The following is a 56961-nucleotide window of genomic DNA, read 5'->3' as shown; positions in this document are numbered from 1 at the left end:
TTCGTAGGCGAGGAGCTGGGCGGCGGTGCGCAGGCCGCCGAGGAGGGAGAACTTGTTGGCGGAGGCCCAGCCGGCCATCAGCGCGCCGAGGACGCCCACGCCCATCACGGCCAGGACGAAGAAGACGCCCGCGTCGATGACCTCGCCGACGGCACCCTCGCCGGGGCCGATCGGGATGGCGAGGAGGACGAGGAGGTACGGCAGCAGGGCTACGGCGGGGGCGAGCTGGAAGATACGGCGGTCCGCGCCCGCCGGTACCACGTCCTCCTTCTGCGCGAACTTCACGCCGTCGGCGACGAGTTGGGCCCAGCCGTGGAAGCCGCCGGCGTACATGGGGCCGAGGCGGCCCTGCATGTGGGCCATCACCTTGTGCTCGGTCTGGCCGATCAGCAAGGGGAAGGTGAGGAAGACGACGAACACGACGAGGAGTCGCAGGGTGACGTCGAGCGCGTCGTTCACTGCGGGCCTCCAGCGGGGTTCTTCGGGTCTTCGGGGGGTTCGGCGGGGTCTTCGGTGGCTTCGGTGGGTACGGCGGTGTCCTCGGGGGGGTCCTCAGGGGGCGCCGGGGTCTCCTCGGGGGCGGGCTGCGGGGGCTCCTCGGAGGAGGGCGGGGCATTGGTGGGTGTCGGCCTGTCGGTCGGGGTCGGCTCGCCCGTCGCCACCGGCTCGCCCGTCGGCTCCGGCTCGTCCGTCGGCGCCAGCTCTTCCATGGAGGAGGGCGGGGCATTGGTGGGCGTCGGCCTGTCGGTCGGGGTCGGCTCGTCCGTCGGGGTCGGCTCGTCCGTCGGGGTCGGCTCGCCCGTCGCCACCGGCTCACCCGTCGGCGTCGGCTCGTCCGTCGGCGCCAGCTCTTCCATCGGCGCCGGCTCGTCGGTCGCCGTCGGCTCACCCGTCGGCGCTGCCTCCTCCGTGGGCGCCGGCTCGTCCATCGCCGCCTGCTCACCCGTCGGCGTCGGCTCCGTCGGGGCCGGTTCCTCGAAGGCCGGGCGGGCGTGGTGCCAGGGGGCGTCCGTGCTGCGCGGGGTCCTCGGCGGCTCGGGCGGTGTGTCCTCGGCCGCCGGGGGCTGGGTGCGCTGGGACGCGGAGCCCTCGCTCACGGTGCGGGAGCGGCGTGCGGCGCTGGCACCCGGGGCGGGCGTTCCGGCCGGACCGGGCGTCCCGGCCGCCGTCGTATCCGCCTGCTGGCTCGCCGAGCCCTCGCTCGCGCTGCGCGTTCGGCGCGGCGGGGTCGCCGCCGGGGCACCCTCCGCCGCAGGCGCCGTCACACCGGTCGCCGCCGCCTGGCTCGCCGAGCCCTCGCTCGCGCTGCGCGTTCGGCGCGGCGGGGTCGCCGCCGGGGCGCCCTCCGCCGCAGGCGCCGTCACACCGGTCGCCGCCGCCTGGCTCGCCGAGCCTTCCGGGGCCGACCGGGCACGCCGTACGGGCCGGTCCCCCGCGGCTGCGGCGCGCGCCGGACGCTCGCCCGCCGCGCGGCCCGCGCCCCGTGCCGGGCGGGCCGGGGCAGGCGGAAGCTGGCCCTTCAGCGGGCCCCACTCGTTCGGGTCGGGGACGCCGGGCGGGAGCATCTGGCGGCGCTTGGGGCCGCCGTGTTCGGACTCGCCCGGTTCCTTCGCGCCGGGCCAGGCCTTGGCGACGCGGGCGGCCAGGACGAAGTCCTTGCGCAGGGGGTGGCCCTCGAAGGTCTCCGGGAGGAGGAGGTGGTCCAGTGCCGGGTGGCCTTCGAAGGTGACGCCGAACATCTCGTGCGTCTCGCGTTCGTGCCAGGCCGCGCCCGCGTAGACCGTGATCGCGGACTCCAGTACCGGAGCCTCGTGCGGCACCGTCGTGCGCAGCAGCAGCCGGCGTACCGGGCCCAGGGCGGCCAGGTGGGCGGCGACCCGGAAGCCCGTGCCGGGTTCGTCGACCGCGCTCAGCCAGTCGAAGTACGTGCAGCCCAGCTCGTCACGTGCCGTACGCAGCGCCGCGGTCCAGGACGCCGGCGGGACGTCGACGGTCAGGACCTCGTAGGACTCCTCGGCAGTGGACTCCGCGCCGAAGAGCTCCTCGACGGGGGCGGGCAGCCAGCCGACCGTGCTCATCTCTCCTCCCCCGTGTCGGATGCCGCGCCCGATCCAGATTCCGCCGCCGACCGGGAACCAGGGCCCGCAGTCGATCCGTTGACCGAATCAGAGCCAGCCGCAGACCCGGAGCCCGAACCCGACCCGGACTCCGAACCCGATTCAGAACCAGCCGCCGCCAACCCATCCGCCGAAGCCGAAGCCGAAGCCACAGTCGACCCCGCGCCCGACCCGGCCCCCGACTCCGGCCCCTTCACCAACCCACTCCGCAAAGCCGCCGCCGAAGGACGCGCCACGCCGTACCGCTCCCCCAGCGACTCCCGGGCGATCTTCTCCTGGAGTTTCAGGATCCCCTGGAGCAACGCCTCGGGGCGGGGCGGGCAGCCCGGTACGTAGACGTCCACCGGGATGATCTGGTCGACGCCCTTGGTGACCGCGTACGAGTCCCAGTAGGGGCCGCCGCAGTTGCTGCACGCGCCGAAGGAGATGACGTACTTCGGCTCGGGCATCTGCTCGTACAGGCGCTTGACCGCGGGAGCCATCTTGTCGGTGACCGTGCCGGAGACGACCATCAGGTCGGCCTGGCGCGGGCCCGGCGCGAAGGGGATCACGCCGAGCCGGATGAAGTCGTGGCGGGCCATCGACGCCGCGATGAACTCGATCGCGCAGCAGGCGAGGCCGAAGTTGAAGACCCAGAGCGAGTAGCGGCGGCCCCAGTTCAGGACCACCTTCATCGGCTCGGGCGCGAGGCGGGCCAGCGCGCCCAGCCGCTTCGGCTCCGGCAGCAGCACGGGCTCGGAAGAGGAGGGGGTCACGTCCATGCCAGGACGCCCTTCTTGTATGCGTACAGCAGACCCACGGCCAGGAAGCCGAGGAAGATGAACATCTCGACGAGGGTGGTGGCGCCGTAGCCGGGCGCGGCGAAGACCGTCGCCCAGGGGAACAGGAAGATCGAGTCGACAGCGAAGATCACGTACAGAAAGGCATAGACGTAGTAGCGGACCTGGGTGTGGGCCCAGCCCTCGCCGACGGGGTCGACGCCGCACTCGTACGTCAGCAGTTTCTCGGGCGTCGGCACCACGGGCCGCAGCAGGCGCCCGGCGCCGAAGGCGACCGCGACGAACAGCACGCCGACCGCGGCGAGCAGTCCGACGACCGAGTAGGACTGGAAGTATTCCGCCGAGACGACGACACCCTTGTCCGCCGCGACGACGACGGTCGTTTCCGGCACGTCCGTCCCTCGCTCCCTGACCTCAGTGAACACAGCCGTTCGACGATCCAAGTTCGACGATCTAGTTCGACGATCTAGTTCGACGATCTAGTTCGACGATCTAGTTCGACGATCTAGTTCGACGATCTATACGCACGGGAGTCTAGGCCCTGCTAAAGCGAGCGTAAGCGGCCTGTCATGGCTTGTGGAGCGCAGGTGGGGTTTTCCCCCGGGGAGCGCGGCGGTCCGCCTCATGGCGCGAGCGCCGCTCGACCGGCACGCTAGCCCATATGACCGAACGCCACCCCTCCCCGAACCGCGCCCGCCGTGCCGAAGCAGCCGACGACGACCGGCCGCCGCCGGCCCGTTTCGCCTACGACCGGCACACCTGGAAGGAGATCGCGCATCTTCTGGCGAACCTCCCGATGTCGCTGTTCGGATTCGTCTATGTCGTGACGATGCTGTTCTCCGGAGTCGGGCTGACGGTGACAGTGGTCGGCTTCCCGCTGCTGGCGGCGGGGCTGATGGGCGCCCGGCAGCTGGGCAAGCTGGAGCGGAAGCGGGCCCGGGCGCTGCTCGGGGTGCGGGTGGACGAGCCGAGCCCGCTCAGGCTGCGCGGCAATCGGAACGGTTTCTTCGCACAGCTGTGGCTGATGCTGAAGGACCCGGTGGGCTGGCGCACGGTGCTGTACGACTTCATCCGGCTGCCCTGGGGCATTCTCACCTTCACCATCACGCTGACTTCGCTGTTCGTGCTGTGGCCGGTGCTGCCGTTCATCGCGCGGGGCCTGGCGAACGCGGACCGGGCGATGGTGCGGGGGCTGTTGTCGCCCTCCGACGAGCTGGAGCGTCGTATCGCCGAACTGGAGTCCGACCGAGGGGTGGTGGTCGACACGGCGGCCGCCGATCTGCGGCGCATCGAGCGCGATCTGCACGACGGCGCGCAGGCCCGGCTGGTCAATCTGGCGATGGGGCTCGGTCTGGCCAAGGAGAAGCTCCTGGAGGACCCGGACTTCGCCTCCGCGATGATCGCTGAGGCGCACGGCGAGGTGAAGCTCGCACTGCAGGAGCTGCGGGATCTCGCGCGCGGGATCCATCCGGCGGTGCTGACCGACCGGGGCCTCGATGCGGCGCTGTCGTCGGTGGCCTCGCGGTGCACGGTTCCGGTGAAGGTGACCGTCGATCTCGACGCGCGACCGGCCGCGGCCATCGAGGGCATCGCCTACTTCACCGTCTCGGAGCTGCTGCAGAACATCAGCAAGCACAGCGCGGCCCGGAGCGCCTCGGTCGAGGTGTGGCGGGCGAACGACCGGCTGCTGCTCCAGGTGTGGGACGACGGGCGCGGGGGCGCGCGGCTGGACGGCGGTACGGGGATGCGCGGCCTCGCGGACCGGCTCGGCGCCGTGGACGGGCTGTTCGTCATCGACTCCCCGCAGGGCGGCCCGACCACGGTGACGGCGGAGCTGCCGTGGCGCGACCGGGTGGTGGAGCAGGGGTAGGGAAAACCCCCCGTCCAAGACGCCGACGAACTCCATGGCCCGCCGACCTGCGCCCCAGGAGGGTGGAGGTAGCGCAGACACGCAGCGGCACGAGCAGAAACGGACGACGCCGATGGCCACGGAGTACGGACAGGGTTACGGGCTCGGTTTCCCCGAGAGTGAGCGCGAACACCGGCTGCCCGCCGGGCTGCGGGCACCGTTCGAGGCACGCCACTGGCGCGAGCTCGGCTATGTCCTGCTGAGCCTGCCGATCAGCATCCTGCTCTTCACCTATGCCGTCACCATGGTGTCGCTGGGGGCGGGACTGCTGGTGACGTTCCTCGGGATCCCGGTGCTGGCGGCGGGCCTGGCCGGCTGCCGCGGGTTCGGGGCGCTGGAGCGGGCACGCGCGCGTGGGCTGCTGGATCTGGAGGTCGCCGACCCGGAGCCGCTGCGGATGCGCAAGCAGGGCTTCATGGCCTGGATGGGCGCCGTCCTCAAGAGCGGCACCTCCTGGCGCTCCCTGCTGTACGCGGTGCTGCACCTGCCGTGGGCGGTCTTCTCCTTCGTGGTCGCGGTGAACTCCTGGGCCATCGGCTGGACCCTGCTGACGTACCCCCTGTGGTTCTGGCTCTTCCCGCTGTACGGCGGCCAGGGCGGCGTCCAGCTCTACGGCGACGAGACGCACCGTATCTACCTCGACAACGCGTTCGAGATCACCGTGACGGCGCTGGTGGGGCTGCTCTTCACGCTGGCGACGCCGTGGATCGTGCGGGCGCTGACGATGGTGGACCGGCTGCTGGTGCACGGGCTGCTCGGGCCGTCGCGGCTGGCCACGCGCGTGGTGGAGCTGGAGTCGGACCGCGGGGTCGTGGTCGACACGGCCGCCGCCGACCTGCGGCGCATCGAGCGCGATCTGCACGACGGCGCGCAGGCCCGGCTGGTGGCGCTGGCCATGGATCTGGGGCTCGCGAAGGAGAAGCTGGCGGAGGATCCGCAGGCCGCGGCCCGCATGGTGGACGAGGCCCACGGCGAGGTGAAGACGGCGCTGCAGGAGCTGCGCGATCTGGCCCGCGGCATCCACCCGGCCGTACTGACCGACCGGGGCCTGGACGCCGCGCTCTCCTCGGTGGCCTTCCGCTGCACCGTCCCGGTCGAGGTCCAGGTCGATCTGACCCGGCGGCCGGTGCCGGCGATCGAGGGGATCGCCTACTTCACCGTCTCCGAGCTGCTGCAGAACATCAGCAAGCACGCGCGGGCCACCTGGGCGGGCGTGGACGTGTGGCGGGTGGAGAACCGGCTGATGCTCCAGGTCGTGGACAACGGCGTCGGCGGCGCGGACACCTCCGCCGGGTCGGGTCTGGCGGGTCTCGCCGAACGCCTGGACGCGGTGGACGGGATCCTGGTGGTGGACTCCCCGGTGGGCGGACCCACCCGGATCACGGCGGAGCTGCCCTGGCGGGCCGTGTAAAACGCGCATCCCCTACGTCCGCCTCCGGACCCCCGGAGGCGGACGCGTCTGCATGTGCACGCGGCCGGAAACCAGCCCCTCCCGGCCGCGGGATCGGAGAACAGCAGGCCGGGTTGTCCACAGGCCCGGTGAGGACCGGCCGATCGCGCGATACTGAGGAGCCGTGGGACCAGGCCGGAGACAACCGGCCGGACGCAACAGGCTCGGGGGGCCGAACGTCGTGGAGGACAGGGTGCGGGTCGTCATCGCCGAGGATTCAGTGCTGCTCAGGGAGGGCCTGACCCGGTTGCTGACCGACCGTGGGCACGAGGTCGTCGCCGGCGTCGGTGACGGAGAAGCACTGATCAAGACCATCACGGAGCTCGACGGGCAGGGTGCGCTGCCGGACGTCGTCGTCGCGGACGTACGGATGCCGCCGACGCACACCGACGAGGGCGTGCGGGCCGCCGTACAGCTGCGCAAGGCGCATCCGGGACTCGGGGTGCTCGTGTTGTCACAGTATGTGGAGGAGCGCTACGCCACCGAACTGCTGGCCGGTTCCAGTCGGGGGGTCGGATACCTGCTCAAGGACCGGGTGGCCGAGGTGCGGGAGTTCGTGGACGCGGTGGTGCGGGTGGCCGAGGGGGGCACGGCCCTCGATCCGGAGGTGGTGGCGCAGCTGCTCGGGCGCAGCCGTAAGCAGGATGTGCTCGCGGGGCTCACCCCGCGGGAGCGGGAGGTCCTGGGGCTGATGGCCGAGGGGCGGACCAACTCCGCCATCGCGCGGCAGCTGGTGGTGAGCGACGGGGCCGTGGAGAAGCACGTCAGCAATATCTTCCTGAAGCTCGGGCTGTCCCAGAGTGACGGGGATCACCGGCGTGTTCTCGCGGTGCTCACCTATCTGAACTCGTGACGACCTGACACCGTGTCAGCCAGAGCCGGCGGCCGCCGCCGGGCGGGAGAACCACACAACGAGCGGGGAGCGTCTTCACAGGAAGCGCCGGGGGGCGTGTAAATCATGACAAGTCAGGGTGGCGAAGCGTCTCAAAACCGTGTCCATCATGCGAATGGCCCCGGGAAGGCGACCTTTACGGACGTAGGGTTGATCCTGTGGGAGGGCCTGCGGGAAGGCCTGTCCCCGACAGCCGCCTCGAAGGAGGTCCAGTTCAGTGACCAGCCAGGTCAGTAGCCCAGCGGAGCAGGCCGACGAAGCAGTACTGGGAGAGCAGCGCAAACCGGCGGCGGCGAAGGACGTACGCCGGCTGGACCGGGTGATCATTCGGTTCGCGGGGGACTCGGGTGACGGTATGCAGCTCACCGGTGACCGCTTCACCTCGGAAACGGCGTCCTTCGGCAACGACCTGTCGACGCTGCCGAACTTCCCTGCCGAAATTCGCGCCCCCGCCGGCACCCTGCCCGGCGTCTCCTCCTTCCAGCTGCACTTCGCCGACCATGACATCCTCACGCCGGGCGACGCGCCGAACGTGCTGGTCGCGATGAACCCGGCGGCGCTGAAGGCGAACGTGCAGGATCTGCCGCGCGGCGCGGAGATCATCGTGAACACGGACGAGTTCACAAAACGGGCCATGCAGAAGGTGGGCTACGACAGCTCTCCCCTGGAGGACGGCTCGCTGGACGGCTACCACCTGCATCCGGTGCCGCTGACGACGCTGACGGTGGAAGCCCTCAAGGAATTCGACCTCAGCCGCAAAGAGGCCGAGCGCAGCAAGAACATGTTCGCGCTCGGCCTCTTGTCGTGGATGTACCACCGGCCCACCGAGGGCACGGAGAAGTTCCTGAAGTCGAAGTTCGCGAAGAAGCCCGAGATCGCGGCGGCGAACATCGCGGCGTTCCGGGCGGGTTGGAACTTCGGCGAGACGACCGAGGACTTCGCGGTCTCCTACGAGGTCGCCCCGGCCGCCAAGGCCTTCCCCGTCGGCACCTACCGGAACATCTCCGGGAACCTCGCCCTGTCGTACGGCCTGGTCGCGGCCTCCCGGCAGGCGGATCTGCCGCTGTTCCTGGGGTCGTACCCCATCACCCCGGCCTCCGACATCCTGCATGAGCTCAGCAAGCACAAGAACTTCGGTGTGCGGACCTTCCAGGCGGAGGACGAGATCGCGGGGATCGGGGCGGCGCTGGGGGCGGCGTTCGGCGGTTCGCTCGCGGTGACCACGACCTCCGGGCCCGGGGTGGCGCTGAAGAGCGAGACGATCGGGCTCGCCGTCTCGCTGGAGCTGCCGCTGCTGGTGGTGGACATCCAGCGCGGCGGCCCTTCGACCGGTCTGCCGACCAAGACCGAGCAGGCGGACCTGTTGCAGGCGATGTTCGGCCGCAACGGCGAGGCACCGGTGCCGGTGATCGCGCCGTGCACGCCGGCCGACTGCTTCGACGCGGCGCTGGAGGCGGCCCGGATCGCGCTGACGTACCGCACCCCGGTGTTCCTGCTCTCCGACGGCTACCTGGCGAACGGCAGCGAGCCGTGGCGGATCCCGGAACTGGACGAACTCCCGGATCTGCGTGTGCAGTTCGCGCAGGGTCCGAACCACACCCTGGAGGACGGCTCGGAGGTCTTCTGGCCGTACAAGAGGGACCCGCAGACCCTCGCCCGTCCCTGGGCCGTGCCCGGCACCCCGGGTCTGGAGCACCGCATCGGCGGGATCGAGAAGGAAGACGGCACCGGCAACATCTCCTACGCCCCCGCCAACCATGACTTCATGGTCCGCACCCGGCAGGCGAAGATCGACGGTATCGACGTACCGGAGCTGGAGGTCGACGATCCGCACGACGCCAGAACCCTGGTCCTGGGCTGGGGTTCGACCTACGGCCCGATCACCGCGGCCGTGCGCCGGCTGCGCACCGCGGGACATGAGATCGCGCAGTCGCATCTGCGGCACCTCAACCCCTTCCCGAAGAACCTCGGTGACGTCCTGGGGCGGTACGACCGCGTCGTCGTCCCCGAGATGAACCTCGGTCAGCTCGCCACGCTGATCCGGGCGAAGTACCTGGTGGACGCCCACTCGTACAACCAGGTCAACGGAATGCCGTTCAAGGCCGAACAGCTCGCAACGGCTCTGAAGGAGGCCATCGATGGCTGAGACGTCCAGGGAAGGCACGGGCACGATCGAGGCGCTTTCACTCGTTCCCAAGGCCGAGGCCAGGCAGTCCATGAAGGACTTCAAGTCCGATCAGGAAGTGCGCTGGTGCCCCGGTTGCGGTGACTACGCGATCCTGGCCGCGGTGCAGGGCTTCATGCCCGAACTCGGCCTGGCGCGGGAGAACATCGTGTTCGTCTCGGGGATCGGCTGCTCCTCGCGTTTCCCGTACTACATGAACACGTACGGAATGCACTCGATCCACGGCCGCGCGCCCGCGATCGCGACGGGTCTGGCGGCCAGCAGGCGGGATCTGAGCGTGTGGGTGGTGACCGGTGACGGCGACGCCCTGTCGATCGGCGGCAACCACCTGATCCACGCCCTGCGCCGGAACGTCAACCTCAAGATCCTGCTGTTCAACAACCGGATCTACGGCCTGACGAAGGGCCAGTACAGCCCGACCAGCGAGGTCGGGAAGATCACGAAGTCGACGCCGATGGGCTCCCTGGACGCGCCCTTCAACCCGGTGTCGCTGGCGATCGGCGCGGAGGCCTCCTTCGTCGCGCGGACCGTCGACTCCGACCGCAAGCACCTCACCGAGGTGCTCCGCCAGGCGGCCGCCCACCCCGGCACCGCGCTGGTGGAGATCTACCAGAACTGCAACATCTTCAACGACGGCGCCTTCGACGTCCTGAAGGACAAGCAGCAGGCGGAGGAGGCGGTGATCCGGCTGGAGCACGGGCAGCCGATCCGCTTCGGCACCGACGGTGCCCGGGGCGTGGTCCGGGACCGGGCGACGGGTGACCTGAAGGTCGTGACGGTGACGCCGGAGAACCAATCCGAGGTCCTGGTGCACGACGCCCACAGCGCGTCGCCGACCACGGCCTTCGCCCTCTCCCGCCTCGCCGACCCCGACACGCTCCACCACACCCCGATCGGCGTCTTCCGCAGCGTCGAACGCCCGGTCTACGACACCCAGATGGCCGACCAGCTGGACACGGCCATCGAACAGAACGGCAAGGGCGACCTGGCCGCGCTGCTGGCGGGCGGGGACACCTGGACGGTCGTCGGCTGACCGCCGGCCGGACACCAGGGCCCGGGTACCGGAGGGTGCCCGGGCCTTTGGTTCAGCCCCGCCCCTTCTCCGCGTCGTACGCCTCCCGCGCCTCCTGCACCGCGCCCATCCGCTTCGCCGTCCACTCGGCGAGCCCCCGCACCTGTTCCGCCGCCTCGCGGCCCAGGTCGGTCAGGGAGTAGTCGACGCGCGGGGGGATCACCGGCTTGGCGTCGCGGTGGAGCATGCCGTCGCGTTCCAGGGTCTGGAGGGTCTGGGTCAGCATCTTCTCGCTGACCGGACGGACGCCGCTGATCGCGCGGCGCAGTTCGCTGAAGCGGTGGGGGCGCTCCAGAAGATGGATCAGGACCAGCACGCCCCAGCGGCTCGTCACATGCTCCAGCACCAGGCGGTACGGGCACATCGTCTCGCCGTCGGGCTGCCATTCCTTCTCGGTCGCCGGACTCTCCACACTTACTGCCATGCAAGTACCTTACTTCAAAGTGGGTACTTACGAATAGTTAGTACATCTCCTAGGGTTAGTGCCTGACCACCCCACAAGGAGTTGCAGAATCATGAGCATCGTCGTCACCGGAGCCACCGGAAGTCTCGGCCGCCACGTCGTGGAGCAGCTGCTGGAGAAGGTTCCCGCCGACCGGATCACCGCCGTCGTCCGCACCCCGGAGAAGGTGGCGGACTTCGCGGCCAAGGGCGTCAGGATCGCGGTCGCCGACTACAACGCGCCCGAGACCTTCGACGGCCTGTTCGCGGCCGGCGACAAGGTGCTGCTGGTCTCCGGCAACGAGTTCGACAAGGGCCGCGTCGGCCAGCACAAGGTCGTCATCGAGGCCGCGAAAACCGCCGGTGTCGCCCTGCTCGCCTACACCAGCGCCCCCGGGGGCCTGACCGCCGCGCTCGCCGACGACCACCGCGGCACCGAGGAGGCGCTCACCGGCTCCGGTGTGCCCTACGTTCTGCTGCGCAACGGCTGGTACCACGAGAACTACACCGAGAACCTCGCCCCCACCCTGGAGCACAGCGCCGTCGTGGCCGCCGCAGGTGAGGGCCGGGTCTCCTCCGCCTCGCGCGCCGACTACGCCGCGGCCGCCGTCGCCGTACTGACCGGTGAGGGGCACGAGAACAAGACGTACGAGCTGGGCGGCGACGAGGCGTGGAGCTTCGCCGAGTACGCGGCCGAGCTCAGCCGGCAGACCGGCAGGGAGATCGCCTACAACGCCGTCTCCGCGGAGGCCATGAAGGGCATCCTCGGCGGCACCGGGATGCCGGCGCCGTTCGCCGACATCCTCGTCGGCGTCGACGCCTCCATAGCCAAGGGCGAGCTGGTGGTCTCCTCCGGCGACCTGTCCCGTCTCGCGGGCCGTCCGACCACGCCGTTCTCCGAGGCCATCGCCGCCGCGATCAAGGGCTGACGGCCGTCCCGGGCCTGTCATGACCGTATGGCGATACGGGCATGACAGGCCGGGGTGATCGGCGCTACCTTCTTCCAGGCGAGTACGACCAGAAGGAGGGCCCGTGAGCGGGAAGCCGAAGGGCGAGCGGCACATAGGTTTGCTGAACGGCTTCGCGGCTTACGGGATGTGGGGGCTGTTCCCCCTGTTCTTCCCGCTGCTGAAGCCCGCCGAGCCCTTTGAGGTGCTGGCCCACCGCATGGTGTGGTCCCTCGTCGCGGTCGCCGTGGCCCTGCTGGTCGTACGGCGCTGGAAGTGGGCCGGTGAGCTGCTGCGCCAACCGCGCCGACTCGCGCTCATCGCGGTCGCCTCGGCCGTCATCGCCGTCAACTGGGGCGCCTACATCTGGGCCGTGAACAACGACCGGGTGGTCGAGGCCTCGCTGGGCTACTTCATCAACCCGCTGGTCACCATCGCGATGGGCGTGCTGCTCCTGAAGGAGCGGCTGCGGCCCGTGCAGTGGGCGGCGGTGGGTGTCGGCTTCGCCGCCGTCCTGGTCCTCACGATCGGCTACGGACGGCCGCCGTGGCTCTCGCTCGTCCTCGCCTTCTCCTTCGCCACCTACGGTCTGGTGAAGAAGAAGGTGGGCCTCGGCGGCCTCGAATCGCTGGCCGCCGAGACCGCCATCCAGTTCCTGCCCGCGCTGGCCTATCTGCTGTGGCTGACGGCCGACGGCGGCTCCACCTTCGCCACCGAGGGCCCCGGGCACGCGGTCCTCCTCGCCACCACCGGCCTCGTCACCGCCCTGCCGCTGGTCTGCTTCGGGGCGGCGGCCATCCGCGTGCCGCTGTCCACGCTGGGGCTGCTGCAGTACCTGGCGCCCGTCTTCCAGTTCCTGCTCGGCATCCTCTACTTCCGCGAGGCGATGCCCGCCGAGCGCTGGGCAGGGTTCGCGCTGGTCTGGCTGGCCCTGACGCTGCTGACCGCCGACGCCTGGCGCTCCGCGCGCCGCTCCGCCCGTGCGCTGAGGGCCGAGACCAGCAGGCCCAGCGCCACCATCACGACCGGCACCACCAGCGCCGTACGGAACGCGGACAGTGTGTCCTCGGGTCCCGATCCGGTGGACGCCAGGCCGTAGACGGCCGTCACCGCCGAGATGCCGATCGCGGAGCCGAACTGGGTCGCCGTGTGCAGCAGCCCGCTCGCCAGCCCCTGCTCCTCCTCGGCGACCCCGTCCGTCGCCGCGCCCCGTCCGCGCTCGCAGGGACCGTCCTGCCGGGGCACCGGGCGCACGGCCGCGAGCAGCAGCGCGGCGGTCAGCAGGACCGGCGCGAAGAAGACCCAGCGCCAGCCGAGCCGGGTGAGCAGTCCACCGGCCACCAGGCCGAAGGAGAAGCCGCCGGCGGCCGTACCGGCGAAGATCAGCAGGGCCTTGTCGCGGCGCGGGCCCTCCTCGTACTCCGTGGTGATCAGGGAGAGCGCGGCCGGGGTCATGAAGGCGGCCGAGACGCCGGTGACGAAGCGGGCGAGGACCAGCATCCAGCCCTCGGTGGCGAAACCGCCGAGGCCGGAGAAGCCCAGGAAGACGGTGAGCCAGAGCAGGAACATCCGGCGCCGGCCCAGCAGGTCGGCGGCCCGGCCGCCGAGCAGGGTGAACCCGGCGTATCCGAGGACGTAGGCGCTCATGACCCAGGCCGCGGTGCCGGTGGTCAGCCCCAGATCGGCTCTGATCGACGGGATCGCGACGGCCATCATGGCCACGTCGATGCCCTCCAGGAAGATCGTTCCACAGAGGACGAAGAGCAGCGCCCAGGCGCGGGTGCCCATGACCACACTCCATGATTCGTGGACCGAGCAGCACCAGCAGGAGATCGCCCAGGCGCGGAAGGCGTACGACAAGCGGGAGTCGGAGCCGGCTTAGGCGCGTTGGTCGAGGTCAGCGGCTTTTGTCAGTGGCAGCCGCTATAAGTGACCTCATGACGCAGCCATCTGAATCCGCATCAGCACCCGCGCCGCTGCACTGGAAGCTCGTCATCGACTGCGCCAACCCGCAGTCGCAGGCGGACTTCTGGGCCGCCGCGCTGCACTACGAGGTCGAGGACAACAACGCCCTCATCGAGCGGCTGCTGGAGCTCGGCGCGCTGCCGCGCGAGGCCGCCGTCGAGTTCCACGCCCGCCTCGCCTTCCGGGACCTGGTGGCCGTACGGCACCCCGAGGACCCGTACGACCAGGAAAGCGGGACCGGGCTCGGGCGGCGGCTGCTGTTCCAGCGGGTGCCGGAGGACAAGACCGTCAAGAACCGGCTCCATCTCGATCTGCACGCGACCGAGGGGCAGCGGGAGGCCGAGGTCGAGCGGCTGAGAGGGCTCGGCGCGAGTGTGCAGCGGGAGGTGAAGGAGCCGTCCGGGCAGTGGGTCGTGATGACGGATCCGGAGGGGAACGAGTTCTGCGTGCAGTGAGTGTGGGGTGGCCGCCCGGTAAACGAACATCGCTGTCCTGATACCGCTCTTGACGGAGAGTTAGTCCCAGCTTCACCATCTGGGCACCTCATTCGCTGTGGAATCCCTGTGATTCCCAAGGAATTCGGAGCCCCCCACATGAAGCTCTCGGTTCCAGGGCGCCTCACGGCCACCGCCGTCGTCGCGTCCGTCACTCTCCTGCTCGGCGGATCCATAGCCGGGGCGGCCCCCGCCTCGCAGTCCGCGGTGGCCGCCGCGCCCGACATCCCCGTGGCCAACGTCAAGGCCCATCTGACCCAGCTGCAGTCCATCGCCACCGCCAACGGCGGCAACCGCGCGCACGGCCGCGCCGGTCACAAGGCCTCCCTCGACTTCGTGAAGGCCAAGCTCGACGCCGCCGGATTCACCACCACCGTCCAGCAGTTCACCGCCTCCGGCCGCACCGGCTACAACCTGATCGCGGACTGGCCCGGCGGCGACCCCAACCAGGTCCTGATGGCCGGCTCGCACCTCGACGGCGTGAGCTCCGGTGCCGGCATCAACGACAACGGCTCCGGCTCGGCCGCCGTCCTGGAGACCGCGCTCGCCGTGTCCCGCGCGAACCTCCAGCCCACCAAGCATCTGCGGTTCGCCTGGTGGGGCGCGGAGGAGCTGGGGCTCGTCGGCTCCCGCTACTACGTCAACAACCTGTCGTCGGTGAACCGCGCGAAGATCAGCGGCTATCTGAACTTCGACATGATCGGCTCGCCGAACCCCGGCTACTTCGTCTACGACGACGATCCGGCGATCGAGAAGACCTTCAAGGACTACTTCACGGGCATCGGTGTCCCGACGGAGATCGAGACCGAGGGCGACGGGCGTTCCGACCACGCGCCCTTCAAGAGCGCGGGCGTACCGGTCGGCGGGCTCTTCACCGGCGCCAGCCGTGCCAAGACCTCGGCACAGGCGGCCAAGTGGGGCGGCACGGCGGGGCAGGCCTTCGACCGCTGCTACCACTCGTCCTGCGACACCACGTCCAGCATCAACGACACGGCGCTGAACCGGAACAGTGACGCGCTCGCATACGCGGTGTGGGACCTGTCCTCCTAGACTAGGTCCTGTCTGGAGTTCGGATCATGTGGTGCGATGCTGCGGAGCCAGAGCATCGCACCACACAGGTGCAGTCCGGCCTCGTAGCTCTCCGGGGTCTTGTCGTACCGGGTAGCGATACCGCGCCAGTTCCGCAGCCGGTTGATGCACCGTTCCACGGTGTTGCGCTCTTTGTAGAGTGTCGCGTCGTGTGAGACTGGCCGACCGCCGGAGCTGCCACGCTTCTTGCGGTTCGCGGCCTGGTCGATCTTCTCCGGGATCACGGCTCGGATACCGCGTCATCGCAGGTAGCGGCGGTTGCGTCGGGACGAGTACGCCTTGTCCGCGGCCACCGCATCCGGCCGGGTCCGCGGGCGCCCGATCGGGCCGCGCACCTTCACCCGTTCCAGAACCGGGGCGAACTGCGGACTGTCGCCGGCCTGCCCGGGCGTGAGGACGAACGCAAGCGGGCGACAGCATCGGTCAGCCGCCACATGGATCTTGCTCGTCAATCCGCCCCGGGAACGCCCCAGCCCGGCGGCTTTCAAGCGGGCCCGGTGTCGTCGGCGGACCCGTCGCCGCTCGACGCGCGCCTCATCCTCGGCCTGTCCGTCCTGCGTTCTTTGCTCCTTGCCCTCGCCCCCTTTTCGGCCTCGACGGCCATCTCCAATGCTGCCAACTGCTCGGGGTCCAGGGCCATCCCGGCGGCGTGATGGTGGGCCCGGGCGGTCGCAGAGTCCACGCTGACCAGGCCCAAGTCGGCCTGGCCACGGGCGGCGGCCTCGGCGATCACTGTGTGCATCAGGTCCTGGAAAACACCCCGCGTCGCCCAGATCCGGAAGCGGTCGTACGCGCTCTGCCAGGGCCCGGACTCGGTCGGCAGGTCACGCCAGGGGCTACCGGTCCGGAACCTCCACATCACCGCGTTGAAGTGTTTCCACAGGTCAGGTATGGGCCCAACTGCGGCAATCGGGAGATGGGGCTCGATCAGGGCCCACTGCTCATCGGTGAGATCGCCTCGCGCCATGCCTGACGGCCTATCAAGACCGAGTCCTCGCGCGCAGGCGATCTACCGAACTCCAGACAGGACCTAGGCGGTGATCCAGCACGGCCTGCCGGACCGCCTGCTGCTCGACCGCATCGAGAACCTGATGCGGTCGCGTCCCGCGAGGTGGTGTAAGCGATCATGCGCTTCGCCTTCCGGTACCTGGCTCGCGATGATCTCTCCGTTGGCGCGGCACGCGAAGTGGCCCGGTCAGGCGCGGGGAGTGCCTCAGCCGGTCGAAGTACCCGGCGTGACCTGCGAGTTCCGGTCCGTTGATCGGCTACACCACCCGGCGGGACGCCATCCCTGATGCTCGCCCGGACGCCGTCCACGCGGCTGAGCCACGAGCGACTCACGCCCTCCTGCCAGCCACTTCGCCCACCAGTTGTCCACCGCCTTGAGCGAGACCTGGAACACGTCCGCGACTTCCTCGCAAGCCCGTCCCGCCACCAACGCCGCTACCGCCCGCAGCCGAATGGCCTCCTGTGCCGACGGGCGACAACTGCCCTGCATCCCCCACCAGTTCACTCACGCAGGGACCAACGACCCAGAACACATACTGTTTCGGATCAGTAATGGAAGGCATGACGGAGGCATGAACGCGACGAAACCCTCGGGGACGGATTGTGTGCGTCCCCGAGGGCTGGTCACGGCGTTGGCGCTGCTGTTCAGTCGCCGCCGAGATGCTTGATCTTCTCGAACGGGTAGGCCCCCACGATCACCACAGCCATACCGTAGAGCGCGAAGACAACCAGCCCCCAGGTGGAGACCGACTTACCGCCGCCGCTCAGGATGACGCTGCCGATCGGCACGAGCGGTGCCACGCTGAGCACCGCGGCGCCGGTGCACCAGAAAGCCACCAACTGATTGGCCCGCTTCCGGAGCGCGGGATCGGACTTCACCTCCGCCGGGACGTCGTATCCGATGGACTTGTTGCAGACCTCGCCCCGGTATCCGACACGTGCCGCCAGCATGCTGACGACACCCAGCACGCAGAAGCAGCCGAAAATGAACATATAGGCCATGGGTACCTCGAGGTCTCGTCGTGCCGGGCGACCCTAGCGGACGTACTTGATGATGAAGGCGATGACCAGGTTGACGGCCTTGTTCTTCACCCAGCCCGGCAGAACCTTCCAGGCCCAACCACCGATCTCGCCCCCGAGGCAGCCGATGATGGCGTTCCGCACGTACGTCTTCTTGCTGGAGGCCTTGCCGGCCGCGATGTCGCTGAGCACCGACGTGGGAATGCTGGCCAGAGCCCCCCTGGCGCACCACGCCGCGGCCCCGATGGCGACTGCCGCGATGGGGAAGGCCCGGGTCTGACGCCCGGTCCCGCCGGCGGCTTCCTGACTCATGGCCTTCGAGATCTCAGCGAGGGCCTCTGAGCCCATCTCGTCCTCGATGAACTTCCGCTGCTCCGCGGTGAGAGCCGGCGCCGTCGATTCGCTCGCGGCGGCGAGGCGGACGGTCTCGGTGCGGGAGCTGTCGGCGGCCATGGCGGCGGGAGCCGCGGTGGCGAGCAGGGCCGTGCTGGTGACAGCAGCGATGCCAGCCAAAGATATACGGCGCATGACAGTAGTGCGCATTAATTCCCCTGTAGTTGGTGCTGCACCTCCAGGTCACGGAGGTGACGGTGATCGGTTACGAACCCTGACACTCTCCGGCGCGCGTTTACAAACCCTTTGCCTATGCGGATGATCACCGCCCTGACCAGGAGCCCATCTCCCTGTTCGTGCATCTTCATCAGAAACTGCCGCGGCCCGGACACGGACGGAGAGTGCCCTACCTGTCACACCGCCCGTCAGGCCGCCGAACGCGTCATCGATGACCACGATCTCAGGGCGGAACCGCCCTACGTGAGCGACCAGCCGCCCCACCGCTGCGTCGAGCAGCGCCTCGTACAACCGCGGACTACTGGGAGCAGAGTGCGGCACCTTCGCATCAGCGCAACCCAGCATCCGCAGCTCAGGGCACCCTGGATCCGCAGTTACTTCGGCGCCCCCGCCGCTACACCTTCGAAGAGAACCATCTGAGTTTCTGACCAATAACCGCCACGGTGGCCAAGCGGCCAGTCACTTGGTCGCGTTGTTCTTGTTCGCTTTGGTACGGGGCCAGTAGATCGTGATCTTCAGAAAGGGTTCAAGTCTGAGGCACCGACTGCAGTGGCGGAAGCGGGTCGGTGGTGAGGAAGGCGCGGATGGTCTCGGCGATGGCGGGCCAGTCGTGTCCGAACCAGATGAAGTGGCTGTCGGCCTGGCTCTCGACGAGTTCGGCGTGGGCGATGGCTGCGGCAAGGGACTGGGCGTGGGAGAACGGCACGGCGCCGTCCTTGCGGGTGGCGATCACCAGGGTGGGCTGGCCAACTTCGGTGGTGACGTCAGGGGTGGGCTGGAGGTCGTTGAGGAACCCTCTTCCGGACCGCATCTGGGAGAGCAGCGCAACCAACGTCGCGCGGTCCTGGGCCTGCAGGGCAGCAATGACGTCCCGGACCGGCAGCGTGGACAGATCGCGCAGTAACAGCCGCAGGCCCGTCTGTGGTGCGAGGCGCATGAGCCCGCGCATCGCACCCCAGGTGGCTTGCTCCTTGCCCTCGCCCCCTTTTCGGCCTCGACGGCCATCTCCAAGGCTGCCAACTGCTCGGGGTCCAGGGCCATCCCGGCGGCGTGATGGTGGGCCCGGGCGGTCGCAGAGTCCACGCTGACCAGGCCCAAGTCGGCCTGGCCACGGGCGGCGGCCTCGGCGATCACTGTGTGCATCAGGTCCTGGAAAACACCCCGCGTCGCCCAGATCCGGAAGCGGTCGTACGCGCTCTGCCAGGGCCCGGACTCGGTCGGCAGGTCACGCCAGGGGCTACCGGTCCGGAACCTCCACATCACCGCGTTGAAGTGTTTCCACAGGTCAGGTATGGGCCCAACTGCGGCAATCGGGAGATGGGGCTCGATCAGGGCCCACTGCTCATCGGTGAGATCGCCTCGCGCCATGCCTGACGGCCTATCAAGACCGAGTCCTCGCGCGCAGGCGATCTACCGAACTCCAGACAGGACCTAGGACTGCTGTCCTCCTGAGACCGCTGTCCCCCTAAGACCGCTGACGGACGCGCTCGGTGAGCCGGCCCATGCGGGCCCGGGCCGACTCCAGCTTCTCGGCGTCCTCGGCGGCCGGGCCGTCCTCCGCGGTGAGGACGGCCCACAGGGCGATCAGGTCGTGGCCGAGGCGCAGGCCCTGCTCGGGGTCGCGTACGGCACGCCAGGCGGTCGCCGCGCTCAGGACGTTGCCGTAGGCGGCCTCGGCGTCCTGGGCGCGGTGGTGTATCCGGGCGAGGTCGAGGGAGAGGGCGAAGGCGTGGGCCGGGTCGCCCGCCAAGTAGGCGATGTACGCGGTGAGTTCGCCGAGCTGGAGCACCTCGGGGTGCTCGCGGCCCAGTGACTGCGAGGCCTGCGCGACGGTCCGCTGCGCGAGCTCGGCCGCCTCCTGCGTCCGGCCGGCCCTTACGGCCTCGTTGATCCTGGTCACCGGTTCCGCGAGGAGACCGGCGGTGGGGGGCTCGTCGCCGAGCACGGCTTCGGCGACGGCGTCGAAGCCTCGGGGCGGGGTCGGGGGTTTGGGGGTGAGGTCGAGGGCGGGGTCCAGGGCCGGGTCGAAGGCTCGGTCCGGGGTGGGCTTTGGGGAGGGGTGCGCGGGTGCGCCCGTCGCTGGTGCGTCCTGCACCGGCGCGTCCATCACAGGCGGCGGGCCGAACTCCCCCTCCGGCGGAGCGACCGTGCCGGGGACGGCGTCCTGTACGGCGCGCAGCGGGAACGTCGGGGCGGCGTCAGCGACCGGACGGAGCAGATGGGTCGGCCTGTCCCGCGCGGGCCGCGGCGGCTCCTCCGGAAGCGGTACGGCGGTCTCCGCTCGCGGCGCCGTCTCGACCGGGTCCCCCGTCAGCGCGCTCGACCCGTCCAGGTTCACCTGGAGCGGCACCGCGTACCCGATCCGGTCGTCCTGGATCGTCGCCCGGACGGCGTGTCCGGTGGCAAGGGCGATGCGGTGGAGGTGGTTCAGGACGGTCTGCTGGATCTCCTCGCCCGGCGCGGCCGTGACCGGGACCCCGCCGACCGACGCGCCGACCGCGCCTTCCGCGCCCGTCCCCGGAACACGGACCTCGATCGGCGCCGCCGTAGAAGCCGCCGGATCCACAGTCCGCTCCTCCCCCTGTTCCCGCTTCTTCGCGCGGCTGAGTCGAGACATCGGTTCCTCACTCCCTGGCAGCACCTACCGTCGAGTCTCTCCGCAGGTCCCCGGTGCACACGTCACCGGGGCGTCACAGCCTCGTTCCAGGAACTCACACCCCGTCCTACGGATCCCCCCCGGCCGCCCTGAAGATCATTGGCGTGACAAGGGAGGAACGCGGGCATGCGGACTGACGTGCAGCAGGGACCGGAGATCTGGATCCGCGGGCCGGTGGCCGTACCGGAAGAAACACGGCCGCCCGTACCGCCTGCCGGTGTCACCCGCCGGCGCTACTCCTGGGTCGCCACCCATGGCGGCGCCGGCGTCACCACCCTGGCCTCCGTCTACGGCGGCCACGACTGCGGGCGCGACTGGCCGGGGCCCGGTGATCCGCAGTCCGTCCTGCTCGTCGGCCGTACGCACGCCGCCGGCTTGGACGCCGTACTGCGGGCGCTGGAGGCCTTCCGATACGGACGGGTGCCGCCCGGCCTCGACCTGGACGCGGTCGTGCTCGTCGCCGACGCGCCGGGCCGGCTGCCGCGTCCGCTCGCCCAGCGCGTGAAGGCGATCGAGGAGGTCATCGACGTGTACCGGGTGCCCTGGGTCCAGGCCTGGCGGCTCGGCGAGACCGACGGGCGCCCTCCACGGGAGACCGAGGCACTGGCCCACCTCACAGGGATCGGGCAACGGTAACGGGCGGACTCCGGATAATCCCCCTCGACAGTTTCTTGCGTACGCATATAATGCAGATGCAGTTTGTTCGCATACGCCGACCATTCGCATCCTGGGGGACCCATGACCCGCCGTTTCCTGTTCGTCCTGGGCAGCAGCCGCGACGACGGCAACACCGAGACGCTCGCCCGCCGCGCCGCAGAACAGCTTCCCGAGGACGTCGAGCAGCAGTGGATCGATCTCGCCGCCCATCCGCTGCCGGACTTCGTGGACCTGCGCCACGACAGCGACCGCGTCCGCCCGACGCAGGGCCCCGAAGCGCTGCTGCTCGACGCCACCCTCGCGGCGACGGACATCGTGATCGCCTCGCCGCTGTACTGGTACTCGGTGTCCGCCCACGCCAAGCGCTACCTCGACTACTGGGCGGGCTGGCTGCGCACCCCCGGCCTCGACTTCAAGCCGACGATGGCCGGACGCACCCTCTGGGGCGTCACCGTGCTCGCGGAGCACGAGCCGGTGGCCGCCGACCCGCTGATCGGCACGCTCAACAACTCGGCCGCGTACATGGGGATGCACTTCGGAGGGGTGCTGCTCGGCAACGGCAGCAAGCCCGGTGACGTACTCAATGACGCCGAGGCGCTGACCCGCGCGAAGACGTTCTTCCAGGGGGAGACTCCGCTCGCGCGGTTCCCCCACGAAAGCTAGTGCCGCGGCAGGCACGTTTGCCCGTCAAGGAGCGGCGTCCGGTGCGTGCTCTCGACGTGCCGGCCGGAAGCCCTCGTACTGGATGTACTTGGGCTTTCGGCCGGCGGCGAGAGTGCGTGCCGGGCGTCGCGACGGGGCGAACGTTGCCTGTCGCGGCACTAGGCCGTGATGTCCTTCGCCGTGAACCGCGCCCAGGCCGCCGAGCCGAACACCCCGGCGTACAGGGCCTGGAGGCCCAGGTTCTTCACCAGGTCGTCCCAGTAGATCGGGTCGCGCATCAGGTCGGCGAAGGACAGCCAGTAGTGGGAGAAGAAGTACGGCTGGAGGGCGTCCAGCTGGGGGATCTGGTCGAGGATCTGGATCGTGATCAGCAGGCCGACGGTCGTGGCCATCGCCGCGATGCCGCTGTTGGTCAGGGTGGAGACGAACAGGCCGAGCGCCGCGACCCCGGTCAGGGACGCGGCGACGATCAGTGCGATCAGCAGCGCGCGGCCGAGGCCCTCGGTGAAGCTGATCTGTGTGCCGGAGATCGTCGTCAGGTCCCCCAGGGGGAAGAGCAGCGCGCCGACCGTGAGCGCCGAGACCGCGACCACCAGCGTGGCCAGCAGACAGAAGGCCATCGTGGTCGCGTACTTGGTGAGCAGCAGCCGGGTGCGGCCGGCCGGGGCGACCAGGAGATAGCGCAGGGTGCCGGCGTTCGCCTCGCCCGCGATGGCGTCGCCGGCGACGACGCCGATGGCCATCGGCAGGAAGAACGGCAGCGTCGCGGCGAGCGCGGTGAACACCAGGAACAGACCGTTGTTGGTGATCTGCGAGATGAACGCGGGTCCCTCGCCACCCCCGCCGCCGGCCGAACCGCCGTCGCCGGTCTCGATCTTGACGGCGACCCCGACCAGGACCGGCACGGCGGCCAGTACACCGAGCAGGGCGAGGGTGCGCCAGCGGCGGAGCGTCGTACGCAACTCGTTGCGCAGCAGCCCGAAGGCCCACAGCACGCTCGCCGGGCGGGTGAGTTCAGCCTGCGACATCGAAGCCCTCTCCCGTCAGTGCCACGAACGCGTCCTCAAGGGAGGCCCGTTCGACGCCGAAGCCGCGGACGCGGACGCCCGCGGTCACCAGAGCGGCGTTGAGTTCCGCGAGATCGCGATCGGGCGGCTCGGCCGTCACCTGATCCTCCGCGACTACGACATCACCCGCGCCCTGTTCCTTCAGCACCCGGGCGGCGTCCGCGGTGTCGGGCGTGGTGACCACCAGCCGGCCGCGCATTCCGGCCGCGAGGTCGTCGACCGCGCCCTGCGTGATGAGCCGGCCCTGGGCCATCACGGCCGCGTGGGTGCACACCTGCTCGATCTCGTCGAGGAGGTGCGAGGAGAGGAAGACGGTCGTGCCGTCGGAGGCCAGTTCGCGTATCAGCGAGCGGATCTCGCGCATGCCCTGCGGGTCGAGACCGTTGGTCGGCTCGTCCAGCACCAGGAGGCGGCGCGGCTGGAGCAGCGCGGCCGCGAGGCCGAGCCGCTGCTTCATGCCGAGCGAGTACGCCCGGGCCTTCTTGCCCGCGGCGGCCGTCAGGCCCACCCGGTCCAGCGCCGCTGCGACGCGCTCACGCCGGGTGCGCGGGTCGGCGGCCGGGTCTGCGGCGTCGTAGCGCAGGAGGTTGTCGCGGCCGGAGAGGAAGCCGTACAGGGCGGGGCCCTCGATGAGGGCGCCTACGTGCGGGAGGACGGTACGGGTGGCGCGGGGCATGGGGCGGCCGAGGACCCGGGCCGTGCCGGAGGTGGGTTCGATCAGGCCCATCAGCATCCGGATGGTGGTGGTCTTGCCGGAGCCGTTGGGGCCGAGGAAGCCGAAGACGCTGCCCGCCGGGACGGTCAGGTCGAGACCGTCCACGGCGAGTTGTCCGCCGCGGTAGCGCTTGGTGAGCGCGCGGGTGACGATCACGCTGTCACCCTGCTCCGGTTCCGGCTCCGCGGCGGACGTGTCAGTCATGGGTGCCTCACTACCCCGCGTTCGCGGCCTTCACCAGCGCGTCCTTGGTGACCGCACCGACGTAGACCTTGCCGTCGTCCGTCATCAGGGCGTTGACCAGGCGGGTCTTGTAGACCGTGCCCTCGCCGAACTCGCCCTTCACCTTGTCGCCGAGGGAGTCCATGAACCCGCCGAGGGCGCCGCCGACCTCGGAGCCGGAGGGCATGCCCTCGCCGCCGGTGTCGAGGACGGCGATGGAGTTCCAGCCCTCGCCGATGACCTCGGGGGCGCCTTCCTCGGGTGCCTTGGGTGCCTTGGGTGCCTTGGTTGCCTTGGGTGCCTTGGGTGCCTTGGGTGCCTCGGGTGCCTTGGGTGCCTTGGGTGCCTTGGAGTACTCCTCGGCCGGAGCCTCGACCTCGCCCTCCTCGGTGACCTTCGCGCCCTTGGGCGGGGTGAAGTCGAAGGTCGACGCGGCCGGCTTGGCGAAGCTGATCTTCGTGAAGCCCGCGTCCACGACGGCGGCGCCGCCGCTCGACGGGGTCAGCGTGAACTTCAGCGGCATCCCGGTCTTGGCGTCCACGGCGACCGTGATGGAGCCGACCGTGGTGCCGGACTGCTTGGGCTTGATGAGCAGCCGGTATGCGTCCCGGCCCGCGACCTGCGCGGTGCCGTCGACGGTGACGGACGTGGTGTCGTCGACCGACTTCAGGGCTTCCTCGGTGAGGTCCTTGGGCGTGGCCGGGACCTCCTTCTCCTTTTCGGCGCTCTCGGCGGCGGTGCCGTGGAAGACCTCGTTGGAGGCGCTGTCGTAACCCCAGATGTCCTTGCCGTTGTGGATGAGGCTGTACTCGGCGGCGTTCTCCAGCAGCGAGAGCTTCTGCCGGTCCGGGCCGTCGGCGGCGACCCGCAGGGTGTTCGTGCCGGTCACCAGCTCGGTGAGCTTGGCCGAGGGGTCAGCGGACGAACCGTCCCCGGACTCCATCGCGCCGGACGCCAGCGAGCTCTCCAGACCGCCGAGGTCGGGCAGCCCCAGATCGGTGCTGATCTTCACCGTCCCGGACAGCTGCTGTACGTCGGACTCGGCGATCTTCTCGATGAGCTGCTGTGCGCTGATCTCCGGCAGGTCGGGGTCGCCGGAGTCGGCGAGGGCGGGGACGAGACCGATGGTCGCCGCCGCCACGCCCACCACCGCGACCGGAACGGCGTACCGCGCGGCCTTGCGCCGCCCCGCGCGCAGGTCGTCGATCTCGTCCGAGGTCGTGCTGTCGTCGGATTCGTACGGTGCCATGTGTGCCTTACCTCCGTCGTCGGCGGCGGCCTGCCAACTCCCGTGCGTCCAGCCCGTAGCCGCCATTCTCACCCGAATCGGTGAGGAGTGGTGTTTTCCGTTGTCACCATCTGACCAAATCGGCCGCCGCGAAGCGTCAGACCCCGGGCTCAACTCCGTGTACACCTGCGGTATGACACAAGAGGGCGGCGCCTCCCCCGACCCGTAGGGGTTGGGTGGGGAAGACGCCGCCGTGCTTCTCGGTCAGCCGCTCCGGTGCTCCTCGGTCAGCCGCTCCGGTGCTCCTCGGTCAGCCGCTCCGGTGCTCCTCGGTCAGCCGCTCCGGTGCTCCTCGATCAGCCGCTCCGGTGCTTCTCGATCAGCCCTGGATGAACACGTAGTCCGCCTGGTAGGGCACGCCGACGATGGTGCCCGGAGTGCAGGAACCGGCCGGGGCGACACCGCCCACCGTGTTCAGCCGGAGGATCTCCGCCGTGCCCGCGAGCAGCCCGCGGGGCTTGCCGGACTGAGTGGCCTTCAGGTCCAGCTCGGCGATGTTCCCGTCCCCGTTGGGCGTCCTGCTGAGGACCGAGCCGGTGACCGCGCTGCGGTCGGGCGCGATCCACTGCGGGGTACCGGAGTTGGGCTCGACGAAGGAGTGCGCGATCGGACCGGCGAGCACCGCGCTGACGTCCCGCTGGGCGAGGGCGTGGCCGCCGCCCTCGGCCGGCTTGCACTCGTAGATCTGCTTGCCCTTGATGACGGACGCCTGGAAGTTGTCGAGCGCGTCGCGGAAGTCGAAGTCGGTGGTCACCTTGTGGAGCCGGCCGCGGACGGCGCCGTCGGGGAACTCGGCGGTGTGCAGGTTGACGTAGAAGGAACCGGGGTCGGACTTCAGGGAGTTGAGGAGGGCCGGGTCGGTGACCTTGACGGTGCCGGTGACGGTCTTGCCCTTGCTCTTGGCCAGCAGCTCGGTGAAGTCGACCTTGACGCCGCCGTTGGTGCCCTTCGCGCCCTGGTGGATGTGGAGGGCGGTGGGCTTGTCGGCACCGCGCCATTTGACGGCGACGGAGACCTGGTCGCCGTGAACCTTGACGAACTGGAGTGCGACACCGTCCTGGTCACCGACGGACACCTCGTTGGCGCCGCGGAGACTGGTGGCGAGGATGACTCCACCGTCATGGGCGGACGCCGAGGTGGGCACGACGGCGGCAGCCACGGCGACGGCGGCGACGATCAGGCTCGTACGCATGAAGTTTTCTCCCCGTATGTCAGCCGACGCCCCCTGCGTAGGCTTCTGGGCGTGGATACGGGGTGGATCTGACCCTGAACTCACCCCAGCAAGGTGACGTGGGTCACAGCACGGTTCTCAGGGGCACGGGACTGTATCGATTTGCGGCTCCGCCGCGTGGGCGCGACCAGCCACGACGCCACCCGCAGACGGCACCCGACGCTCAGCCGAACCCCCTAACCCGCCCGGTGCACCACCGCGTCACACAGCTCCATGAGCGAAGCCTTGGCATCACACTCGGGCAACGGAGCCAAAGACGCCCGCGCATCCTGCGCGTACCGCACGGTGTCCCGCCGAGCCTGCTCCAGCGCCGGATGCACCCGCAGCGCGGCCAGCGCCTCCGCGTGCCGCGCATCGTCGCTCAGGTCGGAGTCCAGCAGTTCGCACAGCGCGATGTCCTCGGCGAGACCCAGCCGCTCGGCCCGCTCGCGCAGCCGCAGCACCGGCAGCGTCGCGATCCCCTCGCGCAGATCCGTACCCGGGGTCTTCCCGGACTCCTGCGAGTCGGACGCGATGTCCAGTACGTCGTCCGCGAGCTGGAAGGCGACCCCGAGCCGCTCGCCGTACTGCGTGAGCACGTCCACGACCGTCTCGTCGGCGCCCGACATCATCGCTCCGAAGCGGCAGGACACCGCCACCAGCGACCCCGTCTTGCCGGCCAGCACATCGAGGTAGTGCTCGACCGGGTCGCGCCCGTCCTGCGGCCCCGCCGTCTCCAGGATCTGTCCGGTGACGAGCCGCTCGAACGCCTCGGCCTGCACCCGGACGGCCTCGGGACCGAGGTCGGCGAGGATGTGCGAGGCGCGGGCGAAGAGGAAGTCACCCGTGAGGACCGCAACCGAGTTCCCCCAGCGGGTGTTCGCGCTCGGCACCCCGCGCCGGACCTCGGCCTCGTCCATCACGTCGTCGTGGTACAGCGTGGCCAGATGGGTCAACTCGACCACCACGGCCGACGGCACGACCCCCGGCGCGTACGGGTCCCCGAACTGCGCGGTGAGCATCACGAGCAGCGGCCTGAACCGCTTCCCGCCCGCGCGCACCAGGTGCTGGGCTGCCTCCGTGATGAAGGGGACCTCGCTCTTGGTGGCTTCGAGCAGTCCCTCCTCGACAGCCGCCAATCCGGCCTGGACATCGGCTTCCAGAGCCTGGTCCCGCACGCTCAGCCCGAACGGCCCGACGACGGTCACGAGGGGTCTCCTGTCTGCTGGTGTCTACTGGCGATTACGCGGTTTGTCGATAGGTCGCTGCCTTCACTCAAGTCAGCGTATCCGGTCACGTTTCGATCACCGATGCCGCCCACCCGTCCACGACGGGCGGTATCGGATCACGGCGGCTATGTTTTTGATCACCTGATAAGAACGGATATCTATCGACTTACGTGGAAGTAGTGGAGCGTGTCTCGAGCCGAAGTCGAATGTCCCGTCCGGCAGCGGGCCGCCGCCCAAGGGCGACACAGCGTTCTTCGGTCAGCCCAGAGGTCTGCTCACGCTCTCCGGCCTGGAGGTCTGGGAGCGCTTCTCGTTCCTCGGCTTGCAGGCCATCCTGGCGCTGTACTTCGCCGACACGGTGGCCCGCGGGGGCATGGGCATGTCGCCCGGAACGGCAGCCTCCGCCGCCGCCTACGGCACCCTGGTCTATCTGGTCTGTCTGGTCTGTCTGGTCTGTCTGGTCTGTCTGGTCTCGGTCGCGGGCGGCCGGCTCGCCGACCGCATCCTCGGCTCGTACCGCGCGGTGCTGTGGGGCGGCATCCTGATCGCCTGCGGCCACTACGCCATGGCGGTGCCGACCGCCGCGATGACCTGGACGGGCCTCGGGCTGATCAGCGCGGGCACCGGACTGCTCAAGCCCAATGCCGCCACCATGGTCGGCAAGCCCTACCGCACCGACGACGAGCGCCGGGACGCCGGCTTCGCCCTCTACTGCAGGGCGATCAATATCGGCGCCGCCTTCGCGGGCCCGCTGATCACCGGCCGGCTCGGCGACCACCGGGGCTGGCCCTGGGGCTTCTCGGCCGCCGCGATCGGCATGACGTTCGGGCTCGTCCAGTACGTCGCCGGGCGCCGCCATCTGGCCGGGCGCAATCACGCCGCCGAATTCGCCCTCGCGCCCGAGGCCATGCGCCGTGCGATCCGCCTGACCGTGGCGGGCACGGCGGCATTCACCCTGCTCGCCACCCTGCCGGCGGCCGCCGGCCGGCTCACCATGGACCGTTTCGTCGATCTGCTCACCCCGATCTCGGTGATCGCCCCGGTGGCCTACTTCGCGGTGATGTTCGCGAGCCCGCGCGTGACCGCCGAGGAACGCGGCCGTCCGAGGCCGTACATCGTCCTCTTCCTCGCCTCGACGGTCTTCAACTTCATCCTCTTCCAGGCCTGCTCGACGATGATGCTGCCGGCCGCCTCGAACGCCGAGACCACCCTCCTCGGCTACGAATTCCCCCCGAGCTGGTACGCCTCCGCGCTCGGCGCCTTCGAGGTCGCGCTCGCGCCGGTGGTGGCCGCCCTGTGGGTGCGGATGGGCCGTCGCCGGCCACACGCCTCCAACAAGATCGCGATCGGGGTGGTGCTCGGCGGGCTGTCGTTCCTGCTGATGGTGCTGCCCACCAGCGGTCACGCGAGCGACGACTACCTGATGTCCGCCTGGTGGATCGTCGGCTCCTCGCTCCCGCTCGGCCTCGGCGACATCCTGCCGGCGACCTCCGGCACGTCGGCCACCACCAAGCTCGCACCTGCCGCCTTCTCCTACGACGACGTCTCCAAGCCCGCCTGCTTCGGCGTCAACGGCGCCCTCGCGGTGGCCGCGGGGCTCGCGGTGACGGCCGCCGCGCCCCGGCTGCGCCGCACCATGCACCCCGTCCCATGAGGTCATCGCGATGAGCCTGCACATTCGTACGTCCTTCCCCTACGAGACGACCCACGAGGACCTCCGTATCCCGCTCGCGGACGGCACTCTGCTCTACGCGCGCGTGTGGCGCCCGCTGACCGACGAGCCCGTACCGGCGCTCCTCGAATACCTCCCCTACCGGCTGACCGACTGGACGGCCCCGCGCGACTTCCAGCGCCACCCCTGGTACGCAGGCCACGGCTACGCCTCCGTCCGGGTGGATGTCCGCGGGCACGGCAACAGCGAGGGGCTGCCGACGGACGAGTACTCGGCGACGGAGCTGGCCGACGGGGTCGAGGTGGTCAACTGGCTGGCGGCCCAGCCCTGGTGCGACGGCAAGGTCGGCATGTTCGGCATCTCCTGGGGCGGCTTCAACTCCCTCCAGATCGCGGCCCTCGCGCCCGAGCCGCTCAAGGCGATCGTCACGGTCTGCTCCACCGACGATCGCTATGACAACGACGTGCACTACACGGGAGGTTCCGTTCTCGCGGCGGACATGCACGCCTGGGCCGCCACCATGCTCGCCTTCGTCTCCCGGCCGCCCGATCCCCAGTACGCCGGGGACGCCTGGCGAGACCTGTGGCTGAAGCGCCTGGAGGCCGTGGAACCGCTCCTGCACACCTGGCTGGACCACCAGACCCGGGACGACTACTGGCGGCACGGCAGCGTCTGCGAGGACTACGGCGCCATCGAGGCCGCCGTGCTGGCGGTGGGCGGCTGGCACGACCCGTACCGCGACACGGTGCTCCGGCTCGTGGAGCACCTGCCCGCCGACCGCGTCCGTGGGCTGATCGGCCCCTGGTCCCACCAGTACCCCGACCGGGGCCTGCCGCCGGGACCGGCGATCGGCTTCCTCCAGGAGACCCTGCGCTGGTGGGACTACTGGCTGAAGGGCAAGGGCGCCCTTCCCGAGTCCCTCCTGCGGGCCTACGTCAGCGACTCCCACCCCCCGGCCACCGTCTACGACACCCTCCCCGGCCGCTGGGTCGCCGAGCCGGCCTGGCCGTCCCCTCAGGTCACGAAAGTGACGTACGCCCTCCAGGGCGCCCCCGTGCTCGTACGGTCGCCCCTGCACACCGGTGTGGACGCCGGCCGCTTCCTCCCGTTCGGGAACGACGCCGACCTGCCGCCGGACCAGCGGGAGGAGGACGCGCGCTCGGCCTGCTTCGAGTTCGCGGTGGGCGAGGAGGCGTGGGTGCTGGGACGGCCGAAGGTGCGGCTGCGGCTGACGTCGGAGGTGTCGCGCGGGCAGGTGATCGCCCGGGTCTGCGATGTCGCCCCCGACGGCTCCTCGACCCTGGTCACGCGGGGCGTGCTGAACCTCTCCGCCCGCCACGGCCGCGATCGCGCGGTGCCGTGGGAGCCGGGCGCCACGCAGGACGTCGAGTTCGAGCTGAACGGCATCGGGCACGCCTTCCCGGCCGGCCATCGCATCCGGCTCGCGGTGTCGTCGGCGTACTGGCCGTGGGTCTGGCCGCAGGCGGAGTCGGCGGCGGGGTTCACGCTGGATCCGGCGGGGAGTTTTCTGGAACTGCCGGTACGCGCGCGTGAGGCCGCTTCTGACGTGAGCTTCGAGGGCCCCGAACAGGCCGAGCCCCTGGGCGTGAACTACCCGGTCACCCTGGACGAGCCGCGCCCCGAGCGGCTCGTCGTCCGGGACGTGGCCAAGGACGAGTGGCGCCTTGAGGTCGATCCGCGGTACGGCGGCACGCGCGTGTACCCCGACGGCCTGGAGTTCACCGAGGACGCGCTGGAGACGTACACGATCCGGTCCGCCGACCCCTTGTCGGCCCGCGCCCGCTCGGACTGGTCGATCCGGCTGCACCGCCCGGAGCTGGCCTGGGACACGACGGTGCGGACCCGTTCGGAGCTCACGTGTGACGCAGAGGACTTCATCGCCTCGAATGAGGTGATGTGCACGGATGGCGGTGAAGTGGTCTTTCATCGCACATGGGAGAAGCGGATTCCGCGAACGGCGGGTTAATGCGGACCCATTGGGTTGATTGCCCGATTTAAGGTGTCTTGCGCTGGGCGTGAGTTGACTCACGCCCGAGACCCACAGGCGCCTCACAGGCTCTTCTCGATGCCCCTCCCTCGGCGCCCAGTTGAGCCTTGGCGACCGCAAATGCCCATCCCGGTATGCCGCGCGAGCGAAGATCAAACCCCTGGATATGTGAATCCGCTACTTGTTTCGGACATGTGCTCTCGCATACGTTCCCGGCCTGTCGGACGGACGCCGAATCCTGCCGCCGTCCGGCTCCACCGAGATTCTTCGTACGGCAGGAGCGGGGGACCCAGGTAAGTCGCCGGGCCGGACGTCCTCGGACGCGCCGGTACGGCTGGGGGTGAAGTCGCGTGCCCTTTACGGTGCGCGGCCGGGCAGCTCCCGCCCGAACCCGACAGCTCACCTCGCAGGCGCCGGAGAGGAACCTCGCCATGCCTGCTGCCGCTCAGCACCGTCATACCCGCGCCCACCGCGCCCACCGCGTCGCCCGCAAGCTCGCCGTCCTCGGCACCGGAGCCGCCGTACTGGCGCTCCCGCTCATCGGCGCGACCAGCGCCTCGGCGGCCTCCCCGACCGTCACCACCGCCGCCTCGCTCGGGTACGCCAACAACCTGGACGGCTGGATCCGCGCGTCCCTCCAGGTCATGGCCCAGAACGGGATCCCCGGCAGCTACGACGGCATCTACCGCAACATCATGCGGGAGTCCTCGGGCAACCAGTACGCGATCAACAACTGGGACTCCAACGCGGCCGCCGGCACCCCGTCCAAGGGCCTGCTCCAGGTGATCGACCCGACCTTCCAGGCGTACCACGTGGCCGGCACCTCCTACGACCCCTACGACCCGGTCGCGAACATCACCGCCGCCTGCAACTACGCGGCCCAGCGCTACGGCTCGATCGACAACGTCTTCGGGGCGTACTGACCGGGCCCGCTACGGGAAGAGTCCTTCGAGGACGACGGCGATGCCGTCGTCCTCGTTCGACAGGGTGATCTCGTCGGCCACCGCCTTGAGTTCGGGGTGGGCGTTGGCCATCGCGACACCGTGGGCCGCCCAGTCGAACATCGGGATGTCGTTGGGCATGTCACCGAAGGCGATGGTCTCTCGCGGGCCGAGCCCCAGATGCCGGGCCGCCAGCGCGAGACCCGTCGCCTTGGTGATGCCGCATGGCTGAAGTTCGACGGTCCCGGGACCCGACATGGTGACCGTCGCCAGCGAACCCACCACCGAACGCGCCGTCGCCGCCAACAGGTCGTCGGACAGCTCCGGATGGCGCAGCAGCACCTTGCTGATCGGCTCGGACCACAGATCGTCGCGCCGCCCGACCCGCACCGCGGGCAGGGTGGGGTGCGGCATCAGGTACCCGGGCTCGATCAGCGTGAGCCCGTCGACGCCGTCCTGGTCGACCGCCGCGTACACCTCCCCCACCTCGGCCTCGATCTTGCCGAGCGCGGTCTCCGCCAACTCCCGGTCCAGGGTGACGGACCACAGCAGACGGTCCGCGCCGGCGTCGTACACCTGCGCGCCCTGCCCGCACACCGCGAGCCCCTTGCTGCCCAGGTCGTCCAGGAGCGGCCGCACTCTGGGCGCCGGTCGGCCGGTCACCACCAGATGCCGGGCGCCGGACTCCGCCACCCGCGCGAGCGCGGCCAGCGACCGGTCGGAGAGCGTGTCGTCGCCTCGGAGGAGGGTTCCGTCCAGGTCGGTGGCGATGAGTGAATATGCGAGGGGTGCGGCCATGATCAGAGAATACGGACAGGACGCCCCGACGACTCAGCGTGAACCGGACGACCCCGGCGCCCACCACCGCCCCGCGCGCCCCCCTCCAACTCCCTTGCAGTCATCGGCTTCTGGTGAAATGAGGGCACTGCGGTGACGGGCGGGGGCGAGTGGTGTGACGGGTAAGGACGGGAAGTTCTCGGCGTATCTCCGGGAGGCCGCGGTGGGCGTCCTGGAACGCTTCCCCGAGGCACTGAAACCCGAGATCTACGCCCTCTCCTTCCGCATCTGGCGCGTCGACGACGACGAGCGCCGCCCGTACGCCGCCATCGGCTACAACACCGAGACCCAGTACGAGCGCGAGCGGCGCCCGGAGGACCCCGGCGAGGCCCGCTGGAACTACGCCTGCTGGCTCCTGGACGGCTTCGAGACGCTGGGCAGCGCGCCGGAGGATCCGGTCGGCGGCCCGCTGTACGAGGACGAGGTCAAGCAGCTCGGCCTGTGGTTCGAGGAGCAGGACGAAGAGGATGGCGAGGACAGTGAGGAGGACGACCGGATCGACGCCAAGCGCGACCTGCTCGGGCTCCATTTCGCCGGCGCCTGCGTCGGCCTCGCCCGCCACCTGCACGCGAGCGGCCGTATCGAGGCGGTATTCGGGCGTCCGCTGCCCATCGTGGTATTCGACATGTACTGCCCCGGCTGGAAGGTCGAGGCGACCGAGGCGGCCAACCCGCCCGGGCTGATCGAGGGCTTTCTGGCCTGGCGGCGGGCGGACGGTTACGTCGACGGATGATCACCCCGCCCCTTCGGCACTGCCCAAGACGGGTGCCCCACCCGTAACGTGTGCGGCGACGACACGGACCCGTGGCACGCACGAGAGTGAGGCAGCACCCATGCCCCCCTTTGATGTCCCCGAGGGCGACCCCTTCGGCCCGCACAACCTTCCGTACGGTGTCTTCTCCGTCCCCGGCGAGGACAGCGCGCCCCGGGTCGGCGTACGGCTCGGTGACCACGTCCTCGACGCGGGCGCGGCGGCAATGGCGCTGGGATCCCCGTACGCCTCCCTGCTCGCCCGGCCCACGCTGAACCCGCTGCTGGCGGCGGGCCGCACCGCCTGGTCGGACGTGCGCCGCGCGCTCACGGCCTGGGTCACGGTGCCGTCCCACCGGGAGACCATCGAGCCCCTGTTCCACCCGCTCTCCTCGGTGACCCTGCACCTCCCCTTCGAGGTCGCGGACTACGTCGACTTCTACGCCTCCGAGAACCACGCGCGAAACGTCGGCCAGATGTTCCGCCCGGACGCGGCCGACTCCCTCACCCCGAACTGGAAGCACCTCCCGATCGGCTACCACGGCCGCTCGGGCACCGTCGTGGTCTCCGGCACGGATGTCGTGCGGCCGTCGGGCCAGCGCAAGGCACCCGCCGACGCGGCACCCGTCTTCGGCCCGTCCGTCCGCCTGGACATCGAGGCGGAGGTGGGTTTCGTGGTGGGCGTGCCGTCGGCGATGGGCAGCCCGGTCGGCCTCTCCGACTTCCGGGAGCACGTCTTCGGCCTGTGCCTGCTCAACGACTGGTCCGCGCGCGACATCCAGGCCTGGGAGTACGTCCCGCTCGGCCCCTTCCTCGGCAAGTCCTTCGCCACGTCGGTGTCGGCCTGGATCACCCCGCTGGACGCGCTGGACGAGGCGCGCGTGGCCCCTCCGCAGCGCACGTACGAGCTGCTCCCCTACCTGGACGACGCGGCCGAGGAACCCGGCGGCTACGACCTGCGTATCTCGGTCTCCCTCAACGGCCATGTGATCTCCGAACCTCCCTTCTCGGCGATGTACTGGACGGCCGCCCAGCAGCTGGCCCACATGACGGTCAACGGCGCTTCCCTTCGCACCGGCGACCTCTACGGCTCCGGCACGGTCAGCGGCCCGACGGAACGCGAACGCGGCTCCTTGCTGGAGCTCACCTGGAACGGCCGCGACGTGCTCGAACTCCCCGACGGCAAGCGGACCTTCCTGGAGGACGGCGACGTGGTGACGCTGTCGGCGTGGGCTCCGGGGGCGGATGGGGCGCGTGTGGGGCTGGGCGAGGTCACCGGGCGGGTGGTGGCGGGTTGAGAGCGCCGACCTCCGCCCCTCACTGAAAGCCGGCACCCGTACGGGAGTTGACGCTCGTGGCCGACTCCCCTCGGGACACCCCCTTTCCGGTCCCGCCGGACGTTTAGTTGGTCGCCGACGTCTGCCGTGTACCGTCCGCCGCCGTCATACTTGGCGGCGGACGGGTGCGCGCGGCACACGTTCCGCACCGCCCGCGCACAGCCCGCCCGCAGCTGCCTTTGTCCCGACCAGGATCCGGAGCCCGTGGCATGACTGTCTGCCTGCTCCTGCTGAGCGCCGTCGCTCTGACCGCCGCCGTGCCAGTACCGCGTTCCCTGACCCGGGCCGCGTGGCCGGAGCGGGAGCCGGTGGTCGGGCTGTGGGTGTGGCAGTGCCTGGTCGCCACCGTGCTGCTGTGCTGTCTGACGGCCCTGGTTCTGGGCGCCGCCGCCGTCTTCCAAACGGTCCGCGACCATGTTTTCGCGCCCGCGCCACCGGCGGTGACCGCGGCGTACGACCTCTCCGTGGCCCCGGTCTGGGCGGTGGCCCTCACACTGCTTCTGGCCTGCGGCGCCGCCTGGACGACGGCGATGCTGGCCCGCGAGCTGGTCGAGGCGCGCCGCAGCCGTGGCCAGGCCAGGGCCCACCTACGTGAGCGCGCACCGGACCTGCCCGCGGGCCTGCCCGCCGCGCGCGGCCCGCTGCTGGTGCTGGAGGACGAATACCCGGACGCCTGGTGGATGCCCGGCAACCCGCCCCAGCTGATCGTCACCACAGGTGCCCTGCACCGTCTGACCGACCACCAGCTGGACGCCGTCCTCACCCACGAACGCGGCCACGCCCGAGCCCGCCACGACTGGCTGCTGCACCTCTCCACCGCCCTTGCCACCGGCTTCCCCCGCATTCCCCTGTTCGCCCACTTCTGCGACCAGACCCACCGCCTGGTCGAGCTGGCGGCCGACGACACGGCATCCCGCCGCTGCGGCCACCTGACGACCGCTCTCGCCCTGATCGAGCTCAACCAGCACAGAGGCGTCCTCTCCTGCGCCTCCAGCCACCGCCTCCTCGGCGAACGGGTGGACCGCCTCCTGGAACCCCCACCCCGCCTGGGCCGCCGCGACAGAGCGCTGACGACGGCGGCGGCAGCTCTGGTCCCTCTGGTGCCCCTCCTGATCACCTTCGCGCCGGGCTTGACGGCCCTTGGCTAGCGGGTAGCTGCGTTCCGCTGTACCAACCCAGGTGCGGACAGTCGTGCCGCTGGGGCAGCACCCTCACACCCAGTCGTCCGGCTCCGGCTCCGGCTCCGCATCCATCTCGGTCCAGTGATCCCCCGGGTCCTCCGGCGCACTCCCGTCCAGCCCGGCCAGAACCCCGATCACGCCCTCCCCGTACGTCGCCAGCTTCTTCTCCCCCACCCCACTGACGCTTCCCAACTCCCGCACGGATGAAGGCCACACCGTCACGATCTCCCGCAACGTCGCATCATGGAAGATCACGTACGCCGGAACACCCTGCTCCCGAGCCTGTTCCGCCCGCCAGGCCCGCAGCGCCTCGAACGCGGGCACCAACCGCTCCGGCAGCTCGACCACCGCGGCCTTCGCCTTCCGCTCGCCCTTCCCGGACGAACCGGAAGCCGACCGCGAGGTCACCGGCTTCTTCGGCTCCTTCCGCAGCGGCACCTCCCGCTCCCGCCGCAGCACCTCCCCACTGCCCTCGGTCAGCACGAGCGTCCCGTACTCCCCCTCGACCGCCAGCAGCCCCTGCGCCAGCAACTGCCGGATGACGCCCCGCCATTCGCCCTCGGTCAGCTCCTCCCCGATACCGAAGACGGACAGCTGGTCATGGTCGAACTGGATCACCTTCCCGGTGCGCTTCCCCAGCAGAATGTCGACGATCTGCACCGCCCCGAACTTCTGCCCCCGCTCCCGCTGAAGCCGCACGACCGTCGACAGCACCTTCTGCGCCGCGACGGTCCCGTCCCAGGTCTCGGGCGGCGTGAGGCATGTGTCGCAGTTGCCGCATCCGGACGGATCCGGATCCTGGCCGAAGTAGGCGAGCAACTGCCCCCGCCTGCACTGCGCCGTCTCGCACAGCGCCAGCATCGCGTCCAGATGGGCCGCCGCCCGCCGCCGGAACGCCTCGTCGCCCTCGCCCGACTGGATCAGCTTGCGCTGCTGTATGACGTCATTGAGCCCGTACGCCATCCACGCCGTGGACGGCAGCCGGTCCCGCCCCGCGCGGCCGGTCTCCTGGTAGTACCCCTCGACCGACTTCGGCAGATCCAGGTGCGCGACGAACCGCACGTCCGGCTTGTCGATCCCCATGCCGAACGCGATCGTCGCCACCACGACAAGCCCGTCCTCACGCAGGAACCGGGACTGGTGCGCCGCACGCGTCCCGGCGTCGAGGCCCGCGTGATACGGCACCGCCTCGATGCCGTTGCGGCTGAGGAACTCGGCCGTCTTCTCCACGGAGTTGCGCGAGAGGCAGTACACGATGCCGGCGTCCCCGGCGTGCTCCTCGCGCAGGAAGCTCAGCAGCTGCTTCTTGGGGTCGGCCTTCGGCACGATCCGGTACTGGATGTTGGGCCGGTCGAAGCTGGCCACGAAGTGCCGGGCCGCCGGCATGTTCAGCCGCTCGGTGATCTCCTGGTGCGTCGCGTGGGTGGCGGTCGCCGTGAGCGCGATCCGCGGGACGTCCGGCCAGCGCTCACCCAGCAGGGACAGCGACAGATAGTCGGGGCGGAAGTCATGGCCCCACTGGGACACGCAGTGCGCCTCGTCGATCGCGAACACCGCGATCTTGCCCCGGGACAGCAGGTCCAGCGTGGACTCAAGCCGTAGCCGCTCCGGCGCGAGGTACAGCAGGTCCAGCTCGCCCGCCAGGAACTCGGCCTCCACCACCCGGCGCTCGTCGAAGTCCTGCGTGGAGTTCATGAACCCGGCCCGCACACCCAGCGCCCGCAGCGCGTCCACCTGGTCCTGCATCAGCGCGATCAGCGGTGAGACCACAATGCCCGTACCGGGCCTGACCAGGGACGGAATCTGGTAGCACAGCGACTTGCCACCGCCGGTCGGCATGAGGACGACGGCGTCACCGCCGGCCACCACATGCTCGATGACCGCTTCCTGCTCGCCCCGGAAGGCCTCGTACCCGAAGACCCTGTGGAGCGCGGCCAGCGCCTCGCTCTCGGCTACCGCTGTCATGACACCGATCCCGCCCGTCCCACCCATCGTCGTGCCCCCCGTACGTCGCTCCTCGACCACTGCGTCCACGATAGGCGTCCGCACCGACAGCGCCGGAGTTATCCACAGGCCGGCCCGGGTCAAGGACACGACCCTCGTTCACACGTTCGCGGGAGACCCGCCGGTTTCCGCCCGATAACCTGAAAGCACCGGCGAGACTCCGTCCCATGGGAGCACTGATGAGCGTCGCACCGAAGGCGTCCACGCCCAGCTGGCCGACCCCGCCGGAAGGCGGCTGGACCGCCGACGACCTGGACCGCCTCCCGAATCTTCCTCCGCATACGGAATTGATCGACGGGAGCCTGGTCTTCGTGAGTCCGCAGACCCTCTTTCACGAACGCGCTGTCGACTTCTTCAAGTGGCAGCTCCAGTCCCTGGCCCCGGCGGAGTTCGAGGTCATCCGTGAGTTCACCATCGACATCGACCGGCAGAACCGGCCCGAGCCGGATGTGATCGTCGTGCGCGGGGACGTCGTGGAGGACACAGAGCAGACGCGGTTCCCAGTAGAGGCGGTTCTCCTCGCCATCGAAGTCGTCTCGGCGGACTCCGTGTCCCGGGACCGCGAGACGAAGCCGCTGAAGTACGCCCTCGCGAAAATCCCCCACTACTGGAGGGTGGAGAACGAGAAGGGCCGCGCAGCGGTGCATGCCTTCGAGCTGGAGCCGACCACCCGGGCGTACACCAGCGTGGGCATCTTCCGTGAGCGGATGAAGCTGACCGCCCCCTTCCCCGTGGACCTGGACCTCACGCAGGTCAAGACGCGCCGCGACAAGGATCAGTAACCGCCCCCACCACAGCACAGCGGCCCGGCACCCCCGAGGGAGCCGGGCCGCTGCCGTACAGACATCGGCGAGAGCCGCGTCAGCGCACGAACACCCCCGCAGTACTCGCCAGGTCCAGGAAGTACTGCGGCGCCACACCGAGCACCAGCGTGACCGCCACCCCGACCCCGATCGCCGTCATCGTCAGCGGCGACGGCACGGCGACCGTTGGGCCCTCGGGCCGTGGCTCGCTGAAGAACATCAGCACGATGACGCGGATGTAGAAGAACGCCGCGATCGCCGACGAGATCACACCGACCACGACCAGCGGGGCCGCCCCGCCCTCCGCCGCCGCCTTGAACACGGCGAACTTCCCCGCGAACCCGGAGGTCAGCGGAATGCCCGCGAAGGCCAGCAGGAACACCGCGAACACGGCCGCCACCAGCGGCGAACGCCGGCCGAGCCCCGCCCACTTGGACAGGTGCGTCGCCTCGCCCCCGGCGTCCCGCACCAGCGTGACGACCGCGAAGGCGCCGATCGTCACGAACGAGTAGGCGGCCAGGTAGAAGAGGACGGACGACACACCGTCCGGCGTGGTCGCGATGACACCGGCGAGGATGAAGCCCGCGTGCGCGATCGACGAGTACGCCAGCAGCCGCTTGATGTCGGTCTGCGTGATCGCGACGATGGCGCTGCCCAGCATCGTGATGATCGCGACGGCCCACATGACCGGCCGCCAGTCCCAGCGCAGGCCGGGCAGCACCACGTACAGCACGCGCAGCAGCGCGCCGAACGCCGCCACCTTGGTCGCCGCCGCCATGAAGCCGGTCACCGGGGTCGGCGCGCCCTGGTACACGTCCGGCGTCCACATGTGGAAGGGCACGGCGCCGACCTTGAAGAGGAGGCCCATGACGAGCATCGCCATGCCGATCAGCAGCAGCGCGTCATTGCCCATGGTGTCCGCGAGGGCCGGGTCGACGGTGGTGAGGGTGCCGTCGACGACCTGCGCGATCGTCGCGTACGACACCGAGCCCGCGTAACCGTAGAGCAGCGCGATGCCGAACAGGGTGAACGCGGAGGCGAAGGCACCGAGCAGGAAGTACTTCACCGCCGCTTCCTGCGACATCAGCCGCTTGCGGCGGGCGAGGGCGCACATCAGGTACAGCGGGAGGGAGAAGACCTCCAGCGCGATGAACAGCGTCAGCAGGTCGTTGGCCGCCGGGAAGATCAGCATGCCCGCGACCGCGAAGAGCAGCAGCGGGAACACCTCGGTGGTGGTGAACCCGGCCTTCACCGCGGCCCTTTCGCTCTCGCTGCCCGGCACGGACGCGGCCTGTGCGGCGAAGGAGTCGACCCGGTTGCCGTGCACCAACGGGTCCAGCCGCCGTTCGGCGAAGGTGAACAGGCCGACAAGGCCGGCCAGCAGGATCGTGCCCTGGAGGAAGAGCGCCGGGCCGTCGACGGCGATCGCGCCCATCGCCGCGATGCCGGCCTTCGTGGTGCCGTAGCCGTCGGCCGCGAGCGCGACCACTGCAGCGAAGGCGGCGGTCAGCGCGACGGCGGAGACGAACACCTGGGCGTAGTAACGGGACTTGCGCGGGACGACCGCCTCGATCAGCACCCCCACGATCGCCGCGCCGACGACGATCAGCGTGGGCGACAATTGTCCGTATTCGATCTTCGGCGCGTCGATCTTCGAGATCGGATCGGCCGCGGTTGTCCACAGGCTGTGGACGGCTGATGCGCTCACTTGGCCGCCTCCACCTCGGGCTGGGGGTCCTTCTTCTGTACGTCGGACATGGTCTGCTCGACCGCCGGGTTGACGATGTCCGTAACGGGCTTCGGGTAGACGCCCAGGAAGATCAGCAGTACGACCAGCGGGGCGACGACGGCGAGTTCCCGCACCCTCAGGTCCGGCATCGTCGACACCTCGGGCTTCACCGGGCCCGTCATCGTCCGCTGGTAGAGGACGAGGGTGTAGAGCGCGGCGAGCACGATGCCGAAGGTGGCGATGATGCCGACCGCCGGGTATCTGGCGTACGTGCCGACCAGGACCAGGAACTCACTGACGAACGGTGCGAGTCCGGGCAGCGACAGCGTCGCCAGACCGCCGATCAGGAAGGTGCCGGCGAGCACCGGGGCGACCTTCTGCACTCCGCCGTAGTCGGCGATGAGCCGCGAGCCGCGCCGCGAGATCAGGAAGCCGGCCACCAGCATCAACGCGGCCGTCGAGATCCCGTGGTTGACCATGTACAGCGTCGCGCCCGACTGGCCCTGGCTGGTCATCGCGAAGATGCCCATGATGATGAAGCCGAAGTGCGAGATCGACGCGTAGGCCACCAGACGCTTGATGTCGCGCTGGCCGACGGCGAGCAGCGCGCCATAGATGATGCTGATCAGCGCCAGGACAAGGATGGCGGGCGTCGCCCACTTCGAGGCCTCCGGGAACAGACCGAGGCAGAAGCGGAGCATCGCGAAGGTGCCGACCTTGTCGACGACCGCGGTGATCAGCACGGCGACCGGGGCGGTGGCCTCACCCATGGCGTTGGGCAGCCAGGTGTGCAGCGGCCACAGCGGCGCCTTCACCGCGAAGGCGAAGAAGAACCCGAGGAACAGCCAGCGTTCGGTGCTGGTCGCCATGTCCAGCGAGCCATTGGCGCGCGCCTCGGCGATCTCGGGGAGCGAGAAGTTCCCGGCGACCACATACAGGCCGATCACCGCGGCCAGCATGATCAGACCGCCGACCAGGTTGTAGAGGAGGAACTTCACCGCCGCGTACGAGCGCTGGGTGGACGCCACCTCCTCGCCGTGCTCGTGGGCACGGTCCCCGAAGCCTCCGATGAGGAAGTACATCGGGATGAGCATGGCCTCGAAGAAGATGTAGAAGAGGAAGACGTCGGTGGCCTCGAAGGAGAGGATCACCATCGCCTCTACGGCCAGGATCAGGGCGAAGAAGCCCTGCGTCGGCCGCCAGCGCTTGCTGCCGGTCTCCAGCGGGTCGGCGTCGTGCCAGCCCGCGAGGATGATGAAGGGGATCAGTACGGCGGTCAGCGCGATCAGGGCCACCGCGATGCCGTCCACGCCCAGCTCGTAGCGGACCCCGAACTCCTTGATCCAGGAGTGGGATTCGGTGAGCTGGTAGCGGTCGCCGTCCGGGTCGAAGCGGACCAGGATGGTGACGGCGAACGCGAGGGTGGCGAGCGAGAAGAGCAACGCCAGCCACTTGGCGGTCGTGCGCCGCGCGGCCGGTACGGCGGCCGTGACGACCGCCCCGATCGCGGGGAGCGCCGCCGTCGCTGTCAGCAGGGGAAAGGACATCGGTATCAGACCGCCCTCATCAGCAGGGTCGCGGCGACGAGGAGTGCCGCACCGCCGAACATCGAGACCGCGTACGACCGGGCGAAGCCGTTCTGCAGCTTGCGCAGCCGTCCGGAGAGGCCGCCGACCGAGGCCGCCGTGCCGTTGACGACGCCGTCGACCAGGGTGTGGTCGACGTACACCAGGGAGCGCGTGAGGTGTTCGCCGCCGCGGACGAGGACGACGTGGTTGAAGTCGTCCTGGAGCAGATCGCGCCGGGCGGCCCGGGTGAGCAGCGACCCGCGCGGGGCGACGACCGGGACCGGGCGGCGGCCGTACTGGAGGTACGCGACGGTGACGCCGATGACCATCACGGCCACCGTGGACGTCGTGACCGTGGCCGTGCTGAGCGGCGAGTCGCCGTGGCCGTATCCGGTGATCGGCTCCAGCCAGCCCACGAAGCGGTCGCCGACGCTGAACAGGGCGCCCGCGAAGACCGATCCGAAGGCCAGCAGGATCATCGGGATCGTCATGGAGCTGGGCGACTCGTGCGGGTGCGGCTCCGCGTGCTCGCCCCGCTTCTCGGCGGCCGGCTCCACGCTGGGCTCGGCCGGGGACGGCGTCGGGGCGTTGCGCCAGCGCTCCTCGCCGAAGAACGTCAGCAGCATCACGCGCGTCATGTAGTACGCCGTGATCGCCGCGCCCAGCAGGGCGCAGCCGCCGAGGATCCAGCCCTCGGTGCCGCCCTTGGCGAACGCCGCCTCGATGATCTTGTCCTTGGAGAAGAAGCCGGACAGGCCCGGGAAGCCGATGATGGCGAGGTAGCCGAGGCCGAAGGTGACGAAGGTGATCGGCATGTACTTCCTGAGGCCGCCGTACTTCCTCATGTCGACCTCGTCGTTCATGCCGTGCATGACCGAACCGGCGCCGAGGAACAGCCCGGCCTTGAAGAAGCCGTGGGTCACCAGGTGCATGATCGCGAAGACGTAGCCGATCGGGCCGAGGCCCGCGGCGAGGACCATGTAGCCGATCTGCGACATGGTCGAGCCGGCCAGCGCCTTCTTGATGTCGTCCTTCGCGCAACCGACGATCGCACCGAACAGGAGCGTGACGGCACCGACGATGGTGACGACCAACTGCGCGTCGGGGGCGGCGTTGAAGATCGCGCCGGAGCGGACGATCAGGTAGACACCCGCGGTCACCATGGTCGCGGCGTGGATGAGGGCCGAGACCGGGGTCGGGCCCTCCATCGCGTCCCCGAGCCAGGACTGCAGCGGCACCTGGGCGGACTTGCCGCAGGCGGCGAGCAGCAGCATCAGGCCGATGGCGGTGAGCGTGCCCTCGGAGGTCTCACCGACGAGACCGGGCTCCTCCTGGCTGCCGAGGAGCGGGCCGAAGGCGAAGGTCCCGAAGGTGGTGAACATGATCATGATCGCGATCGACAGACCCATGTCGCCGACGCGGTTGACCAGGAACGCCTTCTTCGCGGCCGTGGCGGCACTGGGCTTGTGCTGCCAGAAGCCGATCAGCAGGTAGGAGGCGAGACCGACGCCCTCCCAGCCGACGTACAGCAGCAGGTAGTTGTCGGCGAGGACGAGCAGCAGCATCGCCGCGAGGAACAGGTTCAGATAGCCGAAGAAGCGGCGGCGCCGCTCGTCGTGCTCCATGTACCCGACCGAGTACAGGTGGATCAGCGAGCCGACGCCGGTGATCAGCAGGACGAACGTCATCGACAGCTGGTCGAGTTGGAAGGCGACGTCCGCCTGGAAGCCCTCGACCGGGATCCAGCTGAACAGGTGCTGGGTCAGCGTCCGGCTTTCGGCGTCCTTGCCGAGCAGATCGAAGAAGAGGATCGCGCCGAGCACGAACGACACGGACGCGAGGACCGTGCCGATCCAGTGGCCGACGGCGTCCAGGCGCCGGCCGCCGCACAGCAGGACCGCCGCTCCGAGCAGGGGCGCCGCGATGAGCAGCGCAATCAGGTTCTCCACGATTCAGCGACCCCTTACAGCTTCATCAGGCTGGCGTCGTCGACCGAGGCCGAGTGGCGGGAACGGAACAGCGACACGATGATCGCGAGCCCGACCACGACCTCCGCGGCGGCGACGACCATCGTGAAGAAGGCGATGATCTGGCCGTCGAGATTGCCGTGCATCCGGGAGAAGGCGACGAGCGCGAGGTTGCAGGCGTTGAGCATCAGCTCGACGCACATGAACACCACGATCGCGTTGCGCCGGATCAGTACGCCGGTGGCGCCGATCGTGAACAACAGGGCGGCGAGGTAGAGGTAGTTGACCGGGTTCACTTGGACGCCTCCCCGCTGTTCGTGCGCTCCAGGCGCTCCTCGGCCCGCTGTTCCAGGGCCTTGAGGTCGTTGAGCGCCTCGGTGGACACATCACGGATCTGGCCGCGCTCACGCAGCGTCTTGCTGACGGTGAGCTCCGACGGGGTGCCGTCGGGCAGCAGGCCCGCGATGTCCACGGCGTTGTGCCGGGCGTACACCCCGGGCGCCGGCAGCGGCGGTACGTGCTTGCCCTCGCGCACCCGCTGCTCGGCCATCTCGCGCTGCGTCTTGGCCCGCTCGGTGCGCTCCCGGTGGGTGAGCACCATGGCGCCGACGGCGGCCGTGATGAGCAGGGCGCCGGTGATCTCGAAGGCGAAGACGTACTTGGTGAACAGGAGGGCGGCGAGGCCCTCCACATTGCCGTTGGCGTTCGCCTGGGCGATGCCGTTGAACTCCGTCAGTGAGGCGTTGCCGATCCCGGCGAACAGCAGGATGCCGAAGCCGAGGCCACAGAGAAGGGCCAGCCAGCGCTGGCCCTTGATGGTCTCCTTCAGGGAGTCCGCCGCGGTCACGCCGACCAGCATCACCACGAACAGGAACAGCATCATGATCGCGCCGGTGTAGACGACGATCTGCACGACGCCCAGGAAGTAGGCGCCGTTGGCGAGGTAGAACACCGCCAGGATGATCATGGTGCCGGCCAGGCACAGCGCGCTGTGCACGGCTTTCTTCATGAAGACGGTGCACAGGGCGCCGATCACCGCGACCGTGCCGAGGACCCAGAACTGGAAGGCCTCGCCGGTGGAGGTGGAGTAGGCGGCGAGCTGCGAGGTCATCGGCCGATCACCTTCTCCGACGCGGGTTCGTCCTCACCGAAGGTGGAGGCGGCCTCCTGCACGACCTCGCCCTTGGAGAGGGCCACCTGGCGCTCGGTGCCCGGCGCGGCCTCCGTCACCAGGCCCCGGTAGTAGTCCTGTTCGTCCGTCCCGGGGTAGATCGCGTGCGGGGTGTCCACCATGCCGTCCTCAAGACCGGCGAGCAGCTGCTCCTTGGTGTAGATGAGGTTGGCGCGGCTGGAGTCGGCGAGCTCGAACTCGTTCGTCATCGTGAGCGCGCGCGTGGGGCACGCCTCGATGCACAGGCCGCACAGGATGCAGCGGGCGTAGTTGATCTGGTAGACGCGGCCGTACCGCTCGCCCGGCGAGTAGCGCTCCTCGTCGGTGTTGTCCGCGCCCTCGACATAGATCGCGTCGGCGGGGCAGGCCCAGGCGCACAGCTCGCAGCCGACGCATTTCTCCAGGCCGTCCGGATGGCGGTTGAGCTGGTGCCGTCCGTGGAACCGCGGAGCGGTGGTCTTCTGCTGTTCCGGGTACTGCTCGGTCAGCCGCTTCTTGAACATGGCCTTGAAGGTCACACCGAAGCCGGCCACAGGGTTCTGGAAACCGGGCTTGGTCTCCTCGGGCTCCTCAGCCATCGGACGCCTCCTTTCCATCCAGAGATCCATCACTCTGAGTATCGGGCCCACCACTGACAATCAGCTCCCGCTCCCGGCGTGAACGGCGTCGCGGCACCGGCGGCAGCTCCTGTCCGGGCAGCGGCGGCACGGGGAATCCGCCCGCCATCGCGTCGAATCCGGCGGCCGGGGCAGGTTCCTCCTCCTTCGGTTTGGCGCGGAACATGTCCGCGACGAAGGAGAGCAGCAGAAGCACCAGGACGCCGCCGCCGACGTAGAGGGCGATGTCGGCGAAGTCGTAGTTCTCGTTGCGCAGGGTCCGAACCGTCGCGACGAGCATCAGCCAGACCACGGAGACCGGGATCAGCACCTTCCAGCCGAGCTTCATCAGCTGGTCGTAGCGGACGCGGGGCAGCGTGCCGCGCAGCCAGATGAAGAAGAAGAGCAGCAGCTGCACCTTGATCACGAACCAGAGCAGCGGCCACCAGCCGTGGTTCGCGCCCTCCCAGAAGGTGGAGACGGGCCAGGGTGCCCGCCAGCCGCCGAGGAAGAGCGTCACCGACACGGCCGAGACCGTCACCATGTTCACGTACTCGGCGAGCATGAACATCGCGAATTTGATCGACGAGTACTCGGTGTTGAAGCCGCCGACCAGGTCGCCCTCGGACTCCGGCATGTCGAAGGGGGCGCGGTTGGTCTCGCCGACCATCGTGACGATGTAGATGATGAAGGAGACCGGCAGCAGGATGATGTACCAGCGGTCCTGCTGCGCCTCGACGATCGTCGACGTCGACATCGACCCCGAGTAGAGGAAGACGGAGGCGAAGGCGGCGCCCATGGCGATCTCGTACGAGATCATCTGCGCGCAGGAGCGCAGGCCGCCGAGGAGCGGATACGTGGATCCGGAACTCCAGCCCGCGAGCACGATGCCGTAGATGCCGACCGAGGCGACCGCGAGGATGTAGAGCATCGCGATCGGCAGGTCGGTGAGCTGCATCGTGGTGCGCTCGCCGAAGATCGAGATCTCGTTGCCCGCCGGGCCGAAGGGGATCACCGCGATCGCCATGAAGGCGGGGATGGCGGCGACGATCGGTGCGAGGACGTAGACGACCTTGTCCGCGCGTTTGACGATGACGTCTTCCTTCAGCATCAGCTTGATGCCGTCGGCGAGCGACTGGAGCATGCCCCAGGGGCCGTGCCGGTTGGGGCCGATGCGCAGCTGCATCCAGGCGACGACCTTGCGCTCCCACACGATGGAGAACAGCACCGTCACCATCAGGAAGGCGAAGCAGAACACCGCCTTGACTACGACCAGCCACCAGGGGTCGCGGCCGAACATCGAGAGGTCTTCAGCGGCGAAGTACGGGCTCATGCCTCCACCTCCTTGGGGGCCTCGCCGGCGAGCGTCGCCGGGCCGATGCGGACGAGGGAGCCGGGCCGCGCCCCGGTGTCGGAGGCGACGCCGGCGCCGGTGGAGTTCAGCGGCAGCCAGACCACCCGGTCGGGCATCGCGGTGATCCGGAGCGGGAGTTCGACCGTTCCGGCGGTGCCGGTCACCGCGAGGAGGTCGCCCTCCTTGACGCCCGCTTCGGCGGCCGTGGCGGCCGACACGCGCGCGTGGGCAGCGTGCCGTGTCCCGGCGAGCGCCTCGTCGCCGTCCTGGAGCCGGCCCTGGTCGAGCAGCAGCCGGTGTCCGGCCAGCACGGCCTCTCCGGCGGCCGGCCGCGGCAACGGGGCGGCGGTCTCCAGGGGTTCGGTGGCCCGGGGGCCGTCCCAGGCCCCCAGCCGGTCCAGCTCCGCGCGCGCGGTGCGCAGATCCGGCAGGCCCAGGTGTACGTCCATGGCGTCGGCCAGCATCTGCAGGACGCGTGCGTCGGACGGGGGAAGGCGCCGGGTCATCTGGTCGGGCTTGAGCGCGGCCTCGAAGAAACGCACCCTGCCTTCCCAGTTGAGGAAGGTGCCCGCCTTCTCGGCGACGGCGGCGACGGGCAGGACCACGTCGGCGAGCTCGGTGACCTCACTGGGCCGCAGTTCCAGCGAGACCAGGAAGCCGGCCTCGGCGAGCGCCACGCGTGCGCGTGCCGGGTCGGGCAGATCGGCGACCTCGACTCCGGCGACCACCAGGGCCTGGAGTTCGCCGGTGGCGGCGGCCTCCACGATCTGGCTGGTGTCGCGTCCGTAGCGGTGCGGGAGTTCGGCCAGGCCCCAGGCCGCGGCGACCTCCTCACGCGCGCGTGGGTCGGTTGCCGGACGGCCGCCCGGCAGCAGCGACGGCAGTGCGCCGGCCTCGACGGCTCCGCGCTCCCCGGCTCGGCGCGGAATCCACACCAGATGCGCTCCGGTTGCGGAAGCGGCCCGTACGGCGGCGGTGAGTCCGCCGGCCACACCGGCCAGCCGCTCGCCCACGACGATCACCGCGCCCTCGGTGCGCAGGGCCTCGGCGGCGCGCGCGCCGTCGTCCTCCAGACCGACCCCGCTGGCGAGCGCGTCCAGCCACTCGGTCTCGGTGCCGGGAGCGGCGGGCAGCAGCGTGCCGCCCGCCTTCTCCAGGCCGCGTGTCTCATGTGTGGCGAGCGAGAACACCTTCTGGCCGTGCTTGCGCCAGGCCTTGCGCAGCCGCAGGAAGATTCCGGGCGCCTCCTCCTCGGCCTCGAACCCGGCCAGCAGGACCGCGGGCGCCTTCTCCAGGAGGGAGTACGTGACGCCCGTACCGTCGAGGTCGCGTCCGCGTCCGGCGATGCGGGACGCCAGGAAGTCGGCCTCCTCGCCGCTGTGCACGCGCGCGCGGAAGTCGATGTCGTTGGTGTCGAGCGCCACGCGCGCGAACTTGCTGTACGCGTAGGCGTCCTCGATGGTGAGGCGGCCTCCGGTCAGGACGCCGGCCCGGCCGCGCGAGGCGAGCAGCCCCTGGGCCGCGATCTGCAGGGCCTCCGGCCAGGACGTCGGCACGAGGTCACCCTCGGGATTGCGCACCAGCGGCGTCTCAAGCCGGTCCCGCTGCTGCGCGTACCGGAAGGCGAACCGGCCCTTGTCGCAGATCCACTCCTCGTTGACCTCGGGGTCGTTGGCCGCGAGCTTGCGCATGACCTTGCCGCGCCGGTGGTCGGTGCGCGTGGCGCAGCCGCCCGAGCAGTGCTCGCAGACACTCGGCGAGGAGACCAGGTCGAAGGGGCGGGAGCGGAAGCGGTACGCCGCCGAGGTGAGGGCGCCGACCGGGCAGATCTGGATCGTGTTGCCGGAGAAGTACGACTCGAAGGGGTCGCCCTCACCGGTGCCGACCTGCTGGAGCGCGCCCCGCTCGACCAGCTCGATCATCGGGTCGCCCGCGATCTGGTTGGAGAAACGGGTGCAGCGGGCGCACAGCACGCACCGCTCACGGTCGAGCAGCACCTGCGTGGAGATCGGGACGGGCTTCTCGTAGGTCCGCTTGCGTCCCTCGAAGCGGGACTCGGCCTGGCCGTGCGACATGGCCTGGTTCTGCAGGGGGCACTCGCCGCCCTTGTCGCAGACCGGGCAGTCCAGCGGGTGGTTGATCAGGAGCAGCTCCATCACACCGTGCTGGGCCTTCTCGGCGACCGGGGAGGTCAGGTGGGTCTTCACCACCATTCCGTCGGTGCAGGTGATGGTGCAGGACGCCATCGGCTTGCGCTGGCCCTCGACCTCGACGATGCACTGGCGGCAGGCGCCGGCCGGGTCGAGGAGCGGGTGGTCGCAGAAGCGGGGGATCTCGATGCCGAGCTGTTCGGCGGCCCGGATGACCAGGGTGCCCTTGGGCACGCTGAGCTCCACGCCGTCGATGGTCAGCGAGACGAGATCTTCCGGCGGGACCGCCGTCTCTCCCCCTCCGGAGGGAGCGCTGGTGGTCACAGTCATGCGTTCACCTCCGTGCGGTGGTCGGCCCACGCCGTCGACTTGGCCGGGTCGAAGGGGCAGCCGCGGCCCGTGATGTGCTGCTCGTACTCCTCGCGGAAGTACTTGAGCGAGGAGAAGATCGGCGAGGCGGCGCCGTCGCCGAGGGCGCAGAAGGACTTGCCGTTGATGTTGTCGGCGATGTCGTTCAGCTTGTCGAGGTCGCTCATCACGCCCTTGCCGGCCTCGATGTCGCGCAGCAACTGCACGAGCCAGTACGTGCCTTCGCGGCAGGGCGTGCACTTGCCGCAGGACTCGTGGGCGTAGAACTCGGTCCAGCGGGTGACGGCGCGGACGACGCAGGTCGTCTCGTCGAAGCACTGGAGCGCTTTGGTGCCGAGCATGGAGCCGGCGGCGCCCACGCCCTCGTAGTCGAGGGGGACGTCGAGGTGCTCGTCGGTGAACATCGGTGTGGAGGAGCCGCCCGGTGTCCAGAACTTCAGCCGGTGGCCCGGCCGCATCCCGCCGCTCATCTCCAGCAGTTGGCGCAGGGTGATGCCGAGCGGGGCCTCGTACTGGCCGGGGCTCGCGACATGGCCGCTGAGCGAGTAGAGCGTGAAGCCCGGGGACTTCTCGCTGCCCATCGACCTGAACCAGTCTTTTCCTTTTTGCAGAATCGCGGGAACCGACGCGATCGACTCGACGTTGTTCACAACAGTCGGGCAGGCATAGAGGCCGGCCACCGCAGGGAAAGGAGGACGGAGCCGCGGTTGACCACGGCGGCCTTCGAGCGAGTCGAGCAGTGCGGTCTCTTCACCACAGATGTACGCCCCGGCGCCCGCGTGCACGGTGAGTTCGAGATCGAGGCCGCTGCCGAGGATGTTCTTTCCGAGGTAGCCGGCCGCATAGGCCTCGCTCACAGCCGAGTGCAACCGCCGCAGCACGGGGACGACTTCACCGCGCAGATAGATGAAGGCATACGACGACCTGATGGCATAACACGCGATGACAATGCCCTCGATGAGGCTATGCGGGTTCGCGAAGAGGAGCGGGATGTCCTTGCAGGTTCCGGGCTCCGATTCGTCGGCGTTGACAACTAGATAGTGCGGCTTTCCATCTCCCTGCGGAATGAACTGCCATTTCATTCCGGTGGGGAAACCCGCGCCGCCGCGCCCGCGCAGACCGGAGTCCTTCACATAGGCGATGAGGTCGTCCGGCGACATGGCGAGCGCCTTGCGAAGTCCCTCGTATCCCTCGTGCCTTCGGTAGACGTCCAGCGTCCAGGACCTGTCCTCGTCCCAGAAGGCCGACAGCACGGGTGCGAGCAGCTTCTCGGGGCTGGTGTCTTTCAGCTCGGGTGCCAAGGTCATCACTCCCCCTCCTCGGCGGTAGGCCCGGCCGGGTGGGCCGGGTCGGAGGCCGATGTGTCCTGCGGCGCGTCGTGTGAGCTCAAGTGCTCCGTCGGTGACGGCTCGTGCACTGCCCTGTCCTGCGGCTGCTCATGAGGTCCGCCGTCGCGTGGGTGAACCACCCGCGCGGGGGCGGTCTCCCCCTTGGCCAGCCTGAGGCCGATCAGCGAAGCGGGTCCCGCGCTTCCGCCGGCCTCGACTGCCCCTTCCCGCTCGTCGGGAAAGCCCGCCAGGATCCGGGCGGTCTCCTTGAAGGTGCACAGCGGTGCCCCGCGCGTGGGAGAAACCGGTGCTCCCGCGCGCAGGTCGTCCACCATGCGCTTGGCGCTCTGCACGGTCTGGTTGTCGAAGAACTCCCAGTTGACCATCACGACCGGGGCGTAGTCGCAGGCCGCGTTGCACTCGATGTGCTCCAGGGTGACCTTGCCGTCGTCGGTGGTCTCGCCGTTGCCGACGCCGAGGTGCTCCTGGAGCGCCTCGAAGATCGCGTCACCGCCCATCACCGCACACAGCGTGTTGGTGCACACCCCGACCTGGTAGTCACCGCTCGGGCGGCGCCGGTACATGGTGTAGAAGGTGGCGACCGCGGTGACCTCGGCCGTGGTCAGGTGCAGCATGTCCGCGCAGAACTGCATCCCGGTGCGCGTGACATGGCCCTCCTCCGACTGCACCAGGTGCAGCAGTGGCAGGAGCGCGGACCGGGAGTCGGGGTAACGGGCGATGACCTCGCGCGCGTCCCGCTCCAGCCGGGCTCGAACGTCGTCCGGGTAGCCGGGCGCGGGCAGTTCGGGCATGCCCAGGCTGACGCCCTGCTCCGAAGAACTGGTGGTCACCGGTCGACGCCTCCCATCACGGGGTCGATGGACGCGACGGCGACGATGACGTCGGCGACCTGGCCGCCCTCGCACATCGCCGCCATCGCCTGCAGGTTGGTGAAGGACGGGTCACGGAAGTGGACCCGGTAGGGGCGGGTGCCGCCGTCGGAGACGGCATGCACTCCAAGTTCGCCCCTGGGTGACTCGACGGCCGCGTACGCCTGTCCCGGCGGGACGCGGAAGCCCTCGGTGACCAGCTTGAAGTGGTGGATCAGGGCCTCCATGGAGGTGCCCATGATCTTCTTGATGTGGTCGAGGGAGTTGCCGAGACCGTCCGGTCCGAGCGCGAGCTGGGCGGGCCAGGCGATCTTCTTGTCGGCGACCATGACCGGTCCGGGCTGCAGCCGGTCCAGGCACTGCTCGACGATCCTGAGCGACTGGCGCATCTCTTCCAGGCGGATCAGGAAGCGGCCGTAGGAGTCGCAGGTGTCGGCGGTCGGGACGTCGAAGTCGAAGGTCTCGTAGCCGCAGTACGGCTGGGTCTTGCGCAGGTCGTGCGGCAGGCCGGTGGAGCGCAGGACCGGGCCGGTGGCGCCGAGGGCCATGCAGCCGGCCAGGTCGAGATAGCCGACGTCCTGCATACGGGCCTTGAAGATGGGGTTCCCGGTGGCGAGCTTGTCGTACTCCGGGAGGTTGCGCTTCATCTTCTTCACGAACTCGCGGATCTGGTCCACCGCGCCGGGCGGCAGGTCCTGGGCGAGTCCGCCGGGGCGGATGTACGCGTGGTTCATCCTGAGGCCCGTGATGAGCTCGTAGATGTCGAGAATCATTTCACGATCACGGAATCCGTAGATCATGATCGTGGTGGCGCCGAGCTCCATTCCGCCGGTGGCGATGCACACCAGGTGCGAGGAGAGGCGGTTGAGCTCCATCAGGAGCACCCGGATGAGGGTGGCGCGGTCGGGGATCTGGTCCTCGATGCCGAGGAGCTTCTCGACGGCGAGGCAGTAGCCGGTCTCGTTGAAGAAGGACGTCAGGTAGTCCATGCGCGTCACGAACGTGGTGCCCTGCGTCCACGTGCGGAACTCAAGGTTCTTCTCGATGCCGGTGTGCAGATAGCCGATGCCGCAGCGGGCCTCGGTGACCGTCTCGCCCTCGATCTCCAGGATCAGGCGGAGCACCCCGTGGGTGGAGGGGTGCTGGGGGCCCATGTTGACGACGATGCGCTCGTCGTCGGCGCGGGCCGCGGACTGGACGACCTCGTCCCAGTCGCCACCGGTGACCGTGTATACGGTGCCTTCCGTGGTCTCGCGGGGGGATGCGTGGGAAGTGCTCACGAGTACGACCTCCGCTGGTCCGGAGCCGGGATCTGGGCGCCCTTGTACTCGACGGGGATGCCGCCGAGGGGATAGTCCTTGCGCTGCGGATGGCCCTGCCAGTCGTCCGGCATCATGATCCGCGTCAGGGCCGGGTGACCGTCGAGGACGATGCCGAAGAAGTCGTAGGTCTCGCGCTCGTGCCAGTCGTTGGTCGGATAGACGGAGACCAGCGACGGGATGTGGCGGTCGCTGTCGGGGGCGCTGACCTCAAGGCGGATCAGCCGGTTGTGGGTGATCGAGCGCAGGTGGTAGACGGCGTGCAGCTCGCGGCCCTTGTCGTTCGGGTAGTGGACGCCGCTCACGCCCGTGCACAGCTCGAAGCGCAGGGCCGGGTCGTCGCGCAGGGTGCGGGCGACGCGGAGCAAGTGCTCGCGTTCGATGTGGAAGGTGAGCTCGCCGCGGTCGACGACCGTCTTCTCGATCGCGTTCTCGGGGAGGAGGCCCTGTTCCTCCAGCGCGCCCTCCAGTTCGTCGGCGACCTCGTCGAACCAGCCGCCGTAGGGTCGCGCCGCCGGTCCCGGGAGCCGGACCGAGCGGACGAGGCCGCCGTAACCGGAGGTGTCGCCGCCGTTGCTGGCGCCGAACATGCCGCGCTGGACGCGGATCTCCTCGCCGCCCTCGCCGCGCTGGCCGGGGAGGTTGGAGGTGCCGAGGTCCTTCTCGGGGTTGACGCCGTTGTTCGTGTCGCTCATCGCAGCAGCCCCTTCATCTCGATGGTGGGGAGCGCCTTGAGCGCGGCTTCCTCGGCCTCGCGGGCCGCCTCCTCGGCGTTCACGCCGAGCTTGGAGGTCTGGATCTTCTGGTGGAGCTTGAGGATCGCGTCCATCAGCATCTCGGGCCGGGGCGGACAGCCGGGCAGATAGATGTCGACCGGGACGATGTGGTCGACGCCCTGCACGATGGCGTAGTTGTTGAACATGCCGCCCGAGGAGGCGCAGACCCCCATGGAGATCACCCACTTGGGGTTCGGCATCTGGTCATAGACCTGCCTGAGCACCGGTGCCATCTTCTGACTGACCCGGCCGGCGACGATCATGAGGTCCGCCTGCCGCGGCGAGCCGCGGAAGACCTCCATGCCGAAGCGCGCCAGGTCGTAGCGGCCGGCGCCGGTGGTCATCATCTCGATGGCACAGCAGGCGAGGCCGAAGGTGGCGGGGAAGACGGACGCCTTGCGCACCCAGCCCGCGGCCTGCTCGACGGTGGTCAGCAGGAAGCCGCTCGGCAGCTTTTCTTCGAGTCCCATGAGTTAAAGGCCCCTCAGTCCCATTCCAGGCCGCCGCGCCGCCATACGTACGCGTACGCGACGAAGACGGTGAGCACGAAGAGCAGCATCTCCACGAGCCCGAAAATCCCCAGGGCGTCGAAGGTGACGGCCCAGGGGTAGAGGAAGACGATCTCGATATCGAAGATGATGAAGAGCATCGCCGTCAGGTAGTACTTGATCGGGAAGCGCCCGCCGCCGGCCGGCGTGGGGGTCGGTTCGATACCGCACTCGTAGGCTTCGAGCTTGGCGCGGTTGTACCGCTTCGGACCGATCAGCGTGGCCATGACCACGGAGAAGATCGCAAAGCCTGCCCCGAGGGCTCCCAGTACGAGGATGGGCGCATACGCGTTCACCGCTCCTCGCTCCTCTCAGTCGGCACTGACTGCTGGCGGTTGCGTCGGGCTCGCCACTTGCGTCCCACCGGTCCCTCGAATCCCGCTCGTCCCGGCGAAGATCGAGAACATGTGAAGCAGGTCACAAGCCCAACTGCCTCGCATCCTATGCCCGCCGCTCTGTGATCTGCGACACGGGGTATTACACAAGCTTTGTGATCTCCACCACCTGACGAAGGATCATGAAGTCGGATGAGTGGTGATCTTCGTACGCGAGGCAGTCAAGTGATCACCTGAGGTGACATTTCCGCTCGTCGGCGCAGCTCGGGAGGGGCGTCTCAATATCAAGAGACTTCCCTTGCATGCAAATTGGAGATGGACCGGACGTCCTGATAGAGGACCGCGTTCACACATCAGGGGGAGGTGCGCGGCAGGGTGTGGACGCGTGCACGCATTCACGAGCGACTCAGGCCGGGCCGTGCGCGCGGGACGCGCCCTGCCCTGTAACCGTTGCGTGACCTCCATCACATCCATGAGAGGCCGATGAGAACCGGGCTTGGCCACCTGCCTCAACAAGTGGTAGGCGCGGGGCAATTCGGGCGAACCGATGAAAGGCCGTGATCACGGGCGGGATGGGTGGCGCCCGCAATGTCCGTTACGGAGTCAATAAAGGGCGACGGGTGAGGGGTTCGCGGGTCCGATTGAACAACTGTGGCGCAGCACACGTTTCTTGAAGGTATGGAGGAGCCCCTGATACCGGTTGTTCTCATGTCCCACACCGCTCACATACGCAGCCACCGGAAACCCCGCCGCTCCGGGTCTACGACCCTCGCGATGCGCGCCGGAGTTGCCGGTGGCGTCCTCAGCATGGCAGCGGCGGGTGCGTCGGCCTCGGCGAGCGCCGCCGAGCCGGTCACGCAGACCCTCGAACTGCCCACCCTGACGGCCGAGCTGGCCGCTCAGGTCGCCGAGTCCGCGGACGCCACTCAGCAGGCCGCGGCCAGCTATGAGCTGCAGGCCGAGCGTGACGCCGCCGCCGCGGCGGCCGCGAAGGAGGCCAAGGCCGACCTCGCGGAGGCCAAGAAGAAGGCGGAGGCCAAGAAGAAGGCCGCCGAGGCCGCCCGCAAGGCCGCCGCCGAGCGCGCCGCCCGCAGCGCCGAGCGGACCACGCTCGCCGCCACCAGCACCACCGCCTCCGCTCCGGCGAGCGGCAGCGTCGGGACCGTCATCGCCTTCCTCAAGGCGCAGCTGGGCGACGCCTACGTCCTGGGCGCCACAGGCCCCAACGCGTGGGACTGCTCCTCCCTGGTGCAGGCCGCCTTCAAGCAGGTCGGCGTGGACCTCCCCCGCGTCTCCCAGGACCAGTCGATGGCCGGCACGGACGTCTCCCTGTCCAACCTCCAGGTCGGCGACATCCTGTACTGGGGTGGCAAGGGCTCGGCGTACCACACGGGTGTGTACATCGGCGACGGTCAGTACCTGGACGCCGCCAACCCGTCCAAGGGTGTGGTCATTCAGGAGCTTTCCGGCTATCCCGCCTCGGGCGCCGTCCGCGTACTCTGACGCACAGTCCGAAAAGGGGCACAGCAGTACGGATGGGGCCGCAGCCGCTCGGGGGCAGCGGCCCCGTCCGGCACATCCGCCGGGCCGGTCCGGTGGTTCAGGACCTAGCCCCATCCTCCGCACGTCACTGGTCTGAGTGACGTCTGTCGGGCTGGCGCTGGTCAGGACAGGTTGATTTCC

At 69.6% G+C, this 56961-nt stretch carries 50 protein-coding genes, 3 pseudogenes and 1 riboswitch (1 of these 54 only partly in view); of the genes and pseudogenes, 19 read left to right on the top strand and 34 right to left on the bottom strand.

Annotation, left to right across the window (positions count from 1 at the left end; all coding sequences use genetic code 11):
* The 4 genes in view from RMT89_RS25495 to RMT89_RS25480 are tightly spaced (each overlapping or abutting the next) and all read right to left on the bottom strand, a layout consistent with a single transcriptional unit that may run on beyond the window.
* Positions 1-459 carry the 5' end (the start) of a complex I subunit 1 family protein gene (locus RMT89_RS25495; protein WP_315886121.1) on the bottom strand. It extends 510 nt beyond the left edge of the window, so only the first 459 of its 969 coding nucleotides appear in the window; its start codon is at positions 457-459; its stop codon lies off the left edge, out of view.
* Positions 456-2078 (bottom strand): NADH-quinone oxidoreductase subunit C, encoded by a 1623-nt coding sequence (locus RMT89_RS25490; RefSeq protein ID WP_315886120.1) that lies wholly within the window; start codon positions 2076-2078, stop codon positions 456-458. The genes RMT89_RS25495 and RMT89_RS25490 overlap by 4 nt, the downstream gene beginning before the upstream one ends.
* Complete coding sequence (locus RMT89_RS25485) at positions 2075-2878, bottom strand: NADH-quinone oxidoreductase subunit B family protein (RefSeq protein WP_315886119.1); 804 nt, start codon at positions 2876-2878, stop codon at positions 2075-2077. The genes RMT89_RS25490 and RMT89_RS25485 overlap by 4 nt, the downstream gene beginning before the upstream one ends.
* A complete protein-coding gene (locus tag RMT89_RS25480; RefSeq protein WP_315886118.1) occupies positions 2869-3288 on the bottom strand; it encodes an NADH-quinone oxidoreductase subunit A in 420 nt (139 codons plus the stop codon). The genes RMT89_RS25485 and RMT89_RS25480 overlap by 10 nt, the downstream gene beginning before the upstream one ends.
* Positions 3289-3557: 269 nt before the next feature.
* On the opposite strand from RMT89_RS25480, the gene RMT89_RS25475 reads away from it, so the two are divergent.
* From RMT89_RS25475 to RMT89_RS25455, 5 genes are all read left to right on the top strand, one after another.
* Positions 3558-4766 carry a sensor domain-containing protein gene (locus RMT89_RS25475; protein ID WP_315886117.1) on the top strand — a complete coding sequence of 403 codons (1209 nt, stop codon included), beginning with the start codon at positions 3558-3560 and terminating at the stop codon, positions 4764-4766.
* A gap of 112 nt (positions 4767-4878) precedes the next feature.
* The gene (locus tag RMT89_RS25470; RefSeq protein WP_315886116.1) at positions 4879-6216 is read left to right on the top strand and encodes a sensor domain-containing protein; all 1338 of its coding nucleotides are present in this window, start codon (positions 4879-4881) and stop codon (positions 6214-6216) included.
* Between the two features lie 232 nt (positions 6217-6448).
* Positions 6449-7108: a response regulator transcription factor gene (locus RMT89_RS25465; RefSeq protein ID WP_315886149.1), complete on the top strand. Its 660-nt coding sequence runs from the start codon at positions 6449-6451 to the stop codon at positions 7106-7108.
* Positions 7109-7364: 256 nt separating this feature from the next.
* On the top strand, positions 7365-9293 hold the full coding sequence (locus RMT89_RS25460) for a 2-oxoacid:acceptor oxidoreductase subunit alpha (protein WP_315886115.1): 1929 nt from the start codon (positions 7365-7367) through the stop codon (positions 9291-9293).
* A complete protein-coding gene (locus RMT89_RS25455) occupies positions 9286-10365 on the top strand; it encodes a 2-oxoacid:ferredoxin oxidoreductase subunit beta (protein ID WP_315886114.1) in 1080 nt (359 codons plus the stop codon). Before RMT89_RS25460 ends, RMT89_RS25455 begins: the two co-directional genes overlap by 8 nt.
* 52 nt (positions 10366-10417) lie before the next feature.
* On the opposite strand, the gene RMT89_RS25450 is transcribed toward RMT89_RS25455, so the two are convergent.
* Positions 10418-10828 (bottom strand): helix-turn-helix domain-containing protein, encoded by a 411-nt coding sequence (locus RMT89_RS25450; RefSeq protein ID WP_315886113.1) that lies wholly within the window; start codon positions 10826-10828, stop codon positions 10418-10420.
* 91 nt (positions 10829-10919) lie between these two features.
* Between RMT89_RS25450 and RMT89_RS25445 the strand changes: the two genes are divergently transcribed.
* Both RMT89_RS25445 and rarD read left to right on the top strand, forming a co-directional pair.
* Positions 10920-11774 carry an SDR family oxidoreductase gene (locus RMT89_RS25445; RefSeq protein WP_315886112.1) on the top strand — a complete coding sequence of 285 codons (855 nt, stop codon included), beginning with the start codon at positions 10920-10922 and terminating at the stop codon, positions 11772-11774.
* Positions 11775-11940: 166 nt separating this feature from the next.
* A complete protein-coding gene (rarD, locus tag RMT89_RS25440; protein ID WP_399498483.1) occupies positions 11941-12891 on the top strand; it encodes an EamA family transporter RarD in 951 nt (316 codons plus the stop codon).
* A 164-nt stretch (positions 12892-13055) separates the two neighbouring features.
* Here the strand turns inward: rarD and RMT89_RS46055 are convergent.
* Positions 13056-13505: pseudogene (locus RMT89_RS46055) on the bottom strand (MFS transporter); the annotation flags it as partial.
* A 224-nt stretch (positions 13506-13729) separates the two neighbouring features.
* On the opposite strand from RMT89_RS46055, the gene RMT89_RS25430 reads away from it, so the two are divergent.
* Positions 13730-14212 (top strand): VOC family protein, encoded by a 483-nt coding sequence (locus RMT89_RS25430; RefSeq protein ID WP_315886110.1) that lies wholly within the window; start codon positions 13730-13732, stop codon positions 14210-14212.
* A 138-nt stretch (positions 14213-14350) separates the two neighbouring features.
* On the top strand, positions 14351-15301 hold the full coding sequence (locus RMT89_RS25425) for a M28 family metallopeptidase (RefSeq protein WP_315886109.1): 951 nt from the start codon (positions 14351-14353) through the stop codon (positions 15299-15301).
* Here RMT89_RS25425 and RMT89_RS25420 read toward each other — a convergent pair.
* The 7 genes and pseudogenes from RMT89_RS25420 to RMT89_RS25395 all read right to left on the bottom strand — a co-directional run bounded on the left by RMT89_RS25420 (position 15298) and on the right by RMT89_RS25395 (position 20555).
* Positions 15298-16307, bottom strand: a pseudogene (locus tag RMT89_RS25420) (IS5 family transposase). The gene RMT89_RS25425 and the pseudogene RMT89_RS25420 sit on opposite strands and share 4 nt — an antisense overlap.
* A 246-nt stretch (positions 16308-16553) precedes the next feature.
* Complete coding sequence (locus RMT89_RS25415; protein ID WP_315886148.1) at positions 16554-16838, bottom strand: helix-turn-helix domain-containing protein; 285 nt, start codon at positions 16836-16838, stop codon at positions 16554-16556.
* Positions 16839-16993: 155 nt separating this feature from the next.
* A complete protein-coding gene (locus RMT89_RS25410) occupies positions 16994-17350 on the bottom strand; it encodes a hypothetical protein (RefSeq protein WP_315886108.1) in 357 nt (118 codons plus the stop codon).
* A gap of 33 nt (positions 17351-17383) precedes the next feature.
* On the bottom strand, positions 17384-17881 hold the full coding sequence (locus RMT89_RS25405; RefSeq protein ID WP_315886107.1) for a hypothetical protein: 498 nt from the start codon (positions 17879-17881) through the stop codon (positions 17384-17386).
* A gap of 583 nt (positions 17882-18464) precedes the next feature.
* Complete coding sequence (locus RMT89_RS25400) at positions 18465-18875, bottom strand: alpha/beta hydrolase (protein WP_315886106.1); 411 nt, start codon at positions 18873-18875, stop codon at positions 18465-18467.
* 215 nt (positions 18876-19090) lie between these two features.
* Positions 19091-19306: pseudogene (locus tag RMT89_RS46050) on the bottom strand (transposase); the annotation flags it as partial.
* A gap of 97 nt (positions 19307-19403) precedes the next feature.
* Positions 19404-20555: a tetratricopeptide repeat protein gene (locus RMT89_RS25395; RefSeq protein WP_315886105.1), complete on the bottom strand. Its 1152-nt coding sequence runs from the start codon at positions 20553-20555 to the stop codon at positions 19404-19406.
* 165 nt (positions 20556-20720) lie between these two features.
* Here RMT89_RS25395 and RMT89_RS25390 point away from each other — a divergent pair, with 165 nt between their 5' ends.
* Both RMT89_RS25390 and RMT89_RS25385 read left to right on the top strand, forming a co-directional pair.
* The gene (locus RMT89_RS25390) at positions 20721-21230 is read left to right on the top strand and encodes a DUF6668 family protein (RefSeq protein WP_315886104.1); all 510 of its coding nucleotides are present in this window, start codon (positions 20721-20723) and stop codon (positions 21228-21230) included.
* A gap of 102 nt (positions 21231-21332) precedes the next feature.
* Positions 21333-21914, top strand: coding sequence for an NAD(P)H-dependent oxidoreductase (locus tag RMT89_RS25385; protein ID WP_315886103.1), 582 nt, complete (start codon positions 21333-21335; stop codon positions 21912-21914).
* A 158-nt stretch (positions 21915-22072) separates the two neighbouring features.
* Here the strand turns inward: RMT89_RS25385 and RMT89_RS25380 are convergent, their stop codons facing one another.
* The 5 genes from RMT89_RS25380 to RMT89_RS25360 form a co-directional block, all read right to left on the bottom strand.
* Complete coding sequence (locus tag RMT89_RS25380; protein WP_315886102.1) at positions 22073-22942, bottom strand: ABC transporter permease subunit; 870 nt, start codon at positions 22940-22942, stop codon at positions 22073-22075.
* Positions 22929-23900, bottom strand: coding sequence for an ABC transporter ATP-binding protein (locus RMT89_RS25375; protein ID WP_315886101.1), 972 nt, complete (start codon positions 23898-23900; stop codon positions 22929-22931). Before RMT89_RS25375 ends, RMT89_RS25380 begins: the two co-directional genes overlap by 14 nt.
* 10 nt (positions 23901-23910) lie before the next feature.
* The gene (locus RMT89_RS25370; RefSeq protein ID WP_315886100.1) at positions 23911-25167 is read right to left on the bottom strand and encodes a DUF2092 domain-containing protein; all 1257 of its coding nucleotides are present in this window, start codon (positions 25165-25167) and stop codon (positions 23911-23913) included.
* Positions 25168-25525: 358 nt separating this feature from the next.
* Positions 25526-26398 (bottom strand): CHRD domain-containing protein, encoded by an 873-nt coding sequence (locus RMT89_RS25365; RefSeq protein WP_315886099.1) that lies wholly within the window; start codon positions 26396-26398, stop codon positions 25526-25528.
* Positions 26399-26613: 215 nt separating this feature from the next.
* Positions 26614-27624: a polyprenyl synthetase family protein gene (locus tag RMT89_RS25360; protein WP_315886098.1), complete on the bottom strand. Its 1011-nt coding sequence runs from the start codon at positions 27622-27624 to the stop codon at positions 26614-26616.
* 175 nt (positions 27625-27799) lie between these two features.
* Between RMT89_RS25360 and RMT89_RS25355 the strand changes: the two genes are divergently transcribed.
* From RMT89_RS25355 to RMT89_RS25345, 3 genes are all read left to right on the top strand, one after another.
* Positions 27800-29299 (top strand): peptide MFS transporter, encoded by a 1500-nt coding sequence (locus RMT89_RS25355; RefSeq protein WP_399498482.1) that lies wholly within the window; start codon positions 27800-27802, stop codon positions 29297-29299.
* Positions 29300-29315: 16 nt separating this feature from the next.
* A complete protein-coding gene (locus RMT89_RS25350) occupies positions 29316-31304 on the top strand; it encodes a CocE/NonD family hydrolase (RefSeq protein ID WP_315886147.1) in 1989 nt (662 codons plus the stop codon).
* 240 nt (positions 31305-31544) lie between these two features.
* Positions 31545-31751, top strand: a riboswitch (cyclic di-AMP (ydaO/yuaA leader).
* A gap of 5 nt (positions 31752-31756) precedes the next feature.
* Positions 31757-32248, top strand: coding sequence for a transglycosylase SLT domain-containing protein (locus tag RMT89_RS25345; protein WP_315886097.1), 492 nt, complete (start codon positions 31757-31759; stop codon positions 32246-32248).
* Between the two features lie 9 nt (positions 32249-32257).
* Here RMT89_RS25345 and RMT89_RS25340 read toward each other — a convergent pair whose 3' ends face one another.
* Positions 32258-33064 carry an HAD family hydrolase gene (locus tag RMT89_RS25340; RefSeq protein WP_315886096.1) on the bottom strand — a complete coding sequence of 269 codons (807 nt, stop codon included), beginning with the start codon at positions 33062-33064 and terminating at the stop codon, positions 32258-32260.
* A gap of 154 nt (positions 33065-33218) precedes the next feature.
* Between RMT89_RS25340 and RMT89_RS25335 the strand changes: the two genes are divergently transcribed.
* The 3 genes from RMT89_RS25335 to RMT89_RS25325 all read left to right on the top strand — a co-directional run bounded on the left by RMT89_RS25335 (position 33219) and on the right by RMT89_RS25325 (position 36338).
* A complete protein-coding gene (locus RMT89_RS25335) occupies positions 33219-33836 on the top strand; it encodes a hypothetical protein (protein WP_315886095.1) in 618 nt (205 codons plus the stop codon).
* Positions 33837-33936: 100 nt separating this feature from the next.
* A complete protein-coding gene (gene fahA / locus RMT89_RS25330) occupies positions 33937-35151 on the top strand; it encodes a fumarylacetoacetase (protein WP_315886094.1) in 1215 nt (404 codons plus the stop codon).
* Positions 35152-35399: 248 nt separating this feature from the next.
* Positions 35400-36338, top strand: a complete 939-nt coding sequence (locus RMT89_RS25325) for a M56 family metallopeptidase (RefSeq protein WP_315886093.1) — start codon at positions 35400-35402, stop codon at positions 36336-36338.
* Positions 36339-36401: 63 nt separating this feature from the next.
* On the opposite strand, the gene recQ is transcribed toward RMT89_RS25325, so the two are convergent.
* A complete protein-coding gene (recQ, locus tag RMT89_RS25320; protein WP_315886146.1) occupies positions 36402-38363 on the bottom strand; it encodes a DNA helicase RecQ in 1962 nt (653 codons plus the stop codon).
* A gap of 191 nt (positions 38364-38554) precedes the next feature.
* On the opposite strand from recQ, the gene RMT89_RS25315 reads away from it, so the two are divergent.
* Entirely contained in the window at positions 38555-39157 is a 603-nt protein-coding gene (locus tag RMT89_RS25315) for a Uma2 family endonuclease (protein WP_315886092.1), read from the top strand.
* Positions 39158-39236: 79 nt separating this feature from the next.
* Here the strand turns inward: RMT89_RS25315 and nuoN are convergent, their stop codons facing one another.
* From nuoN to RMT89_RS25245, 14 genes are read right to left on the bottom strand one after another with little or no spacing between them, the layout of a single operon-like run.
* Positions 39237-40886: an NADH-quinone oxidoreductase subunit NuoN gene (gene nuoN, locus RMT89_RS25310; protein WP_315886091.1), complete on the bottom strand. Its 1650-nt coding sequence runs from the start codon at positions 40884-40886 to the stop codon at positions 39237-39239.
* Positions 40883-42454: an NADH-quinone oxidoreductase subunit M gene (locus tag RMT89_RS25305; protein ID WP_315886090.1), complete on the bottom strand. Its 1572-nt coding sequence runs from the start codon at positions 42452-42454 to the stop codon at positions 40883-40885. The genes nuoN and RMT89_RS25305 overlap by 4 nt, the downstream gene beginning before the upstream one ends.
* Positions 42455-42459: 5 nt before the next feature.
* Entirely contained in the window at positions 42460-44424 is a 1965-nt protein-coding gene (gene nuoL / locus RMT89_RS25300) for an NADH-quinone oxidoreductase subunit L (protein ID WP_315886089.1), read from the bottom strand.
* 14 nt (positions 44425-44438) lie between these two features.
* On the bottom strand, positions 44439-44738 hold the full coding sequence (nuoK, locus tag RMT89_RS25295; protein ID WP_009310327.1) for an NADH-quinone oxidoreductase subunit NuoK: 300 nt from the start codon (positions 44736-44738) through the stop codon (positions 44439-44441).
* A complete protein-coding gene (locus RMT89_RS25290) occupies positions 44735-45553 on the bottom strand; it encodes an NADH-quinone oxidoreductase subunit J (RefSeq protein ID WP_315886088.1) in 819 nt (272 codons plus the stop codon). Before RMT89_RS25290 ends, nuoK begins: the two co-directional genes overlap by 4 nt.
* On the bottom strand, positions 45550-46191 hold the full coding sequence (gene nuoI, locus RMT89_RS25285) for an NADH-quinone oxidoreductase subunit NuoI (RefSeq protein WP_315886087.1): 642 nt from the start codon (positions 46189-46191) through the stop codon (positions 45550-45552). Before nuoI ends, RMT89_RS25290 begins: the two co-directional genes overlap by 4 nt.
* Entirely contained in the window at positions 46184-47542 is a 1359-nt protein-coding gene (nuoH, locus tag RMT89_RS25280; RefSeq protein ID WP_315886086.1) for an NADH-quinone oxidoreductase subunit NuoH, read from the bottom strand. The genes nuoI and nuoH overlap by 8 nt, the downstream gene beginning before the upstream one ends.
* Entirely contained in the window at positions 47539-50043 is a 2505-nt protein-coding gene (locus RMT89_RS25275) for an NADH-quinone oxidoreductase subunit G (RefSeq protein WP_315886085.1), read from the bottom strand. Before RMT89_RS25275 ends, nuoH begins: the two co-directional genes overlap by 4 nt.
* Positions 50040-51389: an NADH-quinone oxidoreductase subunit NuoF gene (gene nuoF, locus RMT89_RS25270; RefSeq protein ID WP_399498481.1), complete on the bottom strand. Its 1350-nt coding sequence runs from the start codon at positions 51387-51389 to the stop codon at positions 50040-50042. Before nuoF ends, RMT89_RS25275 begins: the two co-directional genes overlap by 4 nt.
* Complete coding sequence (gene nuoE / locus RMT89_RS25265; RefSeq protein ID WP_315886083.1) at positions 51389-52261, bottom strand: NADH-quinone oxidoreductase subunit NuoE; 873 nt, start codon at positions 52259-52261, stop codon at positions 51389-51391. Before nuoE ends, nuoF begins: the two co-directional genes overlap by 1 nt.
* Positions 52258-53580 (bottom strand): NADH-quinone oxidoreductase subunit D, encoded by a 1323-nt coding sequence (locus tag RMT89_RS25260; RefSeq protein ID WP_315886082.1) that lies wholly within the window; start codon positions 53578-53580, stop codon positions 52258-52260. The genes nuoE and RMT89_RS25260 overlap by 4 nt, the downstream gene beginning before the upstream one ends.
* A complete protein-coding gene (locus tag RMT89_RS25255) occupies positions 53577-54314 on the bottom strand; it encodes an NADH-quinone oxidoreductase subunit C (RefSeq protein ID WP_315886081.1) in 738 nt (245 codons plus the stop codon). Before RMT89_RS25255 ends, RMT89_RS25260 begins: the two co-directional genes overlap by 4 nt.
* Positions 54311-54865, bottom strand: coding sequence for an NADH-quinone oxidoreductase subunit B family protein (locus tag RMT89_RS25250; RefSeq protein ID WP_003998928.1), 555 nt, complete (start codon positions 54863-54865; stop codon positions 54311-54313). The genes RMT89_RS25255 and RMT89_RS25250 overlap by 4 nt, the downstream gene beginning before the upstream one ends.
* A gap of 14 nt (positions 54866-54879) precedes the next feature.
* Positions 54880-55239 carry an NADH-quinone oxidoreductase subunit A gene (locus RMT89_RS25245; RefSeq protein ID WP_003974383.1) on the bottom strand — a complete coding sequence of 120 codons (360 nt, stop codon included), beginning with the start codon at positions 55237-55239 and terminating at the stop codon, positions 54880-54882.
* A 717-nt stretch (positions 55240-55956) separates the two neighbouring features.
* Between RMT89_RS25245 and RMT89_RS25240 the strand changes: the two genes are divergently transcribed.
* Positions 55957-56781: a C40 family peptidase gene (locus tag RMT89_RS25240; RefSeq protein WP_315886080.1), complete on the top strand. Its 825-nt coding sequence runs from the start codon at positions 55957-55959 to the stop codon at positions 56779-56781.
* Positions 56782-56961: the final 180 nt, after the last annotated feature.

Source organism: Streptomyces sp. P17 (genome assembly GCF_032436805.1).
Taxonomy (GTDB): domain Bacteria; phylum Actinomycetota; class Actinomycetes; order Streptomycetales; family Streptomycetaceae; genus Streptomyces.
Note: the sequence above shows the minus strand (reverse complement) of the source record. Positions and strands in the feature narration are given on the sequence as shown.

Bases quoted from the DNA above. Each gene is read 5' to 3' on its own strand.
- RMT89_RS25490 (WP_315886120.1), bottom strand. From the start codon at position 2,078: ATGAGCACGGTCGGCTGGCTGCCCGCCCCCGTCGAGGAGCTCTTCGGC.
- RMT89_RS25365 (WP_315886099.1), bottom strand. From the start codon at position 26,398: ATGCGTACGAGCCTGATCGTCGCCGCCGTCGCCGTGGCTGCCGCCGTC.
- RMT89_RS25425 (WP_315886109.1), top strand. From the start codon at position 14,351: ATGAAGCTCTCGGTTCCAGGGCGCCTCACGGCCACCGCCGTCGTCGCG.
- RMT89_RS25340 (WP_315886096.1), bottom strand. From the start codon at position 33,064: ATGGCCGCACCCCTCGCATATTCACTCATCGCCACCGACCTGGACGGA.
- RMT89_RS25455 (WP_315886114.1), top strand. From the start codon at position 9,286: ATGGCTGAGACGTCCAGGGAAGGCACGGGCACGATCGAGGCGCTTTCA.
- RMT89_RS25415 (WP_315886148.1), bottom strand. From the start codon at position 16,838: ATGCAGGGCAGTTGTCGCCCGTCGGCACAGGAGGCCATTCGGCTGCGG.
- RMT89_RS25395 (WP_315886105.1), bottom strand. From the start codon at position 20,555: ATGTCTCGACTCAGCCGCGCGAAGAAGCGGGAACAGGGGGAGGAGCGG.
- RMT89_RS25290 (WP_315886088.1), bottom strand. From the start codon at position 45,553: ATGACCTCGCAGCTCGCCGCCTACTCCACCTCCACCGGCGAGGCCTTC.
- RMT89_RS25375 (WP_315886101.1), bottom strand. From the start codon at position 23,900: ATGACTGACACGTCCGCCGCGGAGCCGGAACCGGAGCAGGGTGACAGC.
- RMT89_RS25445 (WP_315886112.1), top strand. From the start codon at position 10,920: ATGAGCATCGTCGTCACCGGAGCCACCGGAAGTCTCGGCCGCCACGTC.
- RMT89_RS25240 (WP_315886080.1), top strand. From the start codon at position 55,957: ATGGAGGAGCCCCTGATACCGGTTGTTCTCATGTCCCACACCGCTCAC.
- RMT89_RS25470 (WP_315886116.1), top strand. From the start codon at position 4,879: ATGGCCACGGAGTACGGACAGGGTTACGGGCTCGGTTTCCCCGAGAGT.
- RMT89_RS25345 (WP_315886097.1), top strand. From the start codon at position 31,757: ATGCCTGCTGCCGCTCAGCACCGTCATACCCGCGCCCACCGCGCCCAC.
- nuoH (WP_315886086.1), bottom strand. From the start codon at position 47,542: ATGAGCCCGTACTTCGCCGCTGAAGACCTCTCGATGTTCGGCCGCGAC.
- RMT89_RS25370 (WP_315886100.1), bottom strand. From the start codon at position 25,167: ATGGCACCGTACGAATCCGACGACAGCACGACCTCGGACGAGATCGAC.
- recQ (WP_315886146.1), bottom strand. From the start codon at position 38,363: ATGGGTGGGACGGGCGGGATCGGTGTCATGACAGCGGTAGCCGAGAGC.
- RMT89_RS25390 (WP_315886104.1), top strand. From the start codon at position 20,721: ATGCGGACTGACGTGCAGCAGGGACCGGAGATCTGGATCCGCGGGCCG.
- RMT89_RS25410 (WP_315886108.1), bottom strand. From the start codon at position 17,350: ATGGCCTATATGTTCATTTTCGGCTGCTTCTGCGTGCTGGGTGTCGTC.
- RMT89_RS25450 (WP_315886113.1), bottom strand. From the start codon at position 10,828: ATGGCAGTAAGTGTGGAGAGTCCGGCGACCGAGAAGGAATGGCAGCCC.
- RMT89_RS25430 (WP_315886110.1), top strand. From the start codon at position 13,730: ATGACGCAGCCATCTGAATCCGCATCAGCACCCGCGCCGCTGCACTGG.
- RMT89_RS25250 (WP_003998928.1), bottom strand. From the start codon at position 54,865: ATGGGACTCGAAGAAAAGCTGCCGAGCGGCTTCCTGCTGACCACCGTC.
- RMT89_RS25485 (WP_315886119.1), bottom strand. From the start codon at position 2,878: ATGGACGTGACCCCCTCCTCTTCCGAGCCCGTGCTGCTGCCGGAGCCG.
- RMT89_RS25475 (WP_315886117.1), top strand. From the start codon at position 3,558: ATGACCGAACGCCACCCCTCCCCGAACCGCGCCCGCCGTGCCGAAGCA.
- RMT89_RS25255 (WP_315886081.1), bottom strand. From the start codon at position 54,314: ATGAGCGACACGAACAACGGCGTCAACCCCGAGAAGGACCTCGGCACC.
- RMT89_RS25325 (WP_315886093.1), top strand. From the start codon at position 35,400: ATGACTGTCTGCCTGCTCCTGCTGAGCGCCGTCGCTCTGACCGCCGCC.
- RMT89_RS25305 (WP_315886090.1), bottom strand. From the start codon at position 42,454: ATGTCCTTTCCCCTGCTGACAGCGACGGCGGCGCTCCCCGCGATCGGG.
- nuoF (WP_399498481.1), bottom strand. From the start codon at position 51,389: ATGACCTTGGCACCCGAGCTGAAAGACACCAGCCCCGAGAAGCTGCTC.
- RMT89_RS25275 (WP_315886085.1), bottom strand. From the start codon at position 50,043: ATGACTGTGACCACCAGCGCTCCCTCCGGAGGGGGAGAGACGGCGGTC.
- RMT89_RS25380 (WP_315886102.1), bottom strand. From the start codon at position 22,942: ATGTCGCAGGCTGAACTCACCCGCCCGGCGAGCGTGCTGTGGGCCTTC.
- RMT89_RS25315 (WP_315886092.1), top strand. From the start codon at position 38,555: ATGAGCGTCGCACCGAAGGCGTCCACGCCCAGCTGGCCGACCCCGCCG.
- rarD (WP_399498483.1), top strand. From the start codon at position 11,941: ATGTGGGGGCTGTTCCCCCTGTTCTTCCCGCTGCTGAAGCCCGCCGAG.
- nuoI (WP_315886087.1), bottom strand. From the start codon at position 46,191: ATGGCTGAGGAGCCCGAGGAGACCAAGCCCGGTTTCCAGAACCCTGTG.
- RMT89_RS25400 (WP_315886106.1), bottom strand. From the start codon at position 18,875: ATGCGCCTCGCACCACAGACGGGCCTGCGGCTGTTACTGCGCGATCTG.
- fahA (WP_315886094.1), top strand. From the start codon at position 33,937: ATGCCCCCCTTTGATGTCCCCGAGGGCGACCCCTTCGGCCCGCACAAC.
- RMT89_RS25385 (WP_315886103.1), top strand. From the start codon at position 21,333: ATGACCCGCCGTTTCCTGTTCGTCCTGGGCAGCAGCCGCGACGACGGC.